Genomic DNA, 57,671 nt, shown 5'->3' on the forward strand with positions numbered 1-57,671 from the left:
ACTTTGGTCGTGGGGGAGAACTCGTCTATGATGCTCTAGGTTATAAGGCCCCTGCCAAGGTTGAAGCAGATGTCTTCAAAGACGGGTGGTTTGGTGTTTCACAAGAAGCATTACCAGAATATATCGGTGACTACGCCATTGTCAATGTCAACGCCAAAACAAAAGAAGCTGCTGCTTCTCTCAGAGAAAGTGATATCTGGAAAAACTTGCCAGCCGTGCAAACTGGACACACCCTTGAAGTAGATTACAACCTCTTCTACTTCTCAGACCCAATGTCACTAGATATGCAACTAGAAGCCTTTGTCAACGCTGTGAAAGAGGCAAATCCATCTAAATAGAAAGTTTCATTCTATGAAAACAGAAGAACAATTTCTTCATCACCATAAGCCAAATTCATTTTGGCTTGTTTTTTTCCTTATTTTAAGCTTATTCACTCTTGGCGTCTACGTAGGATTGCGTTTCGGTGCCATTTCTTATAGCCATCAGCAACTACTGGAGGTACTCCATCATCCGATGACAAACAGTCCCATTCAGGATGTGGTGATTGACTTACGCTTACCACGCACCATTGCAGCGATTTTAGTCGGAGCAGCCATGGCAGAGGCAGGAGCTATCATGCAAGGTGTGACTCGCAACGCTATTGCTGATCCTGGTTTATTAGGCATTAACGCAGGCGCTGGTCTTGCCCTTATCATCAGTTATGCTCTGTTTGGTGGGCTGCACTATACCCAGATATTACTTGTTTGCCTGTTAGGCTCATGCCTTGCTGCCCTCCTTGTCTTTGGATTATCGTACCAGCCCAACAAGGGATACAGCCAACTGAGGCTCATCCTTGCTGGAGCTATGGTAGCGACTCTCTTCTCTGCAATTGGACAAGCTATCACCATCTATTTCAACCTATCAACGTCAGTCATTGGCTGGCAGGCTGGAGGGCTTATTCAGATCAATTGGAAAATGTTGGCCATCATTACCCCTGTCATTCTAACTGGGCTAATCGGAGCGCAGCTCTTGTCACACCAATTAACCATCCACAGTCTCAATGAAACTGTCTCCAAAAGCCTAGGGCAACGTACAGTCATCATTTTCTTTAGTTTGCTAGGAATCGTTCTCCTGCTCTCTGCAGGCGCAGTAGCGCTTGTTGGCTCCCTATCTTTTATCGGTCTTATCATTCCACACGTGATTCGAATGGTTACGGGCAAAAATTATCGCCAACTTCTTCCCTTAACCGCTCTTGCGGGGGCAACCTTTCTTCTTTGGGTTGACATTGTGTCCCGCACGATTCATCCACCGGCTGAAACCCCAATCAGTGCTGTCATCAGTATTGTTGGCTTACCTTGCTTCCTCTGGCTCATCCAGAAAGGAGAACGTTTATGAGAACAAGAAAAAACCTACTGCCAATTTTTGCCAGCTTGACAGTCATTCTCTTCATCCTTTTCGTTCTTTCCCTCTCTGTCGGCTATGCCAATGCCTCACTGACAGACCTGGTGGAAATTCTTACCGGCAGTGCCAACCAGTCTAGTATTCTCATTATCACGAAAATCCGTCTTCCTCGTATTCTTGCCTGTATGATAGGTGGCGCTTCCTTATCGCTAGCTGGTCTACTCCTTCAAACACTCACACGGAATCCTCTAGCAGATTCTGGTATTTTAGGGATCAATACAGGAGCAGGATTTGTCGTCGCTCTCATGGTTGGACTATCTCAGAGTCTCTCTCCTTGGTTGCTCTCTCTCATGCCACTATTTGCCATGATTGGGGGAACGGTGACCATTCTCATTGTCTACGTGATGGCTCGTACAAAATATCACGGCCTTCAGCCCACGCGCCTCATTGTCACAGGAGTTGGTGTGTCAAGTATGTTATCTGGAATCATGATTAGTATCATCAGTAAGCTAGATGATTTCAAAATGGAGTACATTGTCCAATGGCTAAGTGGAAAGATCAATGGCGGTCATTGGGATACACTTCTTGTCTACACACCACTATTAATGCTTGTTTGGGGTCTAGCCTATAGTCGTAGCCGTTCCCTCAATATCATGAATCTCAATGACCAAACAGCTATGGCATTGGGACTTCAATTACAAAGAGAACGCTTGACAACGCTAATGTTAGCCACTGCTCTTGGTGCTTTAAGTGTTGTTCTAGTCGGAAATATCACTTTTGTCGGACTTATTGCCGGACACATTTCACGAAAATGGGTCGGAAACGATCACCGCCTCAGTATCCCTGTCACTATGTTTATCGGAGCCATTATTCTCCTCATCGCGGATACGATTGGCCGTGTCTTACTCGTCGGTACAGGAATCCCTACAGGTATCATCGTCTCTATCATTGGTGCCCCGTACTTCCTTTACCTTATGTTCACAACACAAAAAACGAGTTAGAGTCGTTTCAGAGTGTAGACAAAGTCTTTTTTAGACTTTCCTTAAGTGATAACGGACGGTAGCGACTTCCGATGGGTAGATGAGCCAAGCTATCGCTTGCTCTATTTCCAACCTTAGATAGTCTCCCAGACTATCTAAGCAAACCTAAGTTTTGAGCCATTTTCGCTTTTGTATTTCTAGGCTCAAAGCTGAAATAGTCCACTGGACTATTTCACTCTCAAAACTTCCGGGTGAGGCTGGGACAAAACTCTGAACAATAAAACAAAAAACGAACAAAGGTTATCTCTTATATATTTAAAGAGTCTCTTTGTTCGTTTTTATGTACATTTTATTAGAAAAGTAGATTTATTGGTATAGATTTTCTATACTAAAAATCTTTTTGACCCGGCCACACTTTTATCACGACGGAAAGTCTGAATTATATTTTCAAGCACCCCTAATTTTTCATAGTCAGCCATTTTTTCAGGCTGATTTTATTTGGAAAGTATAGTTTGTCTTCAACCTAAAACGAGTTAGACTCGTTTTTATGTTATGAAATGGTATTTTCCTGAGCGAACCACTCATCACACCAATCTTTAACCCTCTGGGCAACCTCTTCTGGGCTAAGGTCATCCACTACGAGAATATCCACATTGTTACGCTGTGAAAACAATTGACGTTTCAATGGTAAAAAATGTGTCACATAATGGTCAAAAAAATTTCGGGAACGGCTCCTGTCTGCTTCCTTATGTCGGTGCAATGTTTCTTCCGAAGCTTCTAGAAAAAGAATCCTCTGTGGCATACAGGCTTCTAGCGCCTGTAATTCTTCCTCCAATGCATCTGCCACTGGCCATTCCTTACCAATTGTTTGTGGATAATGCAAAGTGTAAAATAGGATTTCCTCTGCCCCAAAATCCATCACGCAATGCGACGCCTGCTGATATCTCTTCCAACGGGCGATTTCATGAGCAATCCACAACCGCTGGATTTTAATATAGTCTTCAAAGTTGTTTTTGTCCCATTTCTGCCGATGAATCTCAGCAATGACGTCCTGATTATCTTCATAACTGATAGTCAAATAAGGAGCCACTTTCTCCAAATAACGCAGAGCCGTTGTTTTGCCAACAGCCATACTTCCTTGCAACGATAGTAGCATGTCCCCCTCCTCATCCAAGATAGGTTTTTAGTATCATCTGTTCTTCTGACGTTAATTCCCGATAGTGTCCTGCTGGCAAATCAGCTTCCAGATGAAAATTGCCAAAAGAAATCCGTTTCAAATAGGTAACTTTCACACCATAAGCTAGAAACATTTTCTTCACTTGGTAAAATTTTCCTTCTGAAATCGTCACGCGTGCGCAGCTTTTTTTAGTATCCGAGGAAAGAATCGATAACTGCGCTGGCTTACAGCTTGTACCATCTAAAAACCTCACTCCTTCTTGAAAAAATGGAACCGCGTCAACTCCGAGGAAATCATTTACTTCCACATAGTATGTCTTCGTCACATGGTACTTTGGATGCAGCATCCGAAAGCCAAGCGGACCATTATCTGTGAGTAATACAAGCCCCTCTGTATCCCAATCCAGTCGCCCAATCGGATAAAGTCCCTCTGACCGATCTTCTGGACGAATACAATCCAGAACCGTCTGATGTTCCTTATCCGTTACTGCAGTGACTGCACCTGCTGGCTTATCCAGCACATAATAACGATGAGGAAGTGACTGAACAGCTTGACCTGTCACTGTAATCTTCTGCAATCCACTATCCACAATCGCAGCAGGATTGCTCACAACTTCTCCGTCTATCCGTACTTGCTTGCTTTTTAACAACCGTTTAATCTGATTACGAGAACCCTGTCCTGTTTCTCCTAAAAATTGATCCAATCGCATAGCTCTAGTATATCAAAAAAACAGTTCAAATGAACTGTTTTGGGAGGTTATTAACTCAAAAGACTAGCAGCTGCTTCATCTACAATCACCACAACATTTGGATGATTTTGTAAGACACTGGCTGGCAGACTCTCTGTAACAGGACCTTCAATCATACCTTTCACAGCCTCTGCTTTTGCTTCACCATAGGCCATCAAGATAATCGTTTTAGCAGACATGATATTGGCAATCCCCATCGAGAAAGCTTGACGAGGAACTTGGCTTTCATCTTCGAAAAAGCGTGCATTGGCTGCAATCGTAGAAGGCTCCAAGTCTACAACACGTGTGACAGAATCAAAAGCTGTCCCAGGCTCATTGAAACCAATATGCCCATTACGACCCAAGCCCAATACCTGCACATCTACAGGATATTCAGACAAGAGTTGATTATAGCGCGCTGCCTCAGCAGTAGGATCCTCTGCTAAGCCATTTGGCAGGTAACTTGCTTTCAATGGTTTTTCAGCAAATAAATGCTCCTTCATAAAATAGGCATAGGACTGCTCATTCTCAGCAGAAAGTCCAACATATTCATCCAAATTAACAGAAGTCAATTCTGACAAATCCAAATCACTGGCTACAATCTGTTTGTACAATTCCTCTGGAGTAGAACCTGTCGCCAAACCCAAAACCTTTGCTCCTGCAAGAACTTTCTCACGAAAGACTTCAAATGCAACTCTACCTCCGGCAATTGCGTCTGTTACTTTGATAATTTTCATGGCATCTCCTTTTCTTATCATTGTGAGTCAATTATGACTCACTTTTTCTTTAGTGGTCATAACCATTATATGGTATAGACCAATTTTTGTCAAGAATCTAGCGAAAAAAACTTCAAATATGATATAATAAAACCATGTTACAACAATTATTGATTTTATTTTTTAGCGGAATCTTTCTCTGCATCATTGCTTATTTTATCTGCAAGCAACGGGCGCTACGCATCACACTTTTTGTCTCGGGTGGTCTTCTTATTGCCCTGCCCTTTGCCCTCTTACTTTACTTTTTAACCATTATTTTTACAAGTTAAGGAAACTCCATGAATACCAACGATTTTGATTTTGAATTACCTGAAGAACTGATTGCCCAAACACCACTTGAAGTCCGTGACTCCTCACGCTTACTCATTTTAAATCGTGAGAACCACAGTATGACAGACAGTCACTTCGATGCCATTTTAGACCAGTTGCAGCCTGGCGATGCCCTCGTGATGAATAATACTCGGGTACTGCCTGCCCGCCTTTACGGTGAAAAACCGGATACCCATGGCCATGTAGAACTCCTTCTTTTGAAAAATACAGAAGGTGACCAGTGGGAAGTACTCGCTAAACCAGCCAAACGCTTGAAAGTTGGCACACAGGTCTCCTTTGGTGATGGACGCTTGATGGCCACTGTCATTGAGGAATTAGAACACGGCGGTCGCATTGTCGAATTTAGTTATGATGGCATTTTCCTTGAAGTCTTGGAAAGTCTCGGTGAAATGCCACTTCCACCATACATTCATGAAAAATTGGATGACCGTGAACGTTATCAGACCGTTTACGCAAAGGAAAATGGCTCCGCTGCTGCTCCAACGGCTGGGCTTCATTTCACACAAGAACTGCTCCAAGCCATCGAAGCAAAAGGGGTGAAATTGGTTTACTTGACACTGCATGTTGGACTTGGCACCTTCCGCCCTGTCTCTGTGGACAATGTCGAAGAGCATGAGATGCATTCTGAGTACTATCAACTCAGCCAAGAAGCAGCGGACACCCTCAACCAAGTTAAGGAAAATGGCGGTCGCATCGTAGCTGTGGGCACGACATCTATCCGCACCCTTGAAACCATTGGGAACAAATTTGACGGTCATTTACAAGCTGATTCTGGCTGGACCAATATCTTTATCAAGCCAGGCTATACATTTAAGGTTGTCGATGCATTTTCAACCAATTTCCATTTGCCAAAATCAACCCTCGTCATGTTGGTATCCGCCTTTGCAGGACGTGAATTTATCCTAGAAGCCTACCGCCATGCCGTAGAGGAACGCTACCGCTTCTTCAGCTTTGGAGATGCCATGTTTATTTTCTAATAGGTACACTATGAACAAAATTGAAAGCCGACATCAGCTCATTCGTTCACTCGTCATGGAAAATAAAATCCATACCCAGCAGGAACTGCAAGAACTGCTCGAGCGAAATGGCGTTTCTGTCACCCAATCAACCCTGTCTCGTGACATCAAACTCCTCAACCTCGTCAAAATCACAGAGGCGGGCTCAACCTACTATGTCATCAACAGCATTGCGCCCTCTCGTTGGGAAAAACGTCTCCGCTTCTATATGGAAGACGCCCTTGTCATGCTCAAGCCTGTACAAAATCAAGTGGTCCTAAAAAGCTTGCCAGGTTTGGCGCAATCATTTGGCTCTATTCTAGATGCAATGGAGATTCCAGATGTCGTCGCAACTGTCTGTGGAGATGATGTCTGCCTCATCATTTGTGAAGATAGCGAAGCAGCCCAAAAATGTTTCGAAACCCTGAAAAAATACACACCTCCATTTTTCTTTAGTAAACGCTAATACACAAAGAGCTAAGCAACTTGATAGAAATCAGTTGCTTAGCTCTTTTCTGTCGTCAAAAATGTCACGCGTGTCCCGATATCAATCTGACTGTCCACCTGAATAGCGATACCCAATCGATCCAACACTTGCTTGGTCATATAAAGACCTAGCCCAGTCGCTTTTTGATGTTCATGCCCATTAAAGCCTGTAAAACCTTCTTCAAAAAGACGAGGGAGATCCTCTTCTAAAATTCCCAGGCCCTGATCCTGGATTATAAGGCAACCTGCATCCATTTGCACCACAATCTGTCCGCCAGTCCGAGAATATTTTACGGCATTGTCCAACACCTGAGATATTGCAAAACGAAGCCATTTTTTATCTGACTTGAGTATCCAATCACCATCAATGGTCACGGAGAGTTCCTTGACCATACACGGTACTCGGTATTTTTTGACCAAATCCACGACAAGGGGCCGGACAGACACCTCCTCAAAACGAAAATCATCCTTATGCTGGCTGAATTTCATATAATTCAAGAGATTGTCAACATAATTTTCCAATCGGATGAGCTGTTGTTTGACCTCATTTTTCTCCAGATGATTTGTTTGACTCATCAGTGACAGGGCAGAAATCGGCACCTTCATTTGATGAGACCACATTTTTACCATGGTTTGCAGGGAATCTGCTCGTGATTTTTCTGTCAATCCCAACTCTTTTTCAGCACTCATCAGTCGCGTCAGCAAATCTTGGTAAGCCCTATCCGTTGGCGAATGAAAATCTGTCAATTCTTGCAAGTAAAGCGTATCGTCCAGCTGCTGCATTTTTTTCCGAAACCGCAAAAATAAGAAACAGGTCATCACGATTAGAAAAGTCAGATTAAACAGCAAACTCGTCCTAAAATACGAAAGCGGTAAGCGATAAAGATAAAAAGTCAAAAAATAAAGCAGTGACATGATCCCATAAATCACATACCAGACACCATGTTCCTGAAAGAATTTTCGTATCATTTGAGTAAATACCCTATCCCTCTCACCGTATGAATGCGATCAAAGCCTATAGGCACAATTTTCTTCCTCAGACGGGTCATGTTCACACTAAGCGTATTTTGGTCAATGAAATTCTCATCTTCCCAAAGTTTTTCTAAGAGCTCTTCCTTTGATACTACTTGGTCTAGGTGAACAAATAAAATCGTGAGAATCTTATTTTCTGTCGGCGAAAGCGCCACTTGGTCATGCCCATTTGACAGGATTCCTTCACGAGTGAGGCGAAATTCATCTAGCTGAAAATCATCTGTCATAAACTGATGACTGCGACGTAGAAAAGCAGCAATCTTAGCATCTAAAATCGTCAGCGAAAAGGGCTTTGAAATAAAATCATCTCCCCCCATGTGCAAGGCCATGACCGTATCCATCTCATCATCGCTAGAGGAAATGAAAAGAATAGGAACTGTCGAGCTCTTCCGAATCTCTGTCGTCCAGTAAAAACCATTAAAATAAGGCAGGGTAATGTCCATTAAAATCAGGTCTGGTTTGAGGCTAGCAACTTCATTTTTAATGTCTCGAAAATTGCTGACGCTGTGCACCGCATACTGCTTGCGCAAATGGTTGGTCAGTAAGTCCACAATTGTCTGGTCATCCTCGATAATATAGATTTTTTCTTGTTTCATCATAGTTTCATTTTACCAAAAAAGTGGCGAAAAATCGCCACTCATCCTAACGTTCGATCAGCTTGTAATAGGTTCTGCTGGTGACTTTGAAAATGATAAAGTAAATTCCTGCAATCACCACAACGGTCACACCACTAACGCCGTATATCAAGGGATCTCCCTGCACTCCAAAAAGGAGAAGTAATTTCTTCAGAAGAGGGAGGGCCACCAAGTAGTGCAAAACTGCAACTGCAAGCGGCATAAAGAAGACAAAGAGATTTTGGGAATTAATGGATTTCTTGACAGCATCAAAGCTCATGCCTACTTCTTGCAAAATCTTATAAGAACGTTGGTCTTCTGTCCCTTCCGATAGTTGCTTGTAGTAAATAATCAAAGCTGCCCCCAGCAAGAAGGCTGTTCCCAAAAGGAAACCGACAAAGAGGAAGCCTCCCGTGATTTCTAGTCCCTCCTTATGGAGAACTGCTTCAGTGGAAATCGCACCATAAAGTGTCTCTGTCCCAAGTGTTCCAGCTTGAATGACTGAAGCTGTCTGTTCTTTATCCGTCAATTGCATATAGGTATTCCCTGACAAGGAAGTAGGATAGCGGGCGGACTGATTGTACACGGCTATCATATCGTTCAATGTTGCCTCATCTGCTACTACCAAGATACCCGCATTTGTAATGGTACTGATTGTCGTGATTCCTTGAATTTCTTGAAGTTGTTCCACATTTGTCAATTTTGTACCAAACCAGTTGATAGCTTGAAATGCTGTTGGATGAAATCGATTGTAATCATAAAAAGCTATTTCGCCTTTTTTCAGCTCTTTCAAGGAATTTCCCATTTCTCGAAAATCATCCTGAGTCATCGCACGAACAAGACCAATATGATCAAATCCTGTTAATCGAGGGTCTGTTTTCATAAAGGCTTTGTCTACCGTTATCTCCCCTTTTTTCTTGAAAGGAATGGTAAAGGTTCCTTCAAAGTAAGTATGGATGCGATCTTTACTAAAATCAGAATTGACTTCTTGGACAGAGGGGACAAACTGTTCTTCAATGACTTGCTGAATATCCGCTCGTGTTCCTACTACATTTGGAAAATCAATCTTGACATTATTTTCTTGCGGAAATTGCATCTCTGTCAATTGATTAGAACCCGTATAGAGCGCCACAGTGGAGCCAATGGTTACAAAAGCCATGGTTGCAAGCAGTGTAATATTGGCCAGCCCTGCCGCATTTTGCTTCATTCGGAAAATCATCTGAGAGGTATTGATAAAATGCTTTGGCTTGTAAAAATACGTCTTATTTGCGCGGCGCCATTTCAAATACCAAGTTGTAAAGCTGATAAAGAAGAGATAGGTTCCCGGAATGACCAGCATGATGGCGAAAAAGAAACGTGTAATTCCTGACACCGCTGAGACATTTCCTGATGAAAGGGAGAGATAGTAGCCCCACCCAATCGCTGCTACACCAACAAGTGCCAACAAAATATTGCCACGCGGTTCCCGCTCTCCCTGCCGTTGGTTTTTAAAGAGAGCTAGAGGGGCAGTCCGTCCGACCTTGACAATGTTAATCAATTCCAATACAAGGAAGATTCCCGCAAACAGGCCAGCACTCATCAGAAAGGCAATCGGATTGATACTGAAATCCAGCTCACTGTACTGAATAATATTGGCAAAAATCAGATAGAGGAAATTTGAAAAGACCGCTCCTAGCAAGCTTCCAAGCACAACTGTCATCAGGTAGACCATTCCCAACTCAATAGTGGAAACGAAGGCGATTTTCCCTTTGGTCATCCCCAGCATATTGTACAGCCCAAATTGGCGGCTGCGCTGCTTGAGTAGGAAATTAAAGCTGTAAATACTCATAATCAGTGCAAAGACACTGAGGACAACTGTCGCCAAGCTAAGAGCATAGCCGCCCGCACTCATCTTTGCAGCAACGGGGCTCGTTTGGATCAGCAGTGTCGTATTCGACAGGATAAAGGTTACAATACAGGACAAGATAAAGGGGAGAAATTGTCCCAAGGATTGCTTGAGATTATTCAGTGCAATTTTGACATAGAACATCCTACTCACCTCCCAACAAGGCCGTCATGGTCAAGGAGATATCCTTACTAAATTCATTGTTGCCTTTGTTGCCACGGTAAATCTGATGGAAAATCCGTCCGTCCTTTATAAAGAGAACACGATTGGCATGGCTGGCCGCATTGGCAGAGTGAGTCACCATGAGGATGGTCTGACCATCTTGATTGATCTCCTCAAACAAAGTCAATAGGTCTTCTGAATTGCGATAATCCAAGGCCGCTGTTGGCTCATCGGCTAAAATCATCTGTGGCTGGGTAATCAAGGCACGCGCAATGGACACCCGCTGCTGCTGACCACCTGATAGTTCAAACGGACGTTTATTGAGCAAGTCTTGAATCCGTAATTTCGGCGCTAGAGCAGCCAAGCGCGCTTCCATGTCCTTGTAATTCTTTCTGTCCAATACTAATGGCAAGAAGATATTATCGCGGACATTGAGCGTATCCAAGAGGTTAAAATCTTGAAAGACAAAGCCAAGATTTTTCAGACGGAAACTTGCCAACTCCTTTTCCTTGATTTTGGTAATATCCTCACCATTCATGATGACAGAGCCTTTGGTTGGCTTGTCCAAGGTCGCAAGGATATTGAGCAAGGTGGTCTTACCAGAGCCAGACTCTCCCATGATGGCGATAAATTCGCCCTCTTCTACTTTGAAGTCTACATCCTGAAGAGCACGCGTGACTTCCTTTGAAAAACGGGTCCGGAATTCTTTTTCCAAATGATTGATTTCTACTAACATACACTACTCCTCATTCTTTATTATAACGTAACATTATTGTTTTTTCATTGGCTTGATGGGCTCCGCCTTTTCTACAAAGATCATGGCATCATACAGGGTCCGAGGTACCTCTTTTATCCGATGGCTACTTGGCAATAGGTGCATCAGGAAACTGTACCCTTCACCCAGACTGCCCATGCTCATCGGTGCGGATAAGAGTTTATCAGTCTCACTACCTGCTGTCACCTTGGAAAAATCAAGATAATAGTCCCCACCAAAGCGCTTGGCCTGTGCAGCCAAGGGATCCGCTGAGTTAAAATGCTGATTGCTACGACCTGCATCTTGACCAACTGCATTGATATTGACCGTCGTCTCAAAATAGTCAGAGCCAATAACAAAATAAGCGTCAGCGTAGGCTTCTCTCAAATGTCTCCCCATGGATGGATAAAAATTAGTTTTGTAAGCCACATGGCCATTGTGCCCTGCTATCAGGATACGAGGATGACCTTTTGCCTCTTCAACAGTTTGTATCCACTCCACATTTTTGGCCATGGCCTCATCACGCATCGTATTCATAACAACGTAATCAGAGCTATCTTTCAAATAATACTGGCAAGCTTGGCGCATAGCTTGAACGACATAATGGATGACTTGAAAATCTCTGTCTCTTTCCTCTTGCACCAACTGCTTTTCCAGTTTTTGCAGGGCACGGTCTGCTTGTGTCAATCCTTCATCTGTCCATTTAGATGTAGACTGGAAGACCTGTAAAGCTTGCTCCAGCTCTGTCAGGTCCTCACCCCCGTGCGACCGCTCATCATCAAGAACCAAGTCCACTCCTTTTTCTGGATTTTGCATATCAAAGCCATAGAAGGACAGTTGCTCCTTGTCAGGTTTTCCTGCATTGTACTCCCGCATCCACTTGATCAGCTCTGCCATTTGCTTGGTCCGGTAAATGGTGAAAGAAAATTGCTTCACAAGCTCTTCTGCTGTCCCTTCTCCGCCCTTAATATAGCGGTCAATCAGAACTCCTTCTGCCGCATCTGCCTCAAGTGCAAAGGAACGAACCCCCTCTTTCTTGACCAAGGTTTGGAGCACAGAAAGTTTTAATTCTTGAAATTCGACATTGCCATGACTGGCTTCACCAAGACCGACTACCTTGACCTCTTTGGGGAGAGTGATGTCCGTTACGGCCTGAGCATACTGGTCCACATCGCCAACCTTCTTTGACGCGACAAGCTGAGGTCCATAGACCCAAGCGACATCTGCTAGACAGACCAGCGCTACAATCGATAGCAAGACCACCCCCACTATCTTGATGACTTTTTTAAACCATTTCATTTCTTATCTCCTTCCCAAACGGTACCAAATCGTCAGACTAGCAAGACCGATTCCCAAAATGAGAAGAATGGTTACATTGCTATACAATTGAACCGTATCTTGTAATTGTTCTGCTGTCATCGCCAATCCTCCTTGATACTTGAAAAAATAGTATAGAAGGGCAAGTAGACAACGAGCATCACTACTCGCCACAAAAGCTGTGCATACAATCGAATCGACATTCCAACCATCTTCTCGCCTCCTTTGTATCTCTATTATAATACAATCAAACGATAGAAATCTTACAAAGAATCGCTCAAATCTTACAAAATTGTAAGAAAAAAATAAAAAAAATCAAAAAAAAATTTAATTTTTTTTGAAAAAGTGTCCAAGTGGCAATATGCTTGCTAGGCGATATGGTATAGTGAAGCTGACTAATTTCTGGAAGGCTTGCTTTGGGAGGAAAAAACGCCTCTAATGCCTTTTCAGAAAATAGAAGATAATGAAATGAAGGAGGAAAATGGTGGTATGCACTGGTTCACATAAAAAGAAAGAATAAACGCTACAAGTTTGAAAAGGACATTCCCTATCCTTGAAGGATTGTTCGTTTTGAATGGCTTAGATAAGCCCTAAATCAAATTTTTAAAAAAGGAGTATGATATGAAACAAAGATTGATTCGAAATAGTTTTGCTGCACTAACAGTGGCTGCTGCGCTCTTCCTAGGAGGACAAGCCAAGGCAGACACAGGCCTTTACCGCCTCTACCACTCTGGGCTTAAAGTCCATCTCTTTACCAAGGATACCAATGAGTACAAGGTCCTTGATCAACGTGGTTGGACGCAGGAAGGGCTAGCTTGGAATACCGCTGACGACAAGGGAGAGATTGTCTATCGTCTGTACCACCCAGGACTAAGGGTTCACCTCTATACCAAGGATACAAACGAGTACAAGGTCCTTGGTCAGCGTGGTTGGAGACAAGAGGGTCCTGCCTACCGCTCATACGGAGAGTTGCCAATCTATCGTCTCTACCACCAAGGAATGAAAAAGCACCTCTATACACGAGATGCTTATGAATACAAGGTCCTAGGCACACGTGGCTGGAGACAGGAAGGTATTGCCTTTTATGGCTTGACTGAGCCAAGCAAGACTGTCCCACCGGTTGCCAAACCAACCACAAAGGTAGCTACTAAAGCGACAATAAAACCAGTCACTCAAAAAACCAAAACAACCACAAAGGTAGCCAGCAAACCTGTGACACAGGCGACGACGAAGCCAACCACAAAAGCAGTCACCAAAGCAACAACAAAGGCGACGACCAAACCAAGTACGAAACCAAGCACAAAAGCAACGACTGCGACAACCAAACCTACCACAAGCGTGACGACGAAAGCCACAACAGCTAGACCAACAACCACAACACCAACAACCACGACCGTCACAACGACCACCACTAAACCAACGACAGCTGATAACAGCGCCTACCTCATCGCAACCGTGCCAAAAATCATGTCACAAATGCTTGATGCTTATCGCGCTGAAATGGGCGAAAAACCGATGAAATATGATGCTAAAAATCTTCAAGCTTTAGCTGATTTACGTGCTCGTCAAATTCAAGAAGAATATGCTCATACATATAAAGGTAAGAGCGTAGCTGATATTGCTTATGAAACAATTGAAGATGAAGATCTTGCATTGATGATCGGGGCAACGGGTATTAGTGAAAACATTGCGATGTTTTCTGCTCGTGATATGACGTCTGATGACGTTGCTCATCAAATGATGACAATGTGGAAAGAATCGCATGGTCATAATATGAATTTGCTTAATAGTCGTTCGACAAATTATGCGTTTGCGATTTCCAAGGTCGGAAATACATATTATGGTGTATATCTTGCATTTAGTGAGAATTTCCATGTATAATCAACTAACTTAAAATAATAAAAAAAGCTAGCATTTCAAAAGAGATGTTAGCTTTTTCTTTATTTTTTGATCAAAAGTGAGTATAATTATATTATAAGTAATTATAACAATGAGGTTTAAAACATTATTCACATCGAGTGTTGCGTTGATGTCGACTGTTGCATGAACAGCGTGTCCATCGACAAACTCTTCCTCTTATCTACCGATAAAGCTGTGCCAAGAACTGAACACACTACTCACAAAAAGGAAATGGAATAGACGCTTGCCTATTCCATTTCCTTTTTTATTTCCCACATGCTACCTAGGCTTCCCAGACCATATCCTGATGGGGAATACCGTCTTCTAGGTAGACCTCTGATACCGTCTGAAAACCACATTGCTTGTAAAAGTGTTCCAGATGAGCTTGAGCAGATATCTTGATGCGTGACTGTCCTAGCTCTTCCTGAATAAAGGCCATCGCTTTTTCAATCAGTGGATAGCCTAAGCCTTTCCCTCGATGACTCTTTGCCACAATGACCCGTCCAATGGCAGCCTCCTCAAAAGAGAGACCAGGTGGCAGGATACGGGCATAGGCGACAAGGGCTCCTTCTTCTGTGGCACATAAGTGATAACACTCTTGGTCACGACCATCCACTTCGGGATAGGGACATTCCTGCTCGACCACAAAGACATCTGTCCGTAATTGTAAGATGGCATAGAGTTCATCCACAGTTAATTCCTGAAATGTTTTAATGGTCCATTCCATTCTCTACCTCCTTGGGCAAAAAATCCTAGAGTGTCCTTTCCACTCTAGGATAGGCTGGTCCTTATTTACCAGCTAGACGATAAATTGCTTCGGCGTAAATGTCCATGGCACGATAGAGAGCCTCTAACGGTGCGCATTCATTTTCCTGATGTTCTGTGGACGGTACATCTGGGAAGCAGGCCCCAAAGGCCACACAGTTTGGCATGGTCCGAGCAAAGGTTGCTCCGCCAGATGATTTGGCAGGTGTCAAATCACCAGTCTTATCTTGGTAAACCGTCATCAAGGTCGATACCAATTCACTATCAAGTGGTACATAAAGAGAAGCAAGATAATCAAACTCTTCATAGGTCAAGTCAAAGGCAGCGGCCTTTTCAGACAAGACACGGACCAACTCATCCTTGTCCGCTAAGACTGGAATCCGAATATCCAGACGGATTTCAGATTGTTCAGCTGTCAGGGTCAAGCCACCAATATTGAAACTCAAATCGCCTGATGGCTCATCAGAAATCTTACCAAACAAGCTCGTACCAGTCGCATCTTCTCCCACTGCATCTGCGATGAAACGAAGGGCAGGATGGTCAGAGTAGTTGCGAAGGGCTTTGGCCAAACGAACGATAGCATTCACACCTTTTGCTGCATCCTTGGCGTGACGAGAGACACCAAGAACGGTCACACTGTCTTCTGTCCGTTCATAGTCGAAACCAAGAGCATCCAATTCCGCTACTACACCCTCTAGCCACTCACCAGTATAGCTTGCTTTTGCTGGAACAACATTGAAGGCTTGACCTGCTTCAAGGGCTAGGTCTGACGCACCTGGACCATACAATTTCGCTTGTAAAAGCCCTTTTTCCGCGTAAGTCAATGGGAAGGCAGAGTCAGGAGCGAAGCCCATGGTTGCTGGTTTTTCCAGCTCATTGTAACGGTTCATACAACGCCAGAGAGTTTCTTCATCTGTCCCAAAGATGAAACGAATTTTTTTATTGAAGATCACGCCAGCATCCATCAAGGCTTTGACGGCATAGAGTGCCAGCATAGAAGGTCCCTTATCGTCTTGAACACCACGACCATAGAGTTTGCCATCGCGGACAACGGCTTCAAAGGGATTGGATTGCCAGTTGTCCAAATCACCAGCAGGTACCACATCCAAGTGGCACAGCACTGCAAGGGTTTCTTCCCCCTCACCAAGCTCTGCATAGCCATAGTAGCCTTTTGGATCGATATAAGTGGTGAAGCCAAGTTTTTCTGTCAAAGCAAGGGTATGCTCCAACACATTCTGGATAGCTTGTCCGAATGGTGTCCCATTTTCCCCTTCATTCAAGACGGATGGAAAAGCAACCACTCCTTTGATGGCTTCAAGCACTTCTGCTTGATGTTGTTCTGTCACAAATGTTTTCATATTTCTTTCCTTTCTTTCAAAAGAAATGAGAAAACTTCCAAGCCAAAAGCGCATGAAAGTTTTCTAACCTTATTCTATTATACTAGAAGAATGTCGCCACGACAAGGATGGCAATACTTGCTACGATGATAGCAGCAATCAATTTACCAACGAATTTGTACCAAGTACCAATTTCAACACGTCCAAGAGCAAGAGCTCCCATTACGATACCAGAAGTTGGTGCTACAAGGTTTAAGACACCTGATGCTGCTTGGAATGCAGTGATAACCAAGTGAGCTGGAACATTGGCAAATTCGCTAAGTGGTGCCATGATACCCATCGTTGCTCCTGCCAAACCAGAAGTTGATGGAATCAAGAAGGACATTGGAAGGTAGAAAATGTAAGTCAAAACGATGAAGACTTGAGAAGACAAACCTTTCAATCCTAGTTCGCCCCAATTCAAGATAGTAGCGGTAATCATACCGTCGTTCATGATGACTTGGATACCACGCGCAACCGCACAAATCAAAGCAACGCTGAGAAGGTCAGCTGCACCGTTCATGAAGGATTTCACGATACGTTCTTCGCTCATACCATAGATAATACCAATCAAGACACCCGCAAAGGCAAAGAGCATTGCACCTTCTGGGAAGTACCAAGTACCAAGAGCCCCCGTTGATTTACCAATAATTTCACCAATGACTGGAAGACCTGTTAACCAAGCTGTGAAATCATTGAAAATATTGATATGCAAGTCACCCCAAGGGATGAAGCTAGCAATCATGAGAATAAATGTTGCGACAAAGACCCACAGAACACGTTTTTGTGCTGAAGAAAGTGTTGCTTCTGTTGCATCACTTGCTTCAACATTGAAGTGTTCCATGTCCACTACACGGTTCTTATATGTGAGAGATTTCGTAGGATCTTTTTGAACCATTTCAGCATAACGAGCAACATAGAACATACCGAGACCCAAGATGACAATCCAGAAAACGATACGCCAGATAGCACCGTCTGCGATACTGATATTGGCCGCATCAGCTGCTACACCAGTCGCAAATGGATTTACAGTAGAAGCCAAACATCCAATTTGAGAACCAAGTAAGATAATGGCTACACCAGTGATATTATCAAAACCAACGGCCATCATAACAGGAACAAGGAGTGGGAAGAAGGCCATTGTTTCTTCACCCATACCATAGGTAGAACCACCAAGTGCAAAGAGAGGCATCAAGATGTAAATCAACATCTTTTCACGACCCTTATACTTCTTCACAATAGAAGCAATCCCCACATCAAGAGCACCTGTTTCATTGACAACGCCAAGGAAGGCACCAACCATGAGGATGAAGAAGGCAACGTCAATCGCTGCAGAAGTTGGTTCGTGCCCCAACATGGCACGAACTGGAGCCATCAAGACATCCCAAATCCCTTGAGGATTTTGTTTGACTGTCTCATAGGTTCCGGCAATCATATTTCCAGCATCATCAACTTGGTATTGACCAGCAGGAATCACCCATGTCAACACAGCCATCAAGGCGATGATGATCATCAATATAGTGTAAGATGACGGCATTTTAAAGCCAGTCTTTTCTTTTTTGCCCATAGCAAAAACCTCCTAAAAATTTTAGCGTCCGTCTCCTACTTCGGACATTTTCTGACGAAACAAAAGCAAGGAGTTACTTTTGTAGATGCCTGAATCGAAAATTCAAACATCTTTGAAAACCGATGTGTTTTAGTTCTTGTGTCTCCCACACAAGAACTAAAACGCTTACATTAAGTGTATCATATTTTCCGCAAATTGTCTCGGGAATTTTGAAAATTACATCAAACTCCCTAAAATACGTCTGTATAAGAAAAACTGTTAACCATTACTCTCTGTCATTTTATGACTGCATACTGTCACACTTTATTCTTTTTTCGACAATCTCCGAAAAATGATTATTTATTCATGTTTTTGTGTTTTTTGAATAAATATAAGTCATAGTCTACCACAAACTTTCTATTTCTGTCAATATGAATTTGTGATTTTGAACAACTTATCCTTTTTCAATGATGGTGCCACTTTCAGATTCAATCAGTGCACCTAGGTTTTCTAATGAAGTAATCACGGCTTTAGATTCTGGTTTATGATTCACAAAAGCAATCGTTGCTTCTACTTTTGGAAGCATTGAACCAGGAGCAAATTGATTTTGTGTAATGTATTCTTCCAATTCTGCAACCGTTACGTGTTCCAATTTTGCTTGGTCTGGTTTGTTGTAATTTACAAAGACATAGTCCACACCTGTCAAGACGATGAAGAGGTCAGCGTCTACCAATTCAGCCAATGTTTGTGAAGCAAAGTCTTTGTCAATAACAGCTTCGACACCTGTCAAGCTACCATTTTCTTCTTTGATGACAGGAATACCGCCACCACCTGCTGCCACAACAACAGTACCAGCATCTAACAAGGTACGAATGGTATTGATTTCTTTAATGCCAACTGGTTTTGGTGAAGCGACCACTTTACGCCAACCACGACCCGCATCTTCCTTGAAAGTTGCACCAGTTCTTTCGCTTTCAGCTTTTGCTTCTTCTTCTGTGTAGAATGGACCAATTGGTTTTGTTAAGTTTTCAAAGGCAGGGTCTGCTTTGTCAACGACTACTTGTGTTACAACGGAAGCCACATCCTTTTCAATCCCTTCTTCCAAAAGCGCATTTTGAAGGGCATTTTGAAGCCAGAAACCGATAGAACCTTCTGTCATCGCAACGAGCGAATCAAGTGGGAAAGCTGGGTTCTTTTCAGAGTCTGCTGCCAAGTTTTGAAGTAAAAGATTTCCGACTTGCGGACCATTTCCGTGAGTGACAATTAAGTCATCTCCGTTTTTAATCAATTTTACAAGGTGTTTTGCTGTTTGAACGAGTGCTTCTTTTTGAGCTTGTGCTGATGGATCTGATGAGAGGATGGCATTTCCTCCAAGAGCCACGACGATTTTACGTTTTGCCATAAATCTATTTTCTCCTTATCAATCTTATACCACATAAAAAGGGAGGACTGGGACTAAGGATAGATAGTCCAGCCCTCCCAGCTGTTGGTAGTTACAGTTTTGCTTTCTCTTACACTTTTGGAATGAACAAGTCACCAAGAGTAGCTGCCATAACAGCTTTGATTGTGTGCATACGGTTTTCAGCTTGGTCAAAATGACGCGCATATTTGCTACGGAAGACTTCGTCTGTTACTTCCATTTCTTCTACGCCGAATTTTTCTGCAACATCTTTACCATAAACTGTGTTTGTATCATGGAATGCAGGCAAGCAATGTAAGAAGATGAGGTTTTCATTGTCTGCTTTTTTCACCAAATCCATGTTGACTTGATATGGTTTCAAAAGAGCCACACGTTCTGCAAATTTGTCTTCTTCACCCATAGATACCCAAACGTCTGTGTAAAGAACATCTGCCCCTTTGACTGCTTCGTCAGCATTGTCAGTTACGAGAACTCGAGCGCCACTTTCTTTTGCAAAGCCTTCAGCAAGTGCGACAACATCTTCAGCTGGGAAGAGTTCTTTTGGTGAGAAGATATGCACATTCACACCAAGGATTGCACCAGTTACAAGAAGTGAGTTTGCAACGTTGTTACGACCATCCCCACAATATACCAATGTCAAGCCTTCTAATTTGCCGAAGTTTTCTTTTACAGTCAAGTAGTCTGCCAACATTTGAGTTGGGTGCCATGCGTCTGTCAAACCATTCCATACAGGAACACCTGAGAATTCTGCCAATTCTTCCACCATTTTTTGGCTGAAACCGCGGAATTCAATACCGTCAAACATACGACCCAATACTTTAGCAGTATCTTCAGTTGATTCTTTCTTACCAAGTTGGATGTCGTTTGCACCAAGGTATTCTGGGTGAGCACCTAGGTCAATTGCAGCAGTTGTAAAGGCTGCACGAGTACGAGTAGATGTTTTTTCAAACAAGAGTGCAATATTTTTACCTTCAAGATAGCGGTGTGAAATATTGCGTTTTTTCAAATCTTTCAAGTGAGCAGAGAAGTCAATCAAATATTCCAATTCTGCACGAGTGAAATCTTTTTCTGCTAAAAAGTGTCTGCCTTTAAATACTGATGTCATAAATCATTTTCCTCTTTCTTTTATTACAAATCTTCACGTTCAAATGGCATTGACATACAACGTGGTCCACCACGACCGCGAACCAATTCACTTCCGCCAATCTTAATCAAGCGAAGCCCTTTGGATTCAAGAATTGCATTTGTGATCGTGTTACGGTTGTACACAACAACTACACCTGGTGCAATTGTCAATGTATTTGAACCATCGTTCCATTGTTCCCGACCAGCTGCTACCAGGTTGTCACCACCACAGCGAATCAATTCAACTTTTTCAACACCAAGGTTTGCTGCCAACAATTCTGCCAAGTCACCTTTTTCTTCTTCAATGTGAAGAGCTTCATTTTCGTATGTTACAGAGTACACACGAAGGTCGCCTTCAATTTCTGGGTGAATGGTGAATTTGTCGTAGTCAACCATTGTAAATACTGTATCTAAGTGCATGAATTTACGGTTGTTAGCAAATTCAAATGCCAATACTTTCTTGAAACCAATGTTTTGTTTGAAGATATTGACCAATAGTTTTTCAATAGAAGCTGCATCCGTACGTTGTGAGATACCTACTGCAAGCACGTCTTTAGAAAGAACTAATTCGTCCCCACCTTCGATACGAGTTGTTTCTTCACGGTTGTAAACCAATGGCACTTTTCCACCATACACTGGGTGGTAAGTAAAGATGTATTTACCATATAATGTTTCACGGTTACGTGTTTCAGAGTACATGTGGTTGAGAGAAACACCATTACCGATAGTTGCAAATGGATCACGTGTGAAGTACAAGTTTGGCATCGGATCGATTGCAAATGGGTAGTTTGATTCTACCAAGTCTGTCAACCCTTTGTCGCAAGCTGGCACTTCTGGTAATTCGCTCTTTTGAATACCTGCCATTGTTTTATCAACCAGTTCGCGGTTGTCTTCAATACTCAACAAGAGTTCACGAATGGCTTTTTTCGTTGCACGTCCGCGGATATTTGCTTCTGAAATGTATTCATCAATGAATTGTTCACGGATTTCTGGACTTGTCAATGATTCAGCAGTCAAGTCTTCCAAGTAAAGCACTTCTACACCTTCATCGCGAAGAGCTTGTGCAAAAGCATCGTGTTCTTTCTGTGCATCTTCCAAGAATGGAATATCATCAAACAAAAGACGTTCCAAGTAGTCAGGCATCAAGTTTTCGATTTCCTTGCCTGGACGGTGTAGCAAAACTTTTTTCAGTTTGCCAATTTCTGAAAAGACATGAATTGGATGTTGTGACATCACAATACCTCCTTATTTTTTTATCTGTCGTAAGGAATTCCTTACCCATTTCTTGACCTTATTATAACAAGTGGAGGAACCGCTTTCACGAAATATTAGACAATTGTTTTGCCAAATATTTCACATTATATAACCACAAAATCAATATTTATTATTTTGTAAGCACTTTCTATCGATATTTTTGATATTTTAGCCATTTTTTGGATATTTATTTTTTTCGAAAAAAATCTTATAAAATTCATGCCATTTTCCATTTTTTCATAAAATGATAGAAAAAGAAGCCTCATCGGGCTTCTGTCAAATTTTCTAAGAAAAAATCTACATCTAAATAAGTTAATTGCTTATGGCTGTAAGCAATCTTTTGGTCTGCTTTTAATTTTTTTAGAGCATGACTCGTCGTTTCACGTGTCGTCGCAGCTAATCGAGAAATCTCCTGTATATGGATACCAAAAGGAATCGTTGTCAGTTGATCTTTTTTGCACATATCCCAATACAAAAGAGCTAATACTTGCACCACTCTTTCACTCGCACTGGAAATCATAGCATTGCGCAAGCGCAATTCCTGAAAACTTAATATCCGTGATAATTTTTGATTGAGATAAAGCATCTGCTTGATATTTTTTTTCGAAACTTGCTCATACAAGGCCATTGGTACCATGAAGTAAGATAGGTCTGTCATCGCAATCGCTGTGTAGTGGTAATTATGATCAACAAACATCCCACCAAATGGAAAGGCTCCACCTTCTCGGATATAATCTAAATACGAATACGTATCCGTCTGATCATACTGCTCAATCCTTGCATAGCCTTTTTGAAGCACAAATAGGTAATCTCGTTTGTCCCCTGCAAAGAAGAACACCTGATCTCTTGGAATACGTCTAAAACGTATCTCTTTCGCTAATTGGTCAAAGTGCTCGATGGATAACTGACTAAAAGCAGGATGATTTCTTAAATAGAGATATTGTTCCTTATCTATCATTATTCCTCCGTCTTACAATAATCATACTGTGACCAGTATACCACATTTATTTGATTTTGAAAACGATTCCCAAACATTCCGCTGTGATATGAAGCGTCCATATTTCCTTATTAAGCAAGGCCGTTTTCATTCACACGGTGCCACTCATTAATGACGTAAGTTAAGGCCACTAGCTGCATGTAGCCATAATCATTAATTTCCTCACTAGTCTCTGTTGATCCCCCTAGATAGCGAGTATAAATCGCAATTAAATAGGGACCTTCTTCAAATACCATCGCATCCACATTTAAAGCCTCTGCTACATAACCAGGCTTTTGGACAATCCGAAGATCTGGCAAATAGGTCTTGTAATACTGCCCATCAAAAGATTGCTCCATAAAGGAAATGATATCTGCATATTTTTCCTGATGATTGTATAGATACTGCAGAACTTGAATATAATAATCCGTCGAGGTCTTGTTGTCTTCACGACGAATCGTTGGCACTTCCCCCTTGGATTTTCCATATCGGTCCATCATAGCAAAAGCGGCATCCATTCCTCCCAACCTCTCTGCCAATGCGTAGGCTGGTGTATTCTCCGAATAAACCAAGGAATACTCTTGCATATCTGGGATAGTCATTGCTCCGCCAAATTGTCCAACATACGCATCGTGTTCAAATTTGTATTCATAAGCTGTCTGAGTAATGTCAAATCGCTCTGTCAGGGTGAATTTTCCTTCAGCAACAGCATCCACCACCAGCATATTCAACGGCATTTTATAGGTAGAACCCGCTGTCATTGGTTGCGTTTCATTCATCGAAAATGAATGACCTGTCGCAGGATTTTTATAGGAAAAAGCTACCTGTGAAGGATCAATCCCGCAATCTGCTAGATAAGCCTGTACCACTTCCACCAAGCCAAGATGAGCATAATCATAATCCAGTCCTAGCAACTGCATGCGCTCAAGATCGGCTGCCATCACCGCCTGCTTGGCTTCCTCAGATTTTGTTAATTCTTTTGGTGGCTCATTACTTGAAGACGAGGCAATGGCCACATGTCGCATGACTACACCACTTGCCGAAGCAGAGGGAGATTGGATACTTGATTTCTTATCAACAGTAGCCCCCTTCATTAGGCTACTCGCTCCAAATAAAACAAGAAAAGGGAGAGCTAATAAGCCTACCATCCCTAGTATAAAGTGTATTTTTTCCTTTTTTCGTTTGTCCACTCTAGCACGCCGCATTATCCAATCAGACTCCACTCATTTTCCATATCTCTTACTCCTTATTATATCATAGTTGCTTTCTTTTATCAGCACTCTTTCTTCTTTTTAAACATTCTACTATGATATATCTACTATTGGCTAGATTGAGGTGGTCTCTTCTCAAATTTTATATTTGTAAAAATAAAATCTTTTTCCCCTTCTTTTTTTTGACAATATGAACCTCGTCTCATCCACAAAATCAGTTTTCTGTTCCCTATCCATATATGAATGTAAGAATTAGCCACGAAATGAAATTGATAAGAAAATGCAAGGCCAGAGAACAAACCAATCGATTTGTTTTCCGATAAAGAAGACTAAATATCAAACCTAATACAAAATAGTGGATAAAATCAGTTAATAGTAAGCCCTTATCCATCACATGAAGCAGGGCAAAAAGACTAGACGAAACAAGGACATCAATATAATACGTTTGCCATGTTTCTAGCCACGTCATGACCAAAGCACGAAAAACCAATTCTTCATATATTGGAGCTGCAATTACCATTAACAATAATGAGATAACAACTGTATCCGAACTACCGATAATACTTTCTGTAATTTGCTGATTTTGAGTAACAGGAAAGAGGACACTCCCTATTCCATTCCAAAAAATAACCAATACATAACAGAATAGTACTAAAGCCATATATCCCAATCTTGGCTTTCTAAACTGTAATACGTTTTGTTTCCCCAACCCCTTTATAATATAAATACTGATAGCAACGATACAAAGCTCAATGAGAATCTGTCCCATATAAAAAACAGTGTCTGATGCGGAGCCTAGAAAAAAGTTTAATACAATCGATTTTGCATAGATGGATACAAACAAAACAAATCCAGTTAAACTCGCTAATGTTACTTGGTCCTTTTTCATAACTAATCCTTTAATTTCGTCTATTCTTTTTTACCCATTCACCAGCTGCACCAACTGCCCAATTCCAGGGATTGTTAAATACAGGGTATGAACCAGCAACCTGACCACCAATGATGATCTGACGCATCTGTTGACCACCTACAACGACTTGTAACTGTTCTTCATTCAATGTTTTAAATTGTGTATTCATCTCGAATACCTCCTTTTTTGTAATATTGTGTCTCATTTCAACTTCGACACCTTTAGTATAACCGCAAAATGGAATGAAACTTCTTCATTGCCTGAACAGCTATCGAAACGTCCTAAATGGTCTCATTAATATTAATGAAAACTAATAGAATAGCTACGGTAATAAAAACGGCAATCCACTCAAAAATCCATGCAATAGAATTGGGTAGTGGATGCAATAATTGGTTTTCTTATAGTAGAATGCAAATAATAATCCTAGAATGAGATAAGTCAGGAAATCGGTTAGCATTAAACCACGCCATAAGACGTGACTCAGATTTTGTAAAGTCTTTTGTTTCGTATTTGCATATTATTTGAACAATCCAGACAGACTCATTGCAATCATTTGTAGAAATGAAAGTTTCCCCCTGTATTTAGAAGGTGAATTGGCAATCCAAACTCCAAAGTCAATAACAGATTTAGGAGCTGAGTAATGATGCGTCATCAAATACAATGAGATTGTTTGACTAAGATTTGCAGAAAATCTTATCAAATCATATTCTTTCGTCAAATCATAGACTTCTGTCAACTTATTTTGAAACATCTCTTTCAATTCCGGTATTTGATTTACACTTTTGTCTGCAACAAGCAATTCCAATCTTTTTATTAATTCTGCTTTCATCATGGAATAATAACTCCAAAACCTGGTCTTGGATGCCAAGGGCCATAATTCACCCAACCATTACCAATCACTTGGGCAGTATACCCCCACAATTCCTTCTGATCTGCCGAACATTTTGCTCTACCATTCACATCTCTACAATAGATACCAGGAGCAACCTTACCTCCACCTTGAATACCCGCAAGCATCTCAGTATCCATCTCCTCAAACTGTTCCATTATGTTTGTATTCATCTCGGATACCTCCTTTTTGTAATATTGTGCCTCGTTGCAACTTTGACATATGTAGTATAACTGAAAAATAGAACGCTACTTCTTCATTTCCTGAATGGTCATTGAAATGTCCTAAATGGTCTTAAAATGAAATAACACCTCTCAAGATACTGTAATTTCTGTTTTCAGAATGATAACAAAGTAAATAACTAATAGTTCTTTTTATTATGCTCATTTACCATACCAACAGCACCAGCAATCCCATCACTCCAATGATTAGCAACTAATGAACTTAGAATAGCTACCCTATATAAAAAACGGTAATCCATTCAAAAATCCATGCAGTAGAATTGGATAGTAAATGCAATCATTGGTTTTTCTATAATAGAGCGCAAACAATAATCCTGGAATGAGATAAGTCAGGAAATCGGTTAGCAATAAACCACGCCATAAGACGTGACTCAGAGCAAACAGCAAAGCTGAAACAACGACATCTATATAATATTTCTTCAAAAACGCTAGGGCAGTCATGACTACTCCACGATATACTATTTCTTCTAAGAGTGGCCCTATAACTACAGTAGATAAAATAAAGAACAGCTGCATAACTTGATCATAAGGATTATAAGACTCCATCAGCGCAGTCTGATTTCTTGTTTGAGGAAAATGAGTAACTACAAAAATATTCCATGCTAAAATAAGTATTAGAAATAAGAAAAAATAACCAATATAGGAAGCTTTGTATTGGAATTTAAATATCTCCTTCGTTCCATATTTCCACATAGTCCAAACCGAAAGTGCAACAACAATTATTTCCAGTCCTAGAACAGTCAATTCATAGGGAATATCAGGTAAATGATAGACAAAATCAAGACGTAAAATAACATCAATCATGACTAAAGTACACCACAATATGAGACATGTTAGACAATAAAAATGTAATTTGGTTTTCTTCAAAATAGTCCTCCTTTTTAACGCATTTCACAATCATTCACAACTTTCTTCATATACGACATAACCTATTTTTCTTGCCATCATCTAAAGCTCTACGACAGCTACTCCCCCTAAATATTTATCTATTTTACCATATATTTTATCATAAAATCCACTATGAACAGCCTACACCAAATAACTCATCTGCTGTTGTAGTTGTTATTAAAAACAAAATAAAAAAAAGAGACTTTCGTTCTCTCATTCTTGTCCGTTAAGAGGAGTTTAGACTGTTGATTCCTTCACCTTTCTTTATCAAAACCATTTCATCTAATAGAGGATTCCGCCCTTTCTCCGATTTTAACAACCAAAAAGAACTGACCTAAGTCAGTTCTATGGGTATTATTTAGCTGCTTTGTAGAGCTCGTCAACCTTGTTCCACTCCTCAGTTCCATCGGCTAAACGCTCGATGTCACACGGAAAGCCCTATGGGGCCTCTCCTAGAGGACTAACTAACTTTTTAAGGAGAATTATATCGTTCTCCTTAAAAAGTGTCGCCATTTATTTTGCTGCTGCGTACAATTCAGAAACTTTATTCCAATTAACAATTTCAAAGAATGCTTTGATGTAGTTTGGACGTACGTTGCGGTAGTTGAGGTAATATGCATGTTCCCAAACATCAAGCGCCAAGATGGGTTTCAAACCTGACATGATTGGTGTATCTTGGTTCGGAGTAGATACCACTTCCAATTTACCTTCTTTATTGACAACAAGCCATGCCCAACCTGAACCAAAACGAGTCGTTGCTGCTGCTGTAAATGCTGCTTGAAAGTCTTCAAATGAACCGAATGTTGCATCAATGTCTGCTGCCAATTCAGCTGAGATTTCTGTCTTTTCAGGAGAAAGCAATTCCCAGAAAAGCGCGTGATTCAAGTGACCACCACCATTGTTGATAACTGCTTGACGGATATCTGCTGGAATAGACTCAACATCTGACAAGAGTGCAACAAGATCTTCACCAATTTCAGGGTGTTTTTCAAGAGCAGCGTTGGCATTTGCAACGTAAGTCGCATGGTGTTTGTCGTGATGAAGTGTCATTGTTTCTGCATCAATATGTGGCTCAAGCGCATCGTATGCGTATGGAAGTTCTGGTAAAATAATTGCCATGATTACATGTCCTCTTTTCGTTTTTCTAGTTTCATTTTATCGGAAAATAGCAGAGCTTTCAACTGATTTGCTCACTCATCGTCCACAAATAAACCTTTACAATCTCGCAAGCAAAATGGCTACTCTATCGAGTTATCAAACACAATCTGCATTGAATTTCCCTCATGGCCATCTTATTTACTGGGAGCAATTTTGAGCAAGGCAATATCAAATAAATACTCCTTATCCAAACGACCTGTTTTGATGGCGTAATCCGTTTCAATCAAGGTAGTGACAACCTTTTTTAAGAATCCAATTGACAAAGTTTTAGAATCTCTCAAAGCATACTTCACTTGGTATGGATTGACCTTTCGTCCCAAGTAAGTCGACAAGTCTGTCACCATCTGACTTTCTGATTTCCCTTCTCTCTGGAGCAATTGCACCTGTAAAAACATCCGGAACTGGGTCAAAAGAATGGCTAGAAGCTTAATTTCATCTTCTCCTTGCAAACGGAGGTCTCTGACTAGGCTCCTGGCGGCATCTGTCTGACCGGCCAAGATCATTTTAGACAAATCAAAAATATTATCTTGCAAGGTTTTGGGAATCGCAACTGTGATATCTTCTTCAACAATCACCCCATCTGGTTTAAAGGCCTGTAAAAATGCAAGATTCTTGGTCACTTCTGAAAAATCAAAATTTGATTTGATAAGGAGTTGCTCAAAAACAGCATCAGATAATTGCAAACCATCCTTTGTAATTTTCTTTCTAAAATAGGTGCGAATATCTGCTTCTTTTAATATTCCCGCTTCAAATTGCACCGCATCTCGTCTTAACAATTTGACCAAACGTCGCTTACTGTCCAATTTCCCTGGCGCTAGCAGAATCAAACGTGTCGTCTCAGAAGGCTGTTCAAGATAGGCTTCAAATCGCTTGAGCTCTTCCTCACTCAGATATCGTTTCTTATCTGTCGTTACATCCACAAAATAATCTAAAATCACAATTTTTTCATCTGCAAAAAAAGGGAGTGACACTAAATCCAGCTCTATCTGTTCATAAGCGGCTTCGGACATATCAAAATAAGCAAAAGACAAATCTGCTGAATCAAATTCGATTTGCTGCATTAAAGCATCTTTTGCCAACTGGTATTGCCCTGCATCCTCTCCGGACAACACTGTCAATAGACTAAGGGAATCTCTTTTTAATGTTTGAATTTCTTCGATTGCTACCATATTGCCATTATACCATGTTTAGATAAGAAAAACCGCTAGAAATTTCTAACGGTTTATGATTTTTAAAATAATTTACGTCCACGCTTACGACGGCTGTAAGTCTGACTGTCAGCGGTCTTTCGTGCAGTTTTTTTAACCCCTCTGCGACTTGCAAGTACTGCTCCCCCTACAATAACGATAAGAACAGGAATCGAAAGATAGACTTCTTTAGGAATTTGTGTCAAGAGCGGCGTTGCTGATTGCTTTGCAGGTTGCGAATTACTTGTGGTATCGCTTGAAGCTGTGGCAGTTACATCAGCTTCTTTCACCGAGACACCACTCATAGGATCCAGACTACCAGCTACCTTCAATAACTGATTCTCAATCACCAGTTCCGGTGTTTCTCCTTCTTTGACCAAGGCATACAAATCTTTGTCAGTGACAACTGTTTGACCATTAATATCTTGCTGTCCAGCTGGAGCAACGACTTGACGTTTATAGTTTGTAAAGACATTTTCAAGCAGAGTATTTACAAAGTAATGACGGTAATATTCCCCATCTTGAATCGCCCAATCACCTACGCCAAGGACCACACTAATCAAGCGGACATCCCCACGTTTTGCCGTTACAATGGAATTAAAACCTGCTGAAGGACTTGAACCAGTCTTCAATCCATCTACTCCTTCAAATCCATACTTAGCTCCTGGCAATGAATAGTTATAAGCATCAAATGTTTCTTCCAGTTCGGTACCTGCTTTGACTGTAACACTTGGCTGATTGGTAAATTCCAATACATCAGGGTGTTTTTTAATCAAATGATAAGCCAAAATGGCCATATCTTTTGCAGTGACTTCATTGGTCATATTTGGATCATAACCTTCAGGAGCATAAAATCCTTGGAAAGCTGCTACAACAGCTCCTGTCGCGTTATAAAATGTTGTATTACTCATGCCCAATTCTTTAGCAGTATCATTCATCAGTTGCAAGAAAGAAGCATCACTTCCTTCATGAATCAAGTGAGCCAACATCAGCGTCGTCACATTTGAAGAAGGGACTAGGGTCATTGTTAAGAGTTCACGGACTGTGTAGCTCTTACCTGCTATAATTTTATTATTACTTAAGGCATAGATACTTGCAATGGCTTGGTCATTCTCAGTTGCGACAACCTCTGTATCCATACTGATTTTTCCTTGCGAAATTGCCTCCATGGTTAAGTAAACAACCATTGTTTTGGTCGTGCTAGCGGGATCCCATTTCAAGTCAATTTCTTGACCCCAAAGCAATTGTCCTGTATCTGCATCAATGACAATAGAAGCCTTAGGTAACATTTCTGCTGTCGCTGGATAACCGGCATTTTGCGTCATTGTCAATAAGTCATCTTCTGCCGCTACTGACAAGCTCCATGTGCCCAATAGTAACACTACACTACATAAACCAAATAAAAACTTCTTCATCTGCCCATCCTTTTTTAAAATATCTTATTTATTATACCATAGATGGGAAAATGAGAAAAATATTTTCTAAAAAAAGCAGAAAAAACAGTTTGCATATCTGGGAAATTCCAACCATTTCTACAGAGCGTGTTATAATAAAAACGGAGGTAGTTATGGAGAGTAAACAGCTAGGCGCAACATTTCAAGAATTAAGAAAAAATCGGCATATTCCCCTCAAACAAGTGGCAGATGCCCGTGTTTCCTTGTCGCAACTTTCCCGTTTCGAGCGGGGCGAATCTGAACTTTCTATCAGTAAATTTTTGGCTGCGCTGGAAAATATCCATGTCGAAGTCAAGGAATTTATGGATGCTGTGTCCGATTACCAACACACCGAACAAATTCGCTTTATGAGTTGCTTGATTGACTTAGAATATAAGCGTGATATAGAAGGTTTTCGAGAGATGCAAGAACAGGAACAGGCAAAATTCAAGGCTGCTCCTGACCAATACCGCTACCAACTAAACAGTATTCTTCTGCAAGGTTTTATCTGCAAGTGCGATCCCGATATTCCTTTTCCTCAAGAATACCTACAAATCGTGACAGACTATCTCTTTCAGACAGAAGATTGGAACATCTATGAATTGATTTTAATTGGAAATCTCTATCTTTTCATCGATATTCCCCTCCTTCATAGAATGGGACAGGAAATCTTGAAACGCAGACACTACTACAAGGAAATTGCCACTCACCGCAATCTTGTTACAGTCACCATTATGAATATCTGGGAAACCTGTCTCCACCGCGATGCTTTAGAAGTGGCTGCTTTCTACAAACAAGAAGCTGAAAAGTTCGTTCAAAATGAGACCAAACTCTATGAAAAAACGATTTTTCTCTTTTTAAACGGTCTCCACGCCTACAAGAGTGGAAAGATTTTGACTGGCATTGAAGATATGAAAAATGCTATTCAGATTTTTGATTGGCTGGATTGTCCTCACATGGTTAACAATTATCAAAAAGACTTTGAACGCTTCGTTCGTTAAAAAAGAGCATATCTGCAAGTTTTGAAAAATCTCCACGAAAATCGTGTATGATAAACACACATTTTCTTGGAGGTTTTTGTATGCAGAAAAATGAATTCAAACTCTTGACCAGTCGCGCTGTCAATAAAATAGGAAATGTCATGTATGACTATGGCAATAGCACTTGGATTGCAGGGATAGGCAGCATCGGACAAAAGTATCTAGGTTACTACCAACTAGCTGAAAATCTGATTTCCCTTTTTCTAAATCCTTTTGGAGGGGCTGTTGCTGATCGCTTTAAGCGACGGAAAATCTTATTGGCAACGGATTTTACTGGTGGTCTCATGTGCGCCCTGCTAGCTCTACTGGGTACCGACCAAATTATGCTCTATGGACTGATTACAGTTAATGCGGTCCTTGCTATCTCGCACGCCTTTTCTGGAACATCTTTCAAATCCTACGTTGTCACCTTAGTGGACGAAGACCGATTGGTAGCTTTCAACTCTCATCTAGAAGTAGCTTCACAGATTATCAGTATTTCCTCGCCCTTATTAGCCTTTTTGGTCGTTGATCGCTTTGGTCTTAGAACGACCCTCCTCTTAGACAGCCTGACTTTCTTCCTCTCCTTTTTCCTTCTCTGGTCCATTCGCCATGAAGAAACACATGTGACAACGAAGAAAGAACCTGCCAGTTTCACAGCTATTCTTAGGGATATCAAAGAGGGGCTTGCTTTCGTTTTTCACGAAAAGGAGATTTTTTTCCTCTTAGTGATTGCAGCGCTGGTTAATTTTTTCATTGCCGCCTTTAACTACCTCGTACCCTTTAGTAATCTTCTTTTTGCTGACAAATCAAGCTATGCAACGCTTCTTTCGATGGGAGCTATCGGTTCGATCTTAGGAGCTATTTTCGCCAAGCGCCTCTTTCGTAACTCTTACAATAGCATCTTGATTTCTTTAGCTCTTAGTGGACTGGGACTCGCCATCATCACACCACTAGCCCTGCTTCATCTTCCAATCCTTGTCATTGTTGCAGGTAATCTCATCTTTGAATTTTTCCTGACTATTTTCAATATTCACTTCTTTTCTATGGTTCAAAAGCGTGTGCCAAATGAATTGCTTGGACGGGTCTTTAGTTCTATCTTTACAGTTGCCGTCCTCTTTATGCCACTAGCAACGGGTTTGATGACGTTACTCCCCTTTTCTATCAATGTATGGACTTTCTCTGTCATCGGACTAGGTATCCTGATGACGTCAGGCATAGCCTTTGGTTTCAGTAAGAAACATCTATAAAATGGACTGACTCCTTCAAAACATGTAAACCATTTACAATTCTTTCCCCTTATCATTGTAACTTCTTACAGTAAAGAGTATTCATTTTTCTGTTTTCCCCTATTCTAAATTAGGCCGATAGAAAAATCATGACGATTCAGCGAGCCATTCTATACCAATTCGGGATTTCTTTATTGGCATTGGATGCGTTCCTCGATCAAACTTCCCAACAAAGAGGCTGTGACAAATAGATTTTTAGTTTAGAAAATCTATAGCAATAAATCTAATTTTCTAATAAAATCTATATAAAAACGAACAAAGACATTCTATAAACATATAAGAGATAGTCTTTGTTCGTTTTTTTGTTTTATTGTTCAGAGTTTTGTCTCAAACNCNTTCTATTATTNATGATAGGAATTTTAACATTTAAGTCTTAATTTTTTTCCTTACGTGACACAAATAAGAATCCACCAGTTAAAACAAGTACTGACATACCTGCCACAACAAACCAAGAATTGGTAGATGAACCTGTTTTTGGTAGATTTGGTTTTCTAACAGTTGTTGTTACTCGAGGCAATACGGTACTTGATGTTACTGTTGAAACCATCGTCGTCAGATGACTCGTCGTGGACTCTGTGGTAGTCGGACGACTTGTCGTTGACGTCGTAGTCGTGGACTCTGTTGTGGTCGGACGACTTGTCGTTGACGTCGTGGTCATGGACTCCGTCGTAGTTGGGTGACTTGTCGCTGACGTTGTGGTCATGAACTCCGTCGTGGTTGGACGACTTGTCGTTGAACTTGTTGTCGGAGTCTCTGTTGTTGTTGAACGACTTGTCGTTGAGCTTGTGGTAGTTGACTCCGTCGTGGTTGGACGACTTGTCGTTGACGTTGTGGTCATGGACTCTGTCGTGGTTGGACGACTTGTCGTTGAGCTTGTGGTAGTTGACTCTGTTGTGGTCGGACGACTTGTCGTTGAACTTGTTGTCAGAGTCTCTGTTGTGGTCGGGCTACTTGTCGTTGAGCTTGTGGTAGTTGACTCTGTTGTGGTCAGGCTACTTGTCGTTGAGCTTGTGGTAGTTGACTCTGTTGTGGTCGGGCTACTTGTCGTTGAACTTGTGGTAGTCAACTCTGTTGTTGTTGGACGACTTGTCGTTGACGTTGTGGTCATGGACTCTGTCGTGGTTGGGCTACTTGTCGCTGACGTTGTGGTCATGGACTCAGTCGTGGTTGGACGACTTGTCGTTGAACTTGTGGTAGTCAACTCTGTTGTGGTCGGGCTACTTGTCGTTGAACTTGTGGTAGTCAACTCTGTTGTGGTCGGGCTACTTGTCGTTGAACTTGTAGTAGTTGACTCTGTTGTGGTCGGGCTACTTGTCGTTGAGCTTGTGGTAGTTGACTTCGTCGTGGTTGGGGTAACCGTAGTTGTTTTTTTCTTTTTATTAACAACTTTCACTTCTATACTTTTTCCAGATTTTCCAGAGCCTTCTTGGAAATCCCACCGATGCGTTTCACCCGTTTTAACATTGACTGTATCGGCAATAATTGAACCATCAACATTTTGACCGATATTCACCGTGTCACCAACAGCAAGAATACTGCCTAAAAAAGGGGCTGCTTTGTTAATATTGATAACTTGTCCATTTGTCCGATTAGTAAAATTCCACAAAACACGCGCATCACCAAAATTTTCTGTTTCTTTCGAATTTCTATCAGTACCATCTGTATACTGTAATTTAGTTTGAGCACCAATATCTATTTGATTTGCATGTTGAGTATCCACATTGACAATGATACTTGGTCCATTCTTGTTAATTCCTTTAATAAGAATTGGTCTATCTTTTTCAATTTCATCCTTCGTAAGAGAAAGATAGATGAAACTACCTGAACTGAGATGCTCATCTTTGATAGAAAACTTCTGTTCTTCCCTATTTAATTCATAACCATCTAAGCTGGCAGTTTCTTTAAAGAAGTAATTTCCTTTCTCTAAACCGTCAACCTTAAATTTTCCCGTGAACAGTCTTCAACCCTTTTTTGATGGGGTCGGATTGACCTTCTTTATATAAATCAAATGTCACTCCATCTAGTGGTTTACCTGCATCGTCTGTTTTATGTAGGGTCACAGAACCAGAAGGATTTGACTGTGCCTTACTGATGTCAAAATACCGATTGTTCTCATCAATAAAATTTTTTTCAATTCCTAGAGTTTGAGGATTACCAGCCATTGCGTTTGAGGACAATTCCAATTTCTTAAATTCTTCAGCAAAATCAATATAGGTTTTTCCATGTTTATCTTGAAAGACTTCATCCTTTTTCAAATGATCTAGTGTAATGCCATTGGCTGCGACTCTATTTCCATTATCAACCAGAGTTAGTGCTACACTTTCCCCAAAGACAACTTTATTTGTTCTTTTATTATTTGAAGTAGTAAATGAGCTGCTAGCAATGGACCCTAGCTTTTGAATATAGCTAATATCCTTTGCCAGAGTCCCTTCATGAATACTTGTTCCAAAGTTGGATGTCGTATTGATCAGATTTCCAACGGCAATATTTCCACTAGTATGGGCAGTTAAACTTGCTGTGTTAGCAAATATATGGAACTGGTTACTAATACCAAGTAAACTACTGCGTGTAATATCGTCATCTACTTTACCACCGTCTGGAAAAGTAGTTTGAGCACTGACGGACATTCCGTTTGCTAGAGTAGACCCACATATCACAAGTGTTAAAAATAGAGATCGTATTTTTCTCACCCCTATTCACCTCCTAAAATATTAATACTTTTATATAGTTACAAATATATATTGCTTTATTATTTTTGTCAAGTATATACTTGCAACAATACAAAAAAATAATTGCAGAGATGATTCATTTTTCAATATATAATCCATTTAAATCTCTTTCATAACAAGTATTAATCCCATTTAAAAAAAGTAGCTCTTTAAAAACATCAAAATTATCTTACTGTTACCCAAACGTAGAATTCAATGAAATAATAATATAAATGCATTTTTATAAATATTTACGAATAAATAAAAACATCCTTTTATCAGATTTCACTTCACAGTCTCAACCTTCCAACTATTCCAACCAGTAAAGCGGACTGCTCCATCCATATCTGTACGAAAATTGTTAATGCCACGCTCTTTCAAACGGTCAAGAGTTTCCTGATGCGGGTGTTTGTATTGATTGTTTTTACCGGCAGATAATAGGGCAAGTTCGGGACGAACATGATCTAAAAATACTTCCGTCGAAGAGCCTTTTGAGCCATGATGACCAGCTTTTAGGATATCTACTGGAAGTGTCGGATACTGCGAAACCAAGGTCGCCTCTCCTTCACCTTCTAAGTCACCCGTAAAGAGGAATGTCTTATCCAGTAGTTTTCCATAAAGTACAATGGAATCATTATTTTCTCCATCTCCAGTCTCTATAGGATACAGCACCTGTAGCTGACTTCCCATTATTGGCAAACAATCTCCCGCTTGTAAAACTCGGACTCGGACTCCCATCTTCTTCAACCGTTCAACAAAATCAGGAACCGTCAAACTCCCTGGACTCACCAATATTTCTCCAATCCGAAACTGTTGCGCCACTACTTCCATATCCCCAACATGGTCGGTGTCAGTATGGGTCAATACCAGCTGATCAATCTTGTGAATACCTCGACTCTTTAAATACGGAATCAAAGTTTTGTCCGCGTTCGCATCTATCTGCCGGTGTTGCCATTCCTCTTTCCCATTAAAAGTAGCCTGACCGCCAACATCTATCAGCATCGTATGTCCTTTGATGTCCCTTATAAACAAGCTATCTCCCTGTCCGATATCCACCATTGTCACCTCATTGGTCATCGGATATTTAATGACAAATAATAGGCAAAGCAGTGAACATATGAGCAAGATTCTCATCTTCTTCTGATAGAAAAAATCATAAATACAGGCTAGTACAATCAAGAGCAACAAGAGTTGAAGTGAGTTTGGTTTTCCAAAAATCATTGGAGGAGGTGAATGGTCCGACACCCAGTGAATCATTGATTCTCCCCAAACAAATACTCCATTTATTTGCGGAATTGCCAAAAAGGGAGATACCAAAAATAACAAGGACAGCGATGGCAATAAAATAACATCAAAAATGAAAGAAAATACAAGAGTTAACAAGATGGATAACGGTTGAAAACTGTAGAAATAAAACATCAAAAGAGGCAATATTCCGATAGAAATTGCTGTACTTTCAATAACTATTCTTTTCCAAGGGGGACAGGACTCAAAGTCAAAAACCGATAAAAGAAAGGCGTAGCCAAAACTCAAAACTCCACCAGCTGACAACAAAAAATGTGGCATAATACAATAACAGATGGCTAGCGTTACGGCCATATTGTCAAATCCACGCAAGCCTACATTCCCAAGTATTTTTTGTACAAGAGCTCTGATTACCGACACTGACCAACCAGTCATCCCTGCGTATAAAATTGAAAAGGGCAGTTGCAGTCGAAAAACAGTTTCTTTCGTCCAACCCAAACGTAATAGTAAATAACGTAACTGATCAATAAAGAAGCCAACTTGCATTCCAGATAGGGCAAATAAGTGAATGATTCCTAAACTCGAGTAGATATCCTTCATTTGCTCAAAATCCGTATCTAATTCTCCAAAAAGCAGCCCAGTCATATAATGACGCATAGGTTCAGGAAAATGATGCCGAATATGCAGTAATGCTTTCCTTCTCAAGATAGAAAGCCAATCCATCGGATTCCACGAAGAGGCTAAATGAATAGCTTTGATGGTCTTTACATTGACAATTCGATAGATTCCTCTTGTTTTCAGGTATACTTGATAATCAAATCCATTAAAATTTCGAGCATTATCTGGTATTTCCAGTTCTGCATCAATGTCCAGATCAATGAGTTGGTCTAATTCTCGAAAAAAGACTTGTTCTTTCTGACTCTTTAAACGATAAAACACTTGATAATGATGGCCTTCTAATTTCCCCTGAAATGATAACCTATCTCCATTGACCCGCACACTATCTGGAACAATCTGGATTGTCTTAATTGTATCTGGAGAATGCTTCTCATCCAGCTGGGATTTCAGCTGGTGACTCCAAAATAGAATCATAATCCCCAAGAAAATCGGTAAGGCTTTTCGAACCCTTTCCCAACCATACTGTTGTAGCAATCGTCCAAATAAGAAAAGAAAAACAGCAGAAGTAAGAAAGGAAAACCGATAAACCATATAATAGGCAGCCAGCAATACAATTGCTAAATGGATAGGCTGAATGGGACATTTTCTAATCCACTGTGACATACGGACGAAGATGTTCTAAGGTCTTGTCTCCAATACCAGAGACATTGTTCAGATCGTCAACAGAATGGAAACCGCCATTGCTATCTCGATAAGAAATGATATCATTGGCTCGTTTTTCACCGATGCCCGGAATCGTCGTCAACTCTGAAACAGTAGCAGAATTTAGGTGAACCTTGTCGGGCTTGTTTGCCACACCTGTTTCTTCTGCCGCTGTTTTAGGAGGAGAGACCACACTGATTTCTTCCCCTTGGCGTGCAACATACACCACTGCTTCATCTGTCAATTTTTGAGCTAAGTTTACGGATTTTTTATCAGCCTGCTCTGTAAATCCACCTGCTGCTTGGATGACATCATTGACACGTGCTTCTGCTGGCAACTCATAAATGCCTTCTTTTACAACAGCTCCCTTTACATCCACTAAAATGACAGAAGATGCACTTGCTGTCGTATCCGATTGTGAAGGGACTTGCGGAGTGGATGAGGTCGCAACCTCACTCCTGGGCGTTTCAATTAAAGCAGATGTATCTGCCTGAGATGGTTGGTGAAAAATGAAAAATAGACCAACCATCAGGATTCCAGCACTGATTCCAGCCACAAGCCATTTGTATTCTTTTACCATTGACATATATTGTTCAAACATACGATTTCCTCCTACCTTATCTATTCGCAAATAAAATTGGAAAATGTATTCTAATGTTTAAATACTTCAAATGGCTTTGTCATTTATAGATACAAAAAGCTACATTGCCTAATTGCAATATAGCTTTTTTAATGACTATCCTCTAAAGAATTTTCAATTAATTCCTGCAAATGCTAGCAAGTAGACTTCACCATCCTCAAACGAAACATCTACAAATTTGCTCCAATCTGAATCGAATAACAAGCACTTTGTTGATGCACCTTCGTCACTTACCAAGAAGCCTTTTTCAATCCAGGAATGGCTCCTTGGTATGCCTGTTGGCGTAAACAAATCCGACATATAGTGAATTGAATAAAGGTTAGGACATCGTTAAGTATCTTTGATGAACGCCAAGTTCTATCAGCAGCTCCTTGCCTTGTCCTATTCCTTTCACAATCCACTATAGTTTAAATTTGCGATAAACCGAATGTGGGCGACCACACATCAAACAACGCATGTATTCTTGGACAGGATAGGCCTTCTTTTGCTTTTGTATCAATCCTTTTCTAGCCATTTAAACCTCTTCCTTCTCGACCAATTGACCCTTTTTAAATACTAATAAACTCGTTTGAGAAGGCTGAATACCAAATAAGGAAATAAGGCGGGGCACTTGAAAAATGTCTGCATGGTAAAGTGCCAACTGTTTTCGTTCAGCCTTATCGCTGAGTTATTTTGACCTAGAGACGATAAACTGAATTGATTTCCTGAGACAAGAAGGGCAAGGTCTTGATGTTGGGCTAGCAGTTCTTCTAACGCCATGCTAGATGTGATGTGCCATCATAGGGAGTTCATAAATTCTAAAGCGTCTAATGCCGCTACAGCTCCACTACCTGCTGCAGTAATAGCTTGTTGGTACTTGGGATCTTGTACATCACCTGCTGCAAAAATTCCTGCAACAGAGGTTTTGGAAGTCCCCGCCTGTGTTTGGATATAGCCTTTCTCATCCAATGCTAATTTCCCATCAAGAAAATCAGTATTTGGTTGATGACCAATCGCTACAAAAAGACCGTCAGCCTGAATATGCTCTATCTCTCCTGTTGCATTATTTCGAATATCCAAACCAGTCATGCCCATCAGAGTAGAGTCAACTTTGACAGGCGTGTAATTCAACTTCCAATGAATCTTGTCATTTGCCTGAGCCCGTTTTGCCATAATGTCAGAGGCTCGTAATTCATTACGACGGTGGATAATGGTCACTTTCGATGCAAAGCGTGTCAAATAAAGGGCTTCTTCCATAGCCACATCTCCCCCACCAACAACGAGTACTTCACGTTCTTTATAGAAGAAAGCATCACAGGTTGCACAAGCGCTGACACCTTTGCCAATGGCTTCTTCTTCCCCCTCAATCCCGAGGTATTTCGCACTCGACCCTGTTGCAATGATAACAGCTTTTGTATCAAGGATTTCACCATTATCTAGGTGTACCTTGAACGGAGAGGAATCTCCTTCGATTTGTTGAACATAGCCAAAAGTCATTTCAGTCCCAAATTGTTCTGCCTGACGGCGCATTGTTTGGACTAATTCATTGCCATCAATGCCTTTTTCAAAACCTGGATAATTTTCAACCAAGCTTGTTGTGGTTAATTGACCACCTTCAGAATAACCTGTAATCAAGCGATTTTTCAAACCAGCCCGACTTAAATAAATACCAGCTGTATAGCCTGCAGGACCTGAACCTACAATCAATGCATCATACATCATTCACCTCATCATAACTGTGCTTGGATTTTATCTGTTAATGTTTGTTTAGAGTGTACTCCAACAAGAGCATCAACGGGTTTGCCATCCTTAAAAATCACCATTGTTGGAATAGAACGAATGCCAAAAAGATTGGCCAGATCTTGCGATTGATCCACATCAACTTGAGCAATCGTTGCTCTCCCTTCAAAATCCTGTGATAGTTCTTCAACTACAGGCTCCATCATACGACATGGTGGACACCAAACTGCCCCAAAATCGACAAAGGTAACACCATTTTGAATCGTTTGAGCAAATGTTTCGGTTGTTAATTGAGTTGTCATAAGTGACTCCTATCTATGTTTATATTTTTAGAATTCAATTATTTTATTGAATAGATTGTTGATAAAAGAATGAATTCCAAAAAAGAACAGTTGTTTCCTTTTTAAAATTCAGCTTATTTCCTACTCGTAGTCTATGTTACTTGCTTTAAGTATGATGTAGGCGTAAATATCCAGTGGGCTATTTGATAAACCCCTTCACTCTATTCAACTATTTTATTGAATAATTGAATTATAGCACATCAAATCTATTTTGCAACAATTTTGCTCACAGTACTGTATTTTCAAAAAAAAGACTAAGGATGACCCTAGTCGTCTCCTGTATGATGGGTGATTCCCCATTTCCAATCCGCAAAACTACGATTGAGGCTATAAATACTATAGCCCAAACTCTGCAAATCCTGTGCTGCTAAGTTGGCATAGCCACATTGGCGGCCACGGCAATACACGATAATAGTTTTATCTTTCGGTAATTGGGACTTCCTTATGTCAAATTCATCAATTGGGAGGCTGACTGCTTTGGGAAGATGCCCTGCTTCATACTCTTCAAACGGTCTTAAATCAAGAAGAAGAACATCCGTTTTAGTGGCTAAATCAATCGCTTCATCCAATGCAATTTGAGGAACCGCAGCTGCTTCATCATAATCTGACTCAATCGCTCTCACTTCTGCTAACTGCTCTTCACCGACAGAAAATAGCAGGAGCACCAACTGGGCAACCTTTTCAGAAGCTAAGCTATAATGGATAAAGTTCCCATTTCGATTCGTTCCCACCAAGTGACTCTCTTTTAAAACTTGAAGATGGCGAGAGGTATTGGCAACTGATAGATTCGTCGCACGTGCAATCCCTTCAACCGTCTTTGGTCCCTGTGATAGTATTTGGAGGATTTCAAGACGCTTTTCGCTCCCCAATCCTTTTGTCAAACGAGACAGCTCACGGTAAATGTTCTCTTTGTAGTCTATCATTTTATCATACATGGGATAATCTCCTTGTCTATTCAATTAAATAGTATAATTCTTGATTACTCTTGTCAACTATTCCATTCGAAAGATATTGTTCCCACAAAAATTGGCATCCAGCACAACTAACTAAAAGCAGCTCCCTCCTTTGGTAGCTGCTCTAGTACACTGTTATCCTTCTTTTCTAACCCCGTATTGATAAGGAATGCCGAGGTTTTCACGGAGGGTCTCCCCTTCATATTCTGTGTGGAAAATTCCACGCTCTTGAAGAATCGGAACAACTTGCTCTACAAAACGTTTTAAATCTGATTCATAAACATCTGGCATGACCCAGAAACCATCAGCTGCGCCGCTTTCAAACCATTCCGTTAAATGATCCGCGATATCTTCTGGTGTACCGACTGCGGCAGGGTGATAGTCAATAACTGAGTGATAAACCACTTCTCGTAAGGTCCAACCTTCACGCGCTACTCGAATGATGTTTTCTGTCCGTGGGTCACTATATGGAGTAATCGTTACGCTGTCAAGAATTTCAGCAGCGATAGGTTTTTCAATATCCGCCATGGTAAATTGAACACCCAAAGCATAACCGATATGAGCTACCCGTTGATAAAAAGTATCTTCATCAATAAACCTTGCATGGCGCTCTAGGGCATCCTTTTTACTATCTCCAATGAGAGGCATGACACCAGCGATAAAGGCAACAGACCCTGGCTGACGACCATTTTTAACAGCTGCTTGACTAAGTGCTTGGCGCATGTCTTGTCCCTGCTCAATGGTCCAGACTTCACCGACATAGACATCTGCATGCTGACCAGCAAAGGCAACGCTATTACTTGAACCTCCTGAGTGGAAAATTGGCGGTTGACCTTGTTTTGATGGTGGAATTGGCAGAGTTCCTGACGTTTCAATATACTGACCTTTTACAGTAACAGACTTGACTTTCTCATAATCCGCAAAAATCTGCTTGTCATGATCTAGTTTAAGCGCATCTTCTTCCCAAGTTGCCCATAAGGCTTGGACTGCTTGCGTAAATTCTGCCGCCTTGCCATAACGGTCAAAACTAGATGGGAGGTGCACGCCGTAAGCATTAGCACTGACTCCATTAGCACCAGTTACGGCATTCCAAGCCACACGACCTTTACTAATCGCATCTAGCGTCTTGAATTGGCGAGCAACTTCGTAGGGATTGTTCCAAGATGTCGCTCTAGTAATCCCTAAACCAATATGTTTTGTCTGGCTAGCAATGACTGTCGCAATCAATAAAGGATCCAAGCCCATGGTCTGCATATCAGCATCTGCTACTGCTTTTGTTCCTGGAAAATCACCGAAGAACATGAATTGGAATTTTCCTTTTTCAGCTAGTTGTGCCGCTTTGACATCCACTGAAATATCTGGATACTCAGAAAGCCTAACTTCTGGAGCCAACCAAGATTTAAAGTTTAAACCAGCTGCACCAAACATGGCAAGACCAAGTTTCATTTGTTTCTTTTCTGGCATGATAGTTTCCTCATTTTCATCTATATTAAAGAGTTTAGATTAAATCTTCAATACCTGACATGAGTTTGTCCATGATTACTGAGACAGGCTCAATCTTGTCAATCATTGAAATGCCAAGACCAAATGAGGCGAAGCCCTTGCTGAGGTCTCCAAAAAGCATGCCGTTTCTCATACCATTAAATCCAGATTGAGCCTTATGAATTTCCTCAAGACTCGCGCCTTCATTACTAAGTTGCAATAATTTATTTGGCAACTCGCCGGGCAAAGAGCGGTAATAAACAGGTACTGCCCTGTAAAATAAAAGGTCTGAAGCATTTGCTTTAATAGCCTCTTGCTTGATATTTTCTGCCAAAATTGACTCTTGACTCATCAAAAAAGCTGTACCAATAAAAAGACCTTCTGCACCGAGGGCAAAAGCTGCACGGGCAGTTCGTTCATCTGCGATACCACCAGCTGCCATTACAGGGACACGTCCCTTAGCTGCATCGACAATCATAGGGACAATAGAAAACGTTCCTATGATTTTTTCAGGGACAGAACCTCCTTCATCAAATCCAGTCGCTACAATAACATCTGCACCACCTTGGATAGCTTCTTCAGTATTTTCAACAGTTGGGGTATCTGCTCGAAAGACAACCTTTATTCCTTTGGCATGAAATTTCGCAGTCCATTCAGCTGAAAATTTCCCTACCATTATTGCCACTTGAACACCTTCTTCAACCATTAAATCCAGCATTGGTTGCGTAAAACGGTCTGTTTGAGGATGACCAGGTGCTACGTTGATCCCCAGAGGTTTATCCGTAATCTCACGGGCAATGCGGATTTCACGACGCATATTTTCAATGGTATCTTCCACGGTTGTCGCTGCCTCTTTTTGCCCGGCACTAATCCCCAATACACCCAAACCACCAGCAGCGCTAACAGCACCTGCAAAATGCCCATCTGTTAACCACGCCATAGGTCCTTGGATAATTGGTTTCTCGATACCTAAGATTTCTGTTACACGATTTGCCATCTTTTTCTCGCTTTCTTTGTTTCACTATGTTATAGTATTTATATTACAAGTGTCACATAAAATCGTCAATTGACACTTAGCAAACATTTGTCACTTATGTGACACATCAGGAAGGAATGTCATATTGAAACAGGATTTACGTTTTGAAAAAACCGAAAAAGCCCTCCAAGAGGCTTTTCTCAATTTACTACAAACCAAGGAACTGTCCAAAATATCGGTCAAAGAGCTCTGTGAACTGGCTCAGGTATCTCGTAATGCCTTTTACCAACACTACGAGACCAAAGAACACCTTTACGATAACATTCTCAATGAGCTTCTCCTTTCTATAGAAGATGCTTGCCGTCCCTTGGTTAAGGATGTGGCAACGATTACTGAAGTAGAAGGTCGGCTATTTTTAGATAAAATCCTTTTAGCTGTTGACCAAAACCGCTTTGTCATCAATCAATTATTGACTAGTCAACCAGCTGTGTTCACTGCTGCTTTTCATGATATGCTAGTTTCAGCAAATATCCAATCTAGTCATTCTATTGGCACCACACCTAATATTGCTTATATCCACATTTTCTCCGGTGGGATTGTCGCCTTTGTCAAATACTGGCTGTTAGAGACTAAGTTAACCCTGGAAGAGGCTCAAGATAAGCTTTTTTCCATCGTTGGACAGATGAGGGTGGACGACTAATTCATTTGGTTAATTTTATTTCTAAAGTGCCTATTGATTGGTAAATGCTGATAAATGGTCAATCACTTCTTGACTCTCCGACCACTCTGGATGTAGCGTTGCAAAAACATGCACCAGTTTGTTATGCTGGTCCTTTTCATAATTTTTCAATTGATAAGGAACATGATTTTCCTTTAGCAGTTTTTCTAATTTTAAGGTATCTGATTGGATTAAATCCTCTTCACTTGTAATGAGATAAACGGGTGGTAGCTCTGCTTTTTCAATAATACTCGAAGGATTGAGAAGATAGGCAAGTGATGGACGTTTTTTATCTTCGTCAGTCACAATGTAGTCATTGATAAGCGACATGATATCTTGTCGCTGATTATCTAACATAATGGAAATCAATCCAAGCCCCCTGATTGTCAATCCAGTCTGTGGCATATTAAAGGTTTCTTGCAATTCAGGACTGCTATTAATAGCTGTTGACATCAGGCTCAGCAAAGCACCAGCTGAATCCCCCACAACATAAACCTGATCTAAGTTAAGATTCAAGCTATCTTGATGTGTCACCAGATAACGATAAGCTGTCATAATGTCATCAATCTGATGCCAAAACGTTGATTCAGGAATCAAGCGATAGCTGATATTCACTACTGTATGGCCTCTTTTGACAAATTCCAAATTGAACTTAAGATTCGTTTCTTTATAAGAAGCAAAGAGTCCTCCTCCATGAATATTGATAATAAGAGGTTTCGTCGTAACCTCTTTTTTAGGACGATAAATATCTAGCAAATGCCCTTGATTTCCTGTTTGACGATAAGGAATATCCCTTTCTACATTGACATGAGAAAAATCAATCTTATTTTGTTCCAATTCTACCAAAGTTTGTCGTTCACTACTTTCAAGTAACCATTTAAAAGCCTGTAATTTTAACGTAGGTGTAAACCAAATCACCATGACTGACAAACTGATAAGGAGAAGAATGCCAACACTCCCTTTCCAAATCCGTGTGAACCGTCGTTTTTTCATAACTTATTTCCTCTCATCTTTCTTGATTAAAAATATTAACCATGTTACAGTTGTAACAGCACATTCCATTTTAACAAATCATTTTCTAAACTGTTAATAATAACCTCTTAGCTGTAACATTATGATACCATCTGTAACAGGAGGCACGATGAACCATATCAATTTATCTAACAAAGAAGCCAATCAACTTACTCGTGAGTGTATTGAAACAGCTCTGCTATTCCTTCTTGAACATAAATCATTTGAATCTATTACCATTACGGAATTAACACAAAAAGCAGGCGTTTCAAGACCTGCTTTCTATCGAAATTATGACTCTAAAGAAGCTATTTTGCAACATATCGCTATCCCCATTTTAGAAGAAATTGTTGCGCTTTTCCAAGTACCAAATTGCCATCACAATCCTAAACACTATTTACAATTTTTCGATATCATTAAAACGCATCAAACAAAGCTGAGGATTTACTTATCTCACATTGATAAAATCCCGTTTTCCTTCTTTAATGAAAATGATGAGACTGTCTCCATCGAAGACTATTACTATTACCGAACAGGGACCATGATCTACTTTTCTATGGCAAAAGATTGGCTTGAAAAAGGGTGTCATCCTGATAGTGCGACCATGAGTCGTATATTGCATGGAATGATTAGGCGATTATTTCCCTAGAAATAACGCTTTTCTACCCTAGCCACTTTTCTCATTCACATCTTCTCAGGTGCTATTGTCGCCTTTGTCAAATACTGGCTGCTAGAAAGTGATTTGTCACTTACAGAGATACAAGATAAGCTTTTTATCATCGTTGTCCCACTCACTCGCATTTTATTCTCTTATTACTCCAACAACCAGTCCACCAAATTTTGCTTAATGATGCCTTCGTAATTGGCAGTTGGTTGGATGCTGTCTAGCGTTAAAAGGTATTTTGGAAATTGATCCTTGATTGCTTTCAGAGGACGGAGTTCTCTGTCTAAGGTTTTAGGATCAAGGGTGGTTTGACTGACCTGGTAGTACTCATAGGCACCTTGGTCTGTGACAGCCACAAAGTCCACCTCGTACTTTCCGATATTACCGACGTAAACTTTGGAGTAGCGACGACGCAATTCTAGGTAGACTAGATTTTCAATCATATGCCCTAGATCTTGCGGATGATCGGGTAAAAGGAGCTGACGGAACCCTAAATCAACCGTATAGTACTTTTCTAGTCGTTGCAAGAGTTTTCTTCCTTTCACATCAAATCGAGGGACCGCATAAAACAACAAACTGTCTATCAGTGTATTGAGGTAGCTTTCCAAAGAATGATGGGAAATCGCAACATGTTGACTGACTAGTGTATTGCGTAGCTTATTTGTCGATACTTGACTGCCAATACTGCTTAAGAGTGTACGAATAATACGCTCCAGCATATCTGGATTAGCAACACCGACTCTGGCTACCACATCATTGAGGACAATTGAGTGATAGATCCCTTGCAAATACTCAATCCGTTCTTGATAAGATTGCGTCTGAAGCAAATACGGAAAACCACTAAACAGATAGTCGTTAAAATATTCTAATCTGGTCTTAGTTTCTGCACCATGCTCCTGCCCTGCTAGAAACTCTTTGAAAGATAAGGGTAAAACCTCAATCTGAACATAGCGCCCAGTCAAATTAGTCGCCAATTGACTACTCATAAAGTAGGCATTGGAACCTGTCAAATACAGGTCAACATTTTCTTTGATGAAAAGACTGTCCGCTACAAGCTCAAACTTGTCGACATGCTGAACCTCATCCAAAAAAATATAGTGTTTATCATTAGAGGTTAGACGTTCTTCGAGATAGGTATTCAAAGTACGAAAATCCCGTAAGTCATAAAATGACAAATCTTCAAAGTTAATAGCTATAATCCGGCTTTCTTCAACACCAGAAGCCAATAATTCCTCACGGAAAAGTTGGAACAAAACAGATTTGCCTGCACGACGAACACCACTAATGACTTTTATTAATGGTTTATCTTGATGGCGTCTCAAAAATTCTAAATAATATGGTCTCGAAATGATTTTCATAGCAATTACCTCATCTTTATTATATCACAAACAACCATTTATTTGCATAATTTTAGAAATAATCATAATAATCACCGTTTATTTGCACAGTTTTAAAAATAATTGCAAAAAAAGTGGTTATTTTCAAAAAAATGCAAATAGTAAAAACCCCCTCAGCTACTCTGTAGCAGCTAAGGGGCTAAGCTAGTTTACACAATGTCTTGTTAGTGCTTTAACCGAGTAGAGTTTTTGAGATTCCACCTTAACTTAGCGATAACTACTGTTTATGCCTTATTCTCCTATCAAGAAAGCATTAAGTTTTGATGCAAAATCTTCCGCATACTGAAAGATCGACCCATGGCCTGCATGAGGATAGATAATCAATTGGCTATCTGTAATCCTATCATGCATGATGTAGGAATTTTCTGTTGGTACCATCATGTCCTTGTCACCATTGACAATCAGGGTTGGTGGTGTTATAAACTGCAAGTCATCTTCTGGGGCTTTTCCCCAGGTTTTAATGGCTTTTAACTGGCGTAAAAAATTGGGCACAGCCATCTCTTTGTCCGCATAAGCTTTCTTGCGACTGGCTAGGCGACTGAGCACCTTATCTGCTTCTGCTCTGCCATGGTCATCATGACCATAAAAAATATAACGTTTAGGATCCACACGATGCCAAGCAGCCCGTGCCATATAACGGAAGGTCCTTGCTGTAACCTGATCAATACCAAGTCCGCCACGGTGACCAGTCCCTACTAAAATCAAGCGATTCACCAAAGTTGGAGCCAAACGCACCACTTCTTGAGCAATCATACCCCCCCATAGACAGACCAAGAAGGTTGATTTTACTGTAGCCTAGGGCTTTGATAATGTCTATCATCTGATCTGCCATTCCTGGAATGGTAGCTGCTACCTTACCGTCGCTGGCCCCAACACCAGGCAAATCAAGCAAAATGACATGCTGTGTTTGAGTCAAAAGGTCAATGAGTTTAGGGTCCCAATGATCCATGGTTGCTGCGAGATGGACTAGCATGACCAAAGGATAATCTGACTTTCCCTTGCCGATTTCACGGTAGGCAATGTTTTTCTCTTGAACAGTGAGGTATTGGTTTTTGGTTTCTAAATAAGCCATGTGTTATCCTTTCATACTGAGAACAGTTTTACCGCGCGAGCGTCCATTTGCTACCTTATCCAGCGCAGCATTGACCTCATCAAAAGGGTAAACCGTATCAATAGATGGCTTAATCTCTAGTTTGGTAAAAATATCTGCCACTTCTTGGAGTTGTTGACCATTGCTTTCGACAAAGATAAAGTGATAGTGAACGCCATATTTGTCAGCCATTTTGTCGAATTTACGACCAACCAGTGTAAAGAGGATTTGTTTCCATTTAGGTAAATTCATACGCTTAGCAAAGGCACCATTTGGCATGGCACGGAGAGATACCATCTGACCGCCTTTTTTCATGATAGCCATTTGTTTCTCGGTCTCAGTGCCACCTAGAGTGTCCAAGACATAATCAACATTGCTGAGGATCTTGGTGTAATCCTGGGTCTTGTAATCTAGGAACTGATCGACCCCGAGTGCCAAGACTCGGTCACGATTGCTGATGTCCCCATTAGTGATAACGGTTAATCCTTTAGCTTTAGCAAGGGGAATAGCCATGGCACCGACACCACCAGTCCCACCAGAAATAAAGAGGATCTTGCCAGCTTTAGCATCCATAAGGTCGAACGCCTGCATGATGGTCAGAGCCGTCAGAGGGACACCTGCCGCCTCCTCATCGGTTAAATAGTCAGGAACCTTGGCTAGAGCATATACATCCACAGCCACGTACTCGGTAAAAGCACCAATATTATTTAACGGCAAACGACCAAAAACACGATCCCCCACGGCAAACTGGCTCACGCCGGTACCTATCTTTTCAACCAGTCCCACCACTTCGTTTCCAGCAATGAGGGGCATTTTATAAGGAACAATCATCTTGACCTCACCACGGGTAATCATATTGTCTAACGGATTGACCCCAGCTGTCAGCACCTTGACCAAGACTTGCTTATCCTGTGGCTCAGGTTTTGGAACATCGACGAGTTTGAGGTTGAGATTGTTTTTGTTGTAGTCATTTAATTGTGCTGCTTTCATTAGTTTTCTTCTTTCTTTTTTTGGAAATAGCAGAGCTGGTCTGCAAGGTTGAAACTTCAAACGACGTTTAGAGAATGTCGTAATAATCTTTACCAAATGTATCTGTCTTAGATACAGATACAATGTTAATAAAGGAAATTACCAAACACTTACTTGATAACTCCTGCTTGACGGTACAGATTTGTAATGACATCAGCAAGGCTTTGACTGGCAAGCTCCTTTTCTAGCCGACTCTCTGCCTTTTGAAATACTGGATTGATTGCCCCTTCGATATGTTTACCAACAGGACATTCCAGATTGGCATGCTGATGCACTTGAAAGAGTTTGACTTGAGTCACTTCTTGCGTCGCATAGTAAATGTCTAAAAGACTGATTTCTGCTGGTGCTTTCGTTAACGCATACCCGCTCTTGCCTTGATGTGACATTAATAAATCGGCATTTTTCAAAAGAGCAATGACCTTACGAATATAGCTGGCATTGGTGCCCACACTGGTTGCCAATGCCTGAGAAGATAGGGTCTCCTTACTCTCCGAAATCATAGTTAAAATGTGGATGGCTACTGAAAATTTCGTATCCATAAGACTCCTTTTTAAACAAATGTTAGATAAAGCTATCTAACTTGTTCTTGTTTATGATACAAGTATAAGTATATCAACTAAAAAAGTCAAGCAAAATACTTTTTTTATTAACAATAATTTTAACAGTGGGATATTTTAACAGCACAGAAAATAACCCTCGGATGTTTATCCAAGGGACTATTTCTAATCTGCCGGTATAAAATTTTTGAAATTACGCTCCCGTTCTTCCAAGGTCATATTGAAATAGCGGAAGTTTTTATCAAGCGCATTGATTCTTGCCATTTCCTCATCGGTCAAGGCAAAATCAAAGATGGCAATATTTTCTTTTAAGTGGTCTGGATTGGTCGTCTTTGGAAAGACAGCATGTCCTGACTGAATATGCCAACGTAAGATAATCTGTGCATTGGTTTTGCCATATTTTTGAGCCAATTGTGTAAAGATGGGTTCATCAATTAGGGTAGCATCACCGTGTCCCAGTGGATACCAGCTTTCGATGATGGTACCAATACTTGCAATCCGTTCTTTTAACTCACGTTGTTGGAAATAGGGGTGACACTCTACTTGCAAGGCTGCTGGTTGGACGGTTGCCATCTCAAGAATTTCTTCCAAGCGACCAGACTCGAAATTGCTGAGACCGATTGAGTGTACTTTACCAGCCTGAACGGCTACTTCTAACTGTTTCCAGCCTGCTTTGTAATCGCCTATTTCTTGGTGCAAAAGGACAAGGTCAATGTAGTCCATATCTAAACGCGCCAGCATTTTGTCAATAGCCTCAGAATCGGCGTAATCACTCGGCCAGAGTTTTGAAGTGATAAAGAGCTCGCTGCGTTCCAAGCCAGATGCCTTGACCGCTTGACCTACCCCACGCTCATTTTGATAAGCATGCGCTGTGTCCACATGACGATACCCAAGTTCAAAAGCCTCTAGTAAATTCTGTTTCGTATCGGTTGGGGCAACAAGATACACGCCAATCCCAAATTGTGGCATTTGATATCCTGAGTTGAGTGTTAAATAGGTTTGTTCCATAATCGTTCTCCTCTAAAAATGTGGTGTACATGGTCTTTTCATCTTCATAGATAAAGACTTTCAATTACTGATACCTAAGCAAATTCAAAAATTACTTTTTTGTTTCTTTCTTAAAAGTGCGGACGCTCCAAAGGTCTGGGAGACCTTTGGAGGTAGGAAATAGAGTTGACAAAGTCAATGTCAAAACCTCCTTTGGAGTTTCATTGCTACTTTTTTGAGCCTCTCTATCGCAGTAGATGATTGGCTGTACTTGTCGACTATTCGACAGCGTCCAACCTAATCATCCTTGCGGGGGAACTACTACGAAATTGATTCTCAATTTCTGTAGTTCTCCCAAAAATCCGTTCTTAGCAAGAGTTTACTCTGAGCTCTCGCGTTTCTAAGCTCAGACTGAAACTGTCCACTGGACAGTTTCACTTCTAAGAATACTACTATAGCGAAAGAAACAGTTTTTCTCGCTACGCTCGTTACTCTCTCAATGATATTAAAGGTTCTAAAATTCTAATTTTGATTTTGAATGAATATGAAATATCTAAGCTGGCCTTGTTTAATCTCGTACCATTCCTAGATTTTCCCTAAGGTAAAAATCTGGATGCAGTACAGCTTCTTTAACAAAATCTGCTATGGCTAACCGTGAGATGGTGTTCCCACAGATAACATCACCTTTCGGATAAAGGTGATAACTGATATCACTACTATTGTCAAACCAACCTGGTCTCAAAATAGTGTAGTCTAAGTCAGTTTGCTCTAGCTTATCTGCCGCCTTTCGATAAGGTTTTAAGATACTATCCACACGACCATTTTGACCAGGTAATTCTCCGTAAATCCCATAGGATGAGATAAAGACAATACGTCTGACCTTGGTCGTCTCCATCACATCAATGATAGCCTGAACCATCTTCGGTAAATCTCCAGAGAGTGCTACAAAAACAAGATCACTGCCGTTAATAGCTTCTTTTAAGGCCCTTGTGTCAAAAACGCTCGCTGAAATCTTGCTAACACGCGCATGGTCAGGTAGTGTATGGGCTGATCGTGACAGTAACGTTAAGTCAACATCCGTTTGTTCTAATAAAGTCCTAGTAACAACGCGACCGAGCGATCCTGTTGCACCAATAATGGTTACTCTTGCCATTCTGTTCTCCTTCGTTTAATAAGTGCTTGCAACCTGCTTCATCACTTGCCACTGACCATCTCTTTTTTCAAAATACATTTTGACTTGCAGACGCCAAGTGGACGGACCAGATCCCCAGATTCTTGCTTTCACCCGACTTTGGCCAATTAGGCTGGCGCTATTTCCAGAAATGACGACATCTTTTATCGCGTCTTCTTTCCACGAATAATACGCCATGTCTTCAGACTCAATCTGCTCCAACCATTCAGCAACTGGCTGAGAATACCCTGTCATATGAACTAAAACAGTATCAGCTCGTAACAGTTGAGACAAGGTGTCAATATCTTTCTCTACCATGGCTTGATTGATTTGGCGATATATGGTTTGTAAGGTTTCTTTTTCTGACATTTCCGATTTCCTTTCTGATATGACATCAGGTAACTGTAACGCTATAGTCTGCTTGTCACTAACGAAATAAGTACCAGTTAGTATTCCTAGAATGAGACCTACTAGGATACCGTATCGCATTTTTTTGCTCCGCATTTTACCCGTCTCCTTTTCACTTGATGACTTTAGTATAATGCCTTATAATAAAATTATCAAATACTTATTTTAGATTATTTATAAAATTTTTTAATAAGGAGCCAAGATGAATACTAAACAAATGACCTATCTTATCGAAACCGCTAAAACGTTAAATCTAAGCCGAGCAGCTGAAAATCTCTTTATCTCTCAACCCTCACTATCTTATCAAATCAAGACAATCGAAGAAGAGGTGGGCTTTGCTATTTTTGATCGTATTGGGAAAAGCATCCGCTTAACACCTGCAGGAAAAGAGTTAATTAGTTCCTTATCACGAATTTCTCAAGAGATACAGTTTGCCATTGAACAGGCTCAAAATATGGGAGAACGCTATCGATCTGCTATTAAAATCGGCTTTCCCATGCGGACAATGCTCACTCATCTGCCAGAAGCTATCCCTATTTTTGAAGCCGAGCAGCCTACGATTCAAATTGTGCCTGAAATGCAACCGACTATTGACGCCATCAGCTCTTTTATGAGACGGGACCTGGACATCATGTTACTCCCTCGTGAGGAGGCTGAGAAACTCAGTGGTGTTACTATTACCCCGCTATTTACCAGTCACATCTATTTGTTATGTCAAACAACCGATCCACTGGCCAAAAAAGAACGTATCACGATAGAAGATTTAGCCCATCGCACCCTTCTGGTCAATGGTGGCTCATCACAAACCTTGCGCCAGGTTCAACAGCGTGTCGTTGATACTGTTCCTATCCAGACTCTGAATAGTCCAACACATGATTTTACATTGATACAAGTAGCTGCTGGAAGAGCTATCTGCTTATCACCAGGATTCTTAAACGACCATTCTGGGCAATTTTCGTGGATTCCTTTTGACTGTCCAGAATCCTTTGACTTTGTACTTGTTCACCACCAGGATGTTCAAAATGACGGGCTCACTCAACTCATTACTATCCTCCAAGACCTTTATCAAAACTCACCTTATCACTTTTAGCTGAGAAACAATTGTTATTTCATTCACTTCCATCACATTGGGCTTCCAAATCGTGTGTTAGCTGTCAATCGTGCGCCTACCAGTCCTGTCGCTGCTACATCTACCTTGGTTTCTATATAAATAACACAAGGGATTATTTTAGCAATCGTCACCACAAGTAAATTTACATGTAAAAAACCTTGAAAAATCAAGGTTTTTAATCATTTATAACTTCCAACTATCATAAGGATTACGATAATACTCTTACCCTTAAAACATTAAAGCTTTTCTAGCTCCTATGATTACTTCAAATTCTCAGTAAAGAAAGACACCAACTTATCAAATGGAATCTTATCTTTTTGATCATAAAGATCGACGTGATCAGCATTTGGCACGATGAGCAGTTCTTTTGGCTCACTCGCTGCTGCGTATGCTTCTTCTGAGTGGTAACGGGAATGGGCATTTTCACCAGCTACAAGAAGGATTGGGCGTGGTGAGATATCTTTGATATTATGGTAAAGTGGAAATTCATAGAATGCCATTGGTGTTGTCGCTGTCCAAGCTGCTGTTGAATTGATAGAGCGCTCGTGATAGCCACGCGGTGTGCAATAGTAATCAAAGAAAGCTTTTGAAACAGGGTCTGCATCTTCTGGGAGTTTTTCTGGGAATAGGCTCTCACCCGTCACCACATGACCATTTTCATCAAACCCTAGCTCGTGATAGCCTAAACTGTATTTCCCAGTTTCTGAGGCACCATTGTCCACATCTACCCAGCGTTGATGGCTGACATGTTCACGCAGTTTTGCCTTCTGTTCATCGGTATAGCTGTTCATATAGCCCAAGTACATAGACTTGGACATGTCGTACATAGAAGCTGTTGCAACGGCTTTAATCCGCGTATCAGCTCCTGCTGCTGTCAAAGCCATGCCAGACAAGCCACAAATGGCTTGGGCTCCAATACATTCACGGTCAACGTAAGGTAAGGTTCCAAGATAATCAACGGCTGCGCTGTAGTCTTCGGTAAACATCACTGGCTCAGCAACATTACGCACTGCTCCACCTGATTCCCCTGTAAAAGAGGGGTCAAAAGCTAGCGCTACAAAGCCATTCTTGGCAAATTCTTGCGCGTAAAGACCTGAGGCTTGCTCTTTGACCGCACCAAATGGTCCAGACACTACAATGGCAGGATTTTTCTGATTATCATAGCCTTCAGGCAAGTACAAATCCCCTGCAATTTCGATACCGAAACGGTTTTTAAAACGAACGTTTTGTGAGGCAATGTTTTCATAGATGTCAAATGTTTTTGTCATGATACTTCTTCTTTCTATAGGTTATTCTTCAATGATGTTGATGACTTTTGCTGGAACTCCAGCGACGACAGTATTGGCTGGGACATCCTTGGAAACAATGGCACCTGCAGCTACAACAGCATTTTCACCGACAGTAACCCCAGGTAAAATGGTAGCATCCGCCCCAATCCAAGCATTTTTCTTAATGGTCACTGACTTGAGTTCCAATTTATGACGGTCTGCTGGTTTCAAAGGGTGATTCACGGAAATCAGCTTGGCACGTGGGCCAATGAGCACCTCATCTTCAATGAAAATCCCACCCAAATCAACCATAAAGACATCCTTGTTCACATAGATATGTTTACCAAAGTGAATGTGGCGTCCAAAATCCGTTTGAAAAGGAACGTTGATAGCCACTGTTTCATCTATTTTTTCCTTCGTCAACTGTTCAACCAGTCGCCTAGCACTCGCCATGGTTTGAATCTGAGTATTCAACTCTTGCACAAGGGGCTGATTTTCAGCTTGAATGGCCGAAATGAGCTGGCGCAGGCCACCTTGTTCTGGAACTAATTTTCCAGTGTTTAAATACGGTTCAAAAGCTTTATCAATCATTGTTTTCCTCCAAAGTAAGAGTCACTGTTACCTTTTCCTTAGCCAGCTGGGCTTTGGCATCCGTAGCCATGTGACCCAGCTTGGTGTAAGACCAGCGATTCTGACCATAAAAGAGCACTAACTGGCTACTATTATAAAGCATGATATCCCCTGGCTGAGCGGTTTGCTGGGTATTTTGACTTGGTAGTGTCATACCAAGCTCTCCAACCTGTTCAAAACCACCATAAGCTGATAAGTCGATAGTCAATGGCTGTTTTTCTAACGCTTTTTTCAAGGTTGAAACAGCTTCGTTTTCTTCCCAAGTTACTGGAATATTTTGTCCATCTATGGATAAGGCGATGGTCATCAGTTTGTCTCCTTTTTCTTTGTGTTGTTTCCCTGTGGTGTTCTTCCCACTAGTAGGAATGGAGGAATTTGGTAAGGAACAGCTGGCTAAACTCAAACAACCAAGCAATAACCCAATCAGTAAGATATTTCTACTATATTTTAATACCACTTGTTTTATCCCCCTCTCTCACCTTCTTTGAGCGATAGGGTTAAAGGGATTTCATCACCATTTAGCTGACTTTTTACAAGCTTGATATCGTTAGCGTTAGCAAGCTGCCCTAAGAAAATTTCCCTAAGATGAGGCTTGGTATTTTCCCCACCTGTATAGATAGAAAACCAATCTCCACTTGGATCATAACAGATATCCCCGTTAAACCAACCGCCTTGTACGTCTGAAGCTTGGTAGGGAAGTGGCATGATTTGCCCACAAGCATCAGTTATTCCTGTACAAGCCATGGTTGTGAGAGGTAGATGCGCGATCAGTGTCTTTGAGGCCTGTGTATCCGTTAGATAAGCTGTTACCACCACCTCGCCCAATTGAATAGCAATCTCAGTAGGGGATAGTATCTCTGTTTGACGAGTATCACTTGGTCCTACCTGTTGACGAATCCTCACTACCACTTCACCTCCTTTTGATATTTCTATGATAATCCTCAGCTCATCAAATAGCAAATACTTATTTTAAATAATATAAAATACTTAAAAGGCATGTTATAATATAATGAAAGGAGGAAATGATGGAAATTCGAGTGCTCC

58 protein-coding genes and 2 pseudogenes (2 of these 60 running past the window's edge) are annotated in these 57,671 nt (G+C 41.0%); 13 read left to right on the top strand and 47 right to left on the bottom strand.

Annotation, left to right across the window (positions count from 1 at the left end; translation table 11 throughout):
• The 3 genes in view from A3I9_RS0107355 to A3I9_RS0107365 are tightly spaced (at most 13 nt apart) and all read left to right on the top strand, a layout consistent with a single transcriptional unit that may run on beyond the window.
• A protein-coding gene (locus A3I9_RS0107355; RefSeq protein ID WP_018378392.1) for an ABC transporter substrate-binding protein crosses the window boundary here: on the top strand, positions 1-338 show its 3' end. The gene continues 613 nt to the left of window position 1, outside the view; the window shows 338 of its 951 coding nt (coding positions 614-951); the start codon falls outside the window, past its left edge; it ends in the stop codon at positions 336-338.
• A 13-nt stretch (positions 339-351) separates the two neighbouring features.
• Positions 352-1,374, top strand: a complete 1,023-nt coding sequence (locus A3I9_RS0107360) for a FecCD family ABC transporter permease (RefSeq protein ID WP_018378393.1) — start codon at positions 352-354, stop codon at positions 1,372-1,374.
• A complete protein-coding gene (locus tag A3I9_RS0107365; RefSeq protein ID WP_018378394.1) occupies positions 1,371-2,381 on the top strand; it encodes a FecCD family ABC transporter permease in 1,011 nt (336 codons plus the stop codon). Before A3I9_RS0107360 ends, A3I9_RS0107365 begins: the two co-directional genes overlap by 4 nt.
• A 529-nt stretch (positions 2,382-2,910) precedes the next feature.
• Here A3I9_RS0107365 and A3I9_RS0107370 read toward each other — a convergent pair.
• Genes A3I9_RS0107370 through A3I9_RS0107380 form a run of 3 tightly spaced genes read right to left on the bottom strand, consistent with a single transcriptional unit; the run spans position 2,911 to position 5,001 of the window.
• Positions 2,911-3,516, bottom strand: coding sequence for a hypothetical protein (locus tag A3I9_RS0107370; RefSeq protein ID WP_018378395.1), 606 nt, complete (start codon positions 3,514-3,516; stop codon positions 2,911-2,913).
• A gap of 10 nt (positions 3,517-3,526) precedes the next feature.
• Positions 3,527-4,246, bottom strand: a complete 720-nt coding sequence (locus A3I9_RS0107375) for a pseudouridine synthase (protein ID WP_018378396.1) — start codon at positions 4,244-4,246, stop codon at positions 3,527-3,529.
• 50 nt (positions 4,247-4,296) lie between these two features.
• On the bottom strand, positions 4,297-5,001 hold the full coding sequence (locus A3I9_RS0107380) for a glucosamine-6-phosphate deaminase (protein ID WP_018378397.1): 705 nt from the start codon (positions 4,999-5,001) through the stop codon (positions 4,297-4,299).
• 134 nt (positions 5,002-5,135) lie between these two features.
• On the opposite strand from A3I9_RS0107380, the gene A3I9_RS13580 reads away from it, so the two are divergent.
• The 3 genes from A3I9_RS13580 to A3I9_RS0107390 are packed head-to-tail and all read left to right on the top strand — an operon-like array spanning position 5,136 to position 6,831.
• Positions 5,136-5,309, top strand: coding sequence for a hypothetical protein (locus tag A3I9_RS13580; RefSeq protein WP_169333656.1), 174 nt, complete (start codon positions 5,136-5,138; stop codon positions 5,307-5,309).
• Positions 5,310-5,318: 9 nt separating this feature from the next.
• Positions 5,319-6,347 (top strand): tRNA preQ1(34) S-adenosylmethionine ribosyltransferase-isomerase QueA, encoded by a 1,029-nt coding sequence (queA, locus tag A3I9_RS0107385; protein ID WP_018378398.1) that lies wholly within the window; start codon positions 5,319-5,321, stop codon positions 6,345-6,347.
• 10 nt (positions 6,348-6,357) lie between these two features.
• On the top strand, positions 6,358-6,831 hold the full coding sequence (locus A3I9_RS0107390) for an arginine repressor (RefSeq protein ID WP_018378399.1): 474 nt from the start codon (positions 6,358-6,360) through the stop codon (positions 6,829-6,831).
• Between the two features lie 38 nt (positions 6,832-6,869).
• Here A3I9_RS0107390 and A3I9_RS0107395 read toward each other — a convergent pair whose 3' ends face one another.
• From A3I9_RS0107395 to A3I9_RS0107415, 5 genes are read right to left on the bottom strand one after another with little or no spacing between them, the layout of a single operon-like run.
• Positions 6,870-7,820 (bottom strand): sensor histidine kinase, encoded by a 951-nt coding sequence (locus A3I9_RS0107395; RefSeq protein ID WP_018378400.1) that lies wholly within the window; start codon positions 7,818-7,820, stop codon positions 6,870-6,872.
• On the bottom strand, positions 7,817-8,479 hold the full coding sequence (locus A3I9_RS0107400) for a DNA-binding response regulator (protein WP_018378401.1): 663 nt from the start codon (positions 8,477-8,479) through the stop codon (positions 7,817-7,819). The genes A3I9_RS0107395 and A3I9_RS0107400 overlap by 4 nt, the downstream gene beginning before the upstream one ends.
• Before the next feature lie 46 nt (positions 8,480-8,525).
• Positions 8,526-10,526 carry an FtsX-like permease family protein gene (locus A3I9_RS0107405; protein ID WP_018378402.1) on the bottom strand — a complete coding sequence of 667 codons (2,001 nt, stop codon included), beginning with the start codon at positions 10,524-10,526 and terminating at the stop codon, positions 8,526-8,528.
• Position 10,527: 1 nt separating this feature from the next.
• Positions 10,528-11,280, bottom strand: coding sequence for an ABC transporter ATP-binding protein (locus tag A3I9_RS0107410; protein ID WP_018378403.1), 753 nt, complete (start codon positions 11,278-11,280; stop codon positions 10,528-10,530).
• A gap of 33 nt (positions 11,281-11,313) precedes the next feature.
• Positions 11,314-12,597 (bottom strand): erythromycin esterase family protein, encoded by a 1,284-nt coding sequence (locus A3I9_RS0107415; protein ID WP_018378404.1) that lies wholly within the window; start codon positions 12,595-12,597, stop codon positions 11,314-11,316.
• 639 nt (positions 12,598-13,236) lie between these two features.
• On the opposite strand from A3I9_RS0107415, the gene A3I9_RS13015 reads away from it, so the two are divergent.
• Positions 13,237-14,496 carry a CAP domain-containing protein gene (locus tag A3I9_RS13015; protein WP_018378407.1) on the top strand — a complete coding sequence of 420 codons (1,260 nt, stop codon included), beginning with the start codon at positions 13,237-13,239 and terminating at the stop codon, positions 14,494-14,496.
• 301 nt (positions 14,497-14,797) lie between these two features.
• Here A3I9_RS13015 and A3I9_RS0107435 read toward each other — a convergent pair whose 3' ends face one another.
• The 16 genes from A3I9_RS0107435 to A3I9_RS0107515 form a co-directional block, all read right to left on the bottom strand.
• Positions 14,798-15,241: a GNAT family N-acetyltransferase gene (locus A3I9_RS0107435; RefSeq protein ID WP_018378408.1), complete on the bottom strand. Its 444-nt coding sequence runs from the start codon at positions 15,239-15,241 to the stop codon at positions 14,798-14,800.
• A 61-nt stretch (positions 15,242-15,302) separates the two neighbouring features.
• Entirely contained in the window at positions 15,303-16,637 is a 1,335-nt protein-coding gene (locus A3I9_RS0107440) for a dipeptidase (protein ID WP_026217382.1), read from the bottom strand.
• A gap of 82 nt (positions 16,638-16,719) precedes the next feature.
• On the bottom strand, positions 16,720-18,222 hold the full coding sequence (locus tag A3I9_RS0107445) for a YfcC family protein (protein ID WP_018378410.1): 1,503 nt from the start codon (positions 18,220-18,222) through the stop codon (positions 16,720-16,722).
• 433 nt (positions 18,223-18,655) lie between these two features.
• Positions 18,656-19,603: a carbamate kinase gene (gene arcC / locus A3I9_RS0107450; protein WP_018378411.1), complete on the bottom strand. Its 948-nt coding sequence runs from the start codon at positions 19,601-19,603 to the stop codon at positions 18,656-18,658.
• Between the two features lie 109 nt (positions 19,604-19,712).
• Positions 19,713-20,726 (bottom strand): ornithine carbamoyltransferase, encoded by a 1,014-nt coding sequence (gene argF, locus A3I9_RS0107455; RefSeq protein WP_018378412.1) that lies wholly within the window; start codon positions 20,724-20,726, stop codon positions 19,713-19,715.
• Positions 20,727-20,749: 23 nt separating this feature from the next.
• Positions 20,750-21,982 (bottom strand): arginine deiminase, encoded by a 1,233-nt coding sequence (arcA, locus tag A3I9_RS0107460; protein ID WP_042361635.1) that lies wholly within the window; start codon positions 21,980-21,982, stop codon positions 20,750-20,752.
• Positions 21,983-22,262: 280 nt separating this feature from the next.
• Complete coding sequence (locus A3I9_RS0107470; protein ID WP_018378415.1) at positions 22,263-22,958, bottom strand: Crp/Fnr family transcriptional regulator; 696 nt, start codon at positions 22,956-22,958, stop codon at positions 22,263-22,265.
• 110 nt (positions 22,959-23,068) lie between these two features.
• Positions 23,069-24,181 carry a serine hydrolase gene (locus tag A3I9_RS0107475; RefSeq protein WP_245538930.1) on the bottom strand — a complete coding sequence of 371 codons (1,113 nt, stop codon included), beginning with the start codon at positions 24,179-24,181 and terminating at the stop codon, positions 23,069-23,071.
• Between the two features lie 235 nt (positions 24,182-24,416).
• Entirely contained in the window at positions 24,417-25,076 is a 660-nt protein-coding gene (locus A3I9_RS13020; RefSeq protein WP_018378417.1) for a CPBP family intramembrane glutamic endopeptidase, read from the bottom strand.
• A 10-nt stretch (positions 25,077-25,086) separates the two neighbouring features.
• Positions 25,087-25,266 (bottom strand): bacteriocin, encoded by a 180-nt coding sequence (locus A3I9_RS0107485; protein WP_018378418.1) that lies wholly within the window; start codon positions 25,264-25,266, stop codon positions 25,087-25,089.
• 348 nt (positions 25,267-25,614) lie between these two features.
• Positions 25,615-25,929: a bacteriocin immunity family protein gene (locus A3I9_RS0107490; RefSeq protein ID WP_018378419.1), complete on the bottom strand. Its 315-nt coding sequence runs from the start codon at positions 25,927-25,929 to the stop codon at positions 25,615-25,617.
• Positions 25,926-26,159 (bottom strand): Blp family class II bacteriocin, encoded by a 234-nt coding sequence (locus tag A3I9_RS0107495; RefSeq protein WP_018378420.1) that lies wholly within the window; start codon positions 26,157-26,159, stop codon positions 25,926-25,928. The genes A3I9_RS0107490 and A3I9_RS0107495 overlap by 4 nt, the downstream gene beginning before the upstream one ends.
• Positions 26,160-26,444: 285 nt before the next feature.
• The gene (locus A3I9_RS0107500) at positions 26,445-27,032 is read right to left on the bottom strand and encodes a CPBP family intramembrane glutamic endopeptidase (protein WP_156809181.1); all 588 of its coding nucleotides are present in this window, start codon (positions 27,030-27,032) and stop codon (positions 26,445-26,447) included.
• Positions 27,033-27,629: 597 nt separating this feature from the next.
• A complete protein-coding gene (sodA, locus tag A3I9_RS0107505; protein ID WP_018378422.1) occupies positions 27,630-28,235 on the bottom strand; it encodes a superoxide dismutase SodA in 606 nt (201 codons plus the stop codon).
• Between the two features lie 173 nt (positions 28,236-28,408).
• On the bottom strand, positions 28,409-29,443 hold the full coding sequence (holA, locus tag A3I9_RS0107510) for a DNA polymerase III subunit delta (RefSeq protein ID WP_018378423.1): 1,035 nt from the start codon (positions 29,441-29,443) through the stop codon (positions 28,409-28,411).
• A gap of 62 nt (positions 29,444-29,505) precedes the next feature.
• On the bottom strand, positions 29,506-30,876 hold the full coding sequence (locus A3I9_RS0107515; RefSeq protein WP_018378424.1) for a D-alanyl-D-alanine carboxypeptidase family protein: 1,371 nt from the start codon (positions 30,874-30,876) through the stop codon (positions 29,506-29,508).
• 152 nt (positions 30,877-31,028) lie between these two features.
• Here A3I9_RS0107515 and A3I9_RS0107520 point away from each other — a divergent pair, with 152 nt between their 5' ends.
• Complete coding sequence (locus A3I9_RS0107520; protein WP_018378425.1) at positions 31,029-31,895, top strand: helix-turn-helix domain-containing protein; 867 nt, start codon at positions 31,029-31,031, stop codon at positions 31,893-31,895.
• An 80-nt stretch (positions 31,896-31,975) separates the two neighbouring features.
• A complete protein-coding gene (locus tag A3I9_RS0107525; protein WP_018378426.1) occupies positions 31,976-33,163 on the top strand; it encodes an MFS transporter in 1,188 nt (395 codons plus the stop codon).
• Positions 33,164-33,575: 412 nt separating this feature from the next.
• On the opposite strand, the gene A3I9_RS12630 is transcribed toward A3I9_RS0107525, so the two are convergent.
• The 11 genes and pseudogenes from A3I9_RS12630 to A3I9_RS0107570 form a co-directional block, all read right to left on the bottom strand.
• A complete protein-coding gene (locus A3I9_RS12630) occupies positions 33,576-34,922 on the bottom strand; it encodes an LPXTG cell wall anchor domain-containing protein (protein WP_018378427.1) in 1,347 nt (448 codons plus the stop codon).
• A 217-nt stretch (positions 34,923-35,139) separates the two neighbouring features.
• The gene (locus A3I9_RS13025; RefSeq protein WP_156809182.1) at positions 35,140-35,892 is read right to left on the bottom strand and encodes a collagen-binding domain-containing protein; all 753 of its coding nucleotides are present in this window, start codon (positions 35,890-35,892) and stop codon (positions 35,140-35,142) included.
• Between the two features lie 303 nt (positions 35,893-36,195).
• A complete protein-coding gene (locus tag A3I9_RS0107540) occupies positions 36,196-38,436 on the bottom strand; it encodes a DNA internalization-related competence protein ComEC/Rec2 (protein WP_018378429.1) in 2,241 nt (746 codons plus the stop codon).
• Positions 38,420-39,076 (bottom strand): helix-hairpin-helix domain-containing protein, encoded by a 657-nt coding sequence (locus A3I9_RS0107545; protein ID WP_018378430.1) that lies wholly within the window; start codon positions 39,074-39,076, stop codon positions 38,420-38,422. Before A3I9_RS0107545 ends, A3I9_RS0107540 begins: the two co-directional genes overlap by 17 nt.
• A 269-nt stretch (positions 39,077-39,345) precedes the next feature.
• On the bottom strand, positions 39,346-39,516 hold the full coding sequence (locus A3I9_RS13865) for a hypothetical protein (RefSeq protein ID WP_425423180.1): 171 nt from the start codon (positions 39,514-39,516) through the stop codon (positions 39,346-39,348).
• Between the two features lie 2 nt (positions 39,517-39,518).
• Positions 39,519-39,629, bottom strand: a pseudogene (gene rpsN, locus A3I9_RS13210) (type Z 30S ribosomal protein S14); the annotation flags it as partial.
• Positions 39,630-39,892: 263 nt separating this feature from the next.
• Complete coding sequence (gene trxB, locus A3I9_RS0107550; RefSeq protein ID WP_245538931.1) at positions 39,893-40,816, bottom strand: thioredoxin-disulfide reductase; 924 nt, start codon at positions 40,814-40,816, stop codon at positions 39,893-39,895.
• A gap of 8 nt (positions 40,817-40,824) precedes the next feature.
• Positions 40,825-41,136, bottom strand: coding sequence for a thioredoxin (gene trxA, locus A3I9_RS0107555; protein ID WP_018378432.1), 312 nt, complete (start codon positions 41,134-41,136; stop codon positions 40,825-40,827).
• A gap of 305 nt (positions 41,137-41,441) precedes the next feature.
• On the bottom strand, positions 41,442-42,110 hold the full coding sequence (locus A3I9_RS0107560; RefSeq protein ID WP_018378433.1) for an ArsR/SmtB family transcription factor: 669 nt from the start codon (positions 42,108-42,110) through the stop codon (positions 41,442-41,444).
• Between the two features lie 153 nt (positions 42,111-42,263).
• Positions 42,264-43,592, bottom strand: coding sequence for an NtaA/DmoA family FMN-dependent monooxygenase (locus A3I9_RS0107565; RefSeq protein WP_018378434.1), 1,329 nt, complete (start codon positions 43,590-43,592; stop codon positions 42,264-42,266).
• Positions 43,593-43,626: 34 nt separating this feature from the next.
• Positions 43,627-44,607, bottom strand: a complete 981-nt coding sequence (locus A3I9_RS0107570) for an NAD(P)H-dependent flavin oxidoreductase (protein WP_018378435.1) — start codon at positions 44,605-44,607, stop codon at positions 43,627-43,629.
• A 124-nt stretch (positions 44,608-44,731) separates the two neighbouring features.
• Here A3I9_RS0107570 and A3I9_RS13030 point away from each other — a divergent pair, with 124 nt between their 5' ends.
• Complete coding sequence (locus A3I9_RS13030) at positions 44,732-45,286, top strand: TetR/AcrR family transcriptional regulator (protein WP_018378436.1); 555 nt, start codon at positions 44,732-44,734, stop codon at positions 45,284-45,286.
• Positions 45,287-45,316: 30 nt separating this feature from the next.
• On the opposite strand, the gene A3I9_RS0107580 is transcribed toward A3I9_RS13030, so the two are convergent.
• Positions 45,317-46,297, bottom strand: coding sequence for an alpha/beta hydrolase (locus tag A3I9_RS0107580; RefSeq protein WP_018378437.1), 981 nt, complete (start codon positions 46,295-46,297; stop codon positions 45,317-45,319).
• 148 nt (positions 46,298-46,445) lie between these two features.
• Here A3I9_RS0107580 and A3I9_RS13035 point away from each other — a divergent pair, with 148 nt between their 5' ends.
• Entirely contained in the window at positions 46,446-46,964 is a 519-nt protein-coding gene (locus tag A3I9_RS13035) for a TetR/AcrR family transcriptional regulator (RefSeq protein WP_018378438.1), read from the top strand.
• A 164-nt stretch (positions 46,965-47,128) separates the two neighbouring features.
• Here the strand turns inward: A3I9_RS13035 and A3I9_RS0107590 are convergent, their stop codons facing one another.
• The 7 genes and pseudogenes from A3I9_RS0107590 to A3I9_RS0107620 all read right to left on the bottom strand — a co-directional run bounded on the left by A3I9_RS0107590 (position 47,129) and on the right by A3I9_RS0107620 (position 53,579).
• Positions 47,129-48,337 (bottom strand): ATP-binding protein, encoded by a 1,209-nt coding sequence (locus A3I9_RS0107590; RefSeq protein ID WP_018378439.1) that lies wholly within the window; start codon positions 48,335-48,337, stop codon positions 47,129-47,131.
• A gap of 270 nt (positions 48,338-48,607) precedes the next feature.
• A pseudogene (locus A3I9_RS12650) lies at positions 48,608-49,448 on the bottom strand (alpha/beta fold hydrolase).
• Positions 49,449-49,451: 3 nt separating this feature from the next.
• Complete coding sequence (locus A3I9_RS0107600) at positions 49,452-50,456, bottom strand: NADP-dependent oxidoreductase (RefSeq protein ID WP_018378440.1); 1,005 nt, start codon at positions 50,454-50,456, stop codon at positions 49,452-49,454.
• 149 nt (positions 50,457-50,605) lie between these two features.
• On the bottom strand, positions 50,606-51,034 hold the full coding sequence (locus A3I9_RS0107605) for an Rrf2 family transcriptional regulator (protein ID WP_018378441.1): 429 nt from the start codon (positions 51,032-51,034) through the stop codon (positions 50,606-50,608).
• Positions 51,035-51,217: 183 nt separating this feature from the next.
• The gene (locus A3I9_RS0107610) at positions 51,218-52,060 is read right to left on the bottom strand and encodes an aldo/keto reductase (protein WP_018378442.1); all 843 of its coding nucleotides are present in this window, start codon (positions 52,058-52,060) and stop codon (positions 51,218-51,220) included.
• Positions 52,061-52,607: 547 nt separating this feature from the next.
• Positions 52,608-53,192, bottom strand: a complete 585-nt coding sequence (locus tag A3I9_RS0107615; protein WP_018378443.1) for an NAD(P)H-binding protein — start codon at positions 53,190-53,192, stop codon at positions 52,608-52,610.
• Positions 53,193-53,207: 15 nt separating this feature from the next.
• The gene (locus tag A3I9_RS0107620; protein ID WP_026217383.1) at positions 53,208-53,579 is read right to left on the bottom strand and encodes a nuclear transport factor 2 family protein; all 372 of its coding nucleotides are present in this window, start codon (positions 53,577-53,579) and stop codon (positions 53,208-53,210) included.
• Positions 53,580-53,820: 241 nt separating this feature from the next.
• Here A3I9_RS0107620 and A3I9_RS0107625 point away from each other — a divergent pair, with 241 nt between their 5' ends.
• Positions 53,821-54,708, top strand: a complete 888-nt coding sequence (locus tag A3I9_RS0107625) for a LysR family transcriptional regulator (protein ID WP_018378445.1) — start codon at positions 53,821-53,823, stop codon at positions 54,706-54,708.
• Between the two features lie 281 nt (positions 54,709-54,989).
• Here A3I9_RS0107625 and A3I9_RS0107630 read toward each other — a convergent pair whose 3' ends face one another.
• The 4 genes from A3I9_RS0107630 to A3I9_RS0107645 are packed head-to-tail and all read right to left on the bottom strand — an operon-like array spanning position 54,990 to position 57,536.
• The gene (locus tag A3I9_RS0107630) at positions 54,990-55,997 is read right to left on the bottom strand and encodes an alpha/beta hydrolase (protein WP_018378446.1); all 1,008 of its coding nucleotides are present in this window, start codon (positions 55,995-55,997) and stop codon (positions 54,990-54,992) included.
• Between the two features lie 21 nt (positions 55,998-56,018).
• Positions 56,019-56,588 (bottom strand): DapH/DapD/GlmU-related protein, encoded by a 570-nt coding sequence (locus A3I9_RS0107635; protein WP_018378447.1) that lies wholly within the window; start codon positions 56,586-56,588, stop codon positions 56,019-56,021.
• Positions 56,581-57,084 (bottom strand): cyclophilin-like fold protein, encoded by a 504-nt coding sequence (locus tag A3I9_RS0107640; RefSeq protein ID WP_245538932.1) that lies wholly within the window; start codon positions 57,082-57,084, stop codon positions 56,581-56,583. The genes A3I9_RS0107635 and A3I9_RS0107640 overlap by 8 nt, the downstream gene beginning before the upstream one ends.
• 5 nt (positions 57,085-57,089) lie before the next feature.
• On the bottom strand, positions 57,090-57,536 hold the full coding sequence (locus A3I9_RS0107645; protein ID WP_018378449.1) for a cyclophilin-like fold protein: 447 nt from the start codon (positions 57,534-57,536) through the stop codon (positions 57,090-57,092).
• 113 nt (positions 57,537-57,649) lie between these two features.
• Here A3I9_RS0107645 and A3I9_RS0107650 point away from each other — a divergent pair, with 113 nt between their 5' ends.
• Positions 57,650-57,671, top strand: partial view of a LysR family transcriptional regulator gene (locus A3I9_RS0107650; RefSeq protein WP_245538933.1) — the 5' end (the start) only. It continues 854 nt past the right edge of the window; the window shows 22 of its 876 coding nt (coding positions 1-22); its start codon is at positions 57,650-57,652; the stop codon falls past the right edge of the window.

It is taken from the genome of Streptococcus ovis DSM 16829 (genome assembly GCF_000380125.1).
GTDB lineage: Bacteria > Bacillota > Bacilli > Lactobacillales > Streptococcaceae > Streptococcus > Streptococcus ovis.

Excerpts from the sequence above, each read along its gene's own strand:
- A3I9_RS0107360 (WP_018378393.1), top strand. The coding sequence starts at position 352 with ATGAAAACAGAAGAACAATTTCTTCATCACCATAAGCCAAATTCATTT.
- A3I9_RS0107365 (WP_018378394.1), top strand. The coding sequence starts at position 1,371 with ATGAGAACAAGAAAAAACCTACTGCCAATTTTTGCCAGCTTGACAGTC.
- A3I9_RS0107370 (WP_018378395.1), bottom strand. The coding sequence starts at position 3,516 with ATGCTACTATCGTTGCAAGGAAGTATGGCTGTTGGCAAAACAACGGCT.
- A3I9_RS0107375 (WP_018378396.1), bottom strand. The coding sequence starts at position 4,246 with ATGCGATTGGATCAATTTTTAGGAGAAACAGGACAGGGTTCTCGTAAT.
- A3I9_RS0107380 (WP_018378397.1), bottom strand. The coding sequence starts at position 5,001 with ATGAAAATTATCAAAGTAACAGACGCAATTGCCGGAGGTAGAGTTGCA.
- A3I9_RS13580 (WP_169333656.1), top strand. The coding sequence starts at position 5,136 with ATGTTACAACAATTATTGATTTTATTTTTTAGCGGAATCTTTCTCTGC.
- queA (WP_018378398.1), top strand. The coding sequence starts at position 5,319 with ATGAATACCAACGATTTTGATTTTGAATTACCTGAAGAACTGATTGCC.
- A3I9_RS0107390 (WP_018378399.1), top strand. The coding sequence starts at position 6,358 with ATGAACAAAATTGAAAGCCGACATCAGCTCATTCGTTCACTCGTCATG.
- A3I9_RS0107395 (WP_018378400.1), bottom strand. The coding sequence starts at position 7,820 with ATGATACGAAAATTCTTTCAGGAACATGGTGTCTGGTATGTGATTTAT.
- A3I9_RS0107400 (WP_018378401.1), bottom strand. The coding sequence starts at position 8,479 with ATGAAACAAGAAAAAATCTATATTATCGAGGATGACCAGACAATTGTG.
- A3I9_RS0107405 (WP_018378402.1), bottom strand. The coding sequence starts at position 10,526 with ATGTTCTATGTCAAAATTGCACTGAATAATCTCAAGCAATCCTTGGGA.
- A3I9_RS0107410 (WP_018378403.1), bottom strand. The coding sequence starts at position 11,280 with ATGTTAGTAGAAATCAATCATTTGGAAAAAGAATTCCGGACCCGTTTT.
- A3I9_RS0107415 (WP_018378404.1), bottom strand. The coding sequence starts at position 12,597 with ATGAAATGGTTTAAAAAAGTCATCAAGATAGTGGGGGTGGTCTTGCTA.
- A3I9_RS13015 (WP_018378407.1), top strand. The coding sequence starts at position 13,237 with ATGAAACAAAGATTGATTCGAAATAGTTTTGCTGCACTAACAGTGGCT.
- A3I9_RS0107435 (WP_018378408.1), bottom strand. The coding sequence starts at position 15,241 with ATGGAATGGACCATTAAAACATTTCAGGAATTAACTGTGGATGAACTC.
- A3I9_RS0107440 (WP_026217382.1), bottom strand. The coding sequence starts at position 16,637 with ATGAAAACATTTGTGACAGAACAACATCAAGCAGAAGTGCTTGAAGCC.
- A3I9_RS0107445 (WP_018378410.1), bottom strand. The coding sequence starts at position 18,222 with ATGGGCAAAAAAGAAAAGACTGGCTTTAAAATGCCGTCATCTTACACT.
- arcC (WP_018378411.1), bottom strand. The coding sequence starts at position 19,603 with ATGGCAAAACGTAAAATCGTCGTGGCTCTTGGAGGAAATGCCATCCTC.
- argF (WP_018378412.1), bottom strand. The coding sequence starts at position 20,726 with ATGACATCAGTATTTAAAGGCAGACACTTTTTAGCAGAAAAAGATTTC.
- A3I9_RS0107470 (WP_018378415.1), bottom strand. The coding sequence starts at position 22,958 with ATGATAGATAAGGAACAATATCTCTATTTAAGAAATCATCCTGCTTTT.
- A3I9_RS0107475 (WP_245538930.1), bottom strand. The coding sequence starts at position 24,181 with ATGCGGCGTGCTAGAGTGGACAAACGAAAAAAGGAAAAAATACACTTT.
- A3I9_RS13020 (WP_018378417.1), bottom strand. The coding sequence starts at position 25,076 with ATGAAAAAGGACCAAGTAACATTAGCGAGTTTAACTGGATTTGTTTTG.
- A3I9_RS0107485 (WP_018378418.1), bottom strand. The coding sequence starts at position 25,266 with ATGAATACACAATTTAAAACATTGAATGAAGAACAGTTACAAGTCGTT.
- A3I9_RS0107490 (WP_018378419.1), bottom strand. The coding sequence starts at position 25,929 with ATGATGAAAGCAGAATTAATAAAAAGATTGGAATTGCTTGTTGCAGAC.
- A3I9_RS0107495 (WP_018378420.1), bottom strand. The coding sequence starts at position 26,159 with ATGAATACAAACATAATGGAACAGTTTGAGGAGATGGATACTGAGATG.
- A3I9_RS0107500 (WP_156809181.1), bottom strand. The coding sequence starts at position 27,032 with ATGATTGATGTTATTTTACGTCTTGATTTTGTCTATCATTTACCTGAT.
- sodA (WP_018378422.1), bottom strand. The coding sequence starts at position 28,235 with ATGGCAATTATTTTACCAGAACTTCCATACGCATACGATGCGCTTGAG.
- holA (WP_018378423.1), bottom strand. The coding sequence starts at position 29,443 with ATGGTAGCAATCGAAGAAATTCAAACATTAAAAAGAGATTCCCTTAGT.
- A3I9_RS0107515 (WP_018378424.1), bottom strand. The coding sequence starts at position 30,876 with ATGAAGAAGTTTTTATTTGGTTTATGTAGTGTAGTGTTACTATTGGGC.
- A3I9_RS0107520 (WP_018378425.1), top strand. The coding sequence starts at position 31,029 with ATGGAGAGTAAACAGCTAGGCGCAACATTTCAAGAATTAAGAAAAAAT.
- A3I9_RS0107525 (WP_018378426.1), top strand. The coding sequence starts at position 31,976 with ATGCAGAAAAATGAATTCAAACTCTTGACCAGTCGCGCTGTCAATAAA.
- A3I9_RS0107540 (WP_018378429.1), bottom strand. The coding sequence starts at position 38,436 with ATGTCACAGTGGATTAGAAAATGTCCCATTCAGCCTATCCATTTAGCA.
- A3I9_RS0107545 (WP_018378430.1), bottom strand. The coding sequence starts at position 39,076 with ATGTTTGAACAATATATGTCAATGGTAAAAGAATACAAATGGCTTGTG.
- trxB (WP_245538931.1), bottom strand. The coding sequence starts at position 40,816 with ATGATGTATGATGCATTGATTGTAGGTTCAGGTCCTGCAGGCTATACA.
- trxA (WP_018378432.1), bottom strand. The coding sequence starts at position 41,136 with ATGACAACTCAATTAACAACCGAAACATTTGCTCAAACGATTCAAAAT.
- A3I9_RS0107560 (WP_018378433.1), bottom strand. The coding sequence starts at position 42,110 with ATGTATGATAAAATGATAGACTACAAAGAGAACATTTACCGTGAGCTG.
- A3I9_RS0107565 (WP_018378434.1), bottom strand. The coding sequence starts at position 43,592 with ATGCCAGAAAAGAAACAAATGAAACTTGGTCTTGCCATGTTTGGTGCA.
- A3I9_RS0107570 (WP_018378435.1), bottom strand. The coding sequence starts at position 44,607 with ATGGCAAATCGTGTAACAGAAATCTTAGGTATCGAGAAACCAATTATC.
- A3I9_RS0107580 (WP_018378437.1), bottom strand. The coding sequence starts at position 46,297 with ATGAAAAAACGACGGTTCACACGGATTTGGAAAGGGAGTGTTGGCATT.
- A3I9_RS13035 (WP_018378438.1), top strand. The coding sequence starts at position 46,446 with ATGAACCATATCAATTTATCTAACAAAGAAGCCAATCAACTTACTCGT.
- A3I9_RS0107590 (WP_018378439.1), bottom strand. The coding sequence starts at position 48,337 with ATGAAAATCATTTCGAGACCATATTATTTAGAATTTTTGAGACGCCAT.
- A3I9_RS0107600 (WP_018378440.1), bottom strand. The coding sequence starts at position 50,456 with ATGAAAGCAGCACAATTAAATGACTACAACAAAAACAATCTCAACCTC.
- A3I9_RS0107605 (WP_018378441.1), bottom strand. The coding sequence starts at position 51,034 with ATGGATACGAAATTTTCAGTAGCCATCCACATTTTAACTATGATTTCG.
- A3I9_RS0107610 (WP_018378442.1), bottom strand. The coding sequence starts at position 52,060 with ATGGAACAAACCTATTTAACACTCAACTCAGGATATCAAATGCCACAA.
- A3I9_RS0107615 (WP_018378443.1), bottom strand. The coding sequence starts at position 53,192 with ATGGCAAGAGTAACCATTATTGGTGCAACAGGATCGCTCGGTCGCGTT.
- A3I9_RS0107620 (WP_026217383.1), bottom strand. The coding sequence starts at position 53,579 with ATGTCAGAAAAAGAAACCTTACAAACCATATATCGCCAAATCAATCAA.
- A3I9_RS0107625 (WP_018378445.1), top strand. The coding sequence starts at position 53,821 with ATGAATACTAAACAAATGACCTATCTTATCGAAACCGCTAAAACGTTA.
- A3I9_RS0107630 (WP_018378446.1), bottom strand. The coding sequence starts at position 55,997 with ATGACAAAAACATTTGACATCTATGAAAACATTGCCTCACAAAACGTT.
- A3I9_RS0107635 (WP_018378447.1), bottom strand. The coding sequence starts at position 56,588 with ATGATTGATAAAGCTTTTGAACCGTATTTAAACACTGGAAAATTAGTT.